This window comes from Agromyces sp. NPDC004153 (assembly GCF_053603635.1).
The window spans coordinates 896,354-950,851 of record NZ_JBSGFY010000001.1; the positions used below are offsets into that span (position 1 = coordinate 896,354).

Below are 54,498 nucleotides of genomic sequence, written 5' to 3' on the forward strand. Positions count from 1 at the left end.
GTGAGCGCCGCGCAGACCGGCGACCTCGAGCAGCTCGAGCGACTCTTCGCCGAGGACGTCGTGTCGTACTCCGACGGCGGCGGCGTCGTGCGGGCCTCGAAGTTCCCGGTGCGCGGACGGGTCACCGTCGCGAAGTTCGTCCGGGCGTTCCACACGCACTTCTGGGCGGGCGTGACGGTGACCGAGACCGAGACCAACGGGCAGCCGTCGGTGCTGCTCGCCAAGGACGGGACGACGTTCGCCGTGCTCGCCGTCGTCGCATCCGATCAGGGCATCGACCAGGTGCTCTGGATGATGAACCCCGACAAGCTCGGCGGCGTGACGTCCCGTGCAGCCTGATGCCCTCGTCGCCGGCCTGCTCGCGGCGCTCGAACGACGCGACGACCTCGCCGAGGCGGGCCTCCTCGACCCCGACTGCCGCATCGTGGTCGACACGGGCGACCCGAACGGCGCCGAACTGCGCGGCCGGGCGCAGGTGGCGAGCGCGCTCGACGACCTGCGGGTGCGGCATCCGGATGCCGCGTTCGCGACCGTGCACGTGAACGGCGCACCGGGGCTGGCGCTGCGCTCGCACGACGGCACGGTCGTCGGCGTGCTCGTGGTCGACCTCGGACGGGACGGGACGGTCCGAGAGCTGTGGCTCTCCGCGGCGCCGGCCAAGCTCGCGCACTGGAACCGGCGCCGCCCGGCCGAGGGCTGAAGCCCCGGCGGGGCGGCGCGCGGCATCCGCTTCGCTCACCGCGCGATGGCCGACTCCGCGTCGAGCCGCTCGAGCTTCTCGGGGTTCGCGACCGAGAAGATCTGCGTGATGCGGCCGTGCTCGATCGTGAAGCTCAGCGCGGCGACGAGCGTGCCGTCGACCTCCACCCGCGCACCCGGTCCGCCGTTGACCCACGCCGGCGTCGCCACCGGCGTGACGCCGAACTTCGCGAGCCCGCCGCGCACGTAGGCCACGAGCTTCGCGGCGCCCACGACGGGCCGCCGGGCCGCACCGCGCACCTTCCCACCGCCGTCGGCGACCGCGACCACGTCGGGTGCGAGCGCGTCCATGAGGCCCTGCAGGTCGCCGGTGTTGAACGCGGCGAGGAACCGCTCGACCACCTGCTCCTGCTCGGCCCGGTCGACCTCGACCCGAGGCCGGCGCGCCGCGACGTGCTCCTTCGCGCGGTGCGCGATCTGCCGCACCGCGGCGGGCGTCTTGTCGACGGCCTCGGCGATCTCGTCGTACGGCACGTCGAACACCTCGCGCAGCACGAACACGGCGCGCTCGGTGGGTCCGAGCGTCTCGAGCACCGTGAGCATGGCCATCGAGAGGCTCTCGGCGAGCTCGACGTCCTCGGCGACATCGGGGCTCGTGATGAGCGGCTCGGGCAGCCACTCGCCCACGTACTCCTCTCGCCGACGCGACACCGTGCGCAGCTGGTTCAGGGCCTGCCGCGTGACGATGCGCACGAGGTACGCGCGCGGCTCGCGCACCTGCGACTGGTCGACCTGCGACCAGCGCAGCCACGACTCCTGCAGCACGTCCTCGGCGTCGGCGGCCGAGCCGAGCAGCTCGTACGCGACCGTGAAGAGCAGGCCGCGGTGGACGACGAACGGGTCGGTGCTCATGCGTGCGAGCCTATGTCGGCCGACGAGCGCTCCGCGAGCGGCGGCAGCCCGCAGCTGGCCGAGAACTCGGCCGAGCGGATGCCGAGGGCGATGTTCATGCGCGCCGTCGCGTCCATCAGCCCGACCTTCGCGGTCAGCTCCAGCAGCGCCGGGGCGCCGAGCTCCTCGAGCAGCGTCGCGGAGAGCTCATCGGACACGGCGGGCGGCATCTGGCACATCGCCTCGGCGTACTCCATCACGCGACGCTCGAGCGGCGTGAACACGTCGGACTCCCGCCACCTGGGCACCTCACGCGCCCGCGCCTCGTCGAGGCCCTGGTCGTGCGACAGGAAGTAGTGCAGGTCGAGGCAGAAGCTGCACCCGACGTACGCCGCGGTCGCCATGCGCGCGAAGGAGGACAGGGTCGGATCGAGCGTGTCCCACTTCTCGGACTTCCGGCCGATGCTCATGAGGTCCTTCATCACGGTCGGGTTGTGCCACATCACGCCGACCGAATCGGGCACCTGCCCGAGCATCCTGCGGCTGGCGACCTTCACCACCGCGCCGAACAGGCCGGTGATCTCGGTCGGGGGAATCCTCGTCGCATCCATGGTGATCTCCTGCAGTGACTCGTGCATCGTGTGCGTTCGTCATGGAGACACCGGCCGGGGCCGGCGTGTGACAGGTGCGGGCCGACCCGGCGTGGGCGGGCGACGGATGCCTCACCGACGCGTCAGCACGAGCGACACCGGGAACCGTCGCACCACCATCCGGTACGGCGGCTTCGCAAGCACCGACGCGAGCTCCGGGCCGACGATGCGCGGCTCGTCGACCACCTCGATCCGGCCTCGCCACGAGAGCACCGCGCGGCCCGCGGCCTGCACGTTCCGGGCCCATTCGGTGGTCGCGCCCCAGGGCAGGCCGATGAGCACGAGGTCGGATGCCACGGTCGGCACGATCGCGATGGGCGTGTCGTACTCCGTGCCGCTGCGCCGCCCGCGGTGGTGCACGACGGCCCAGAGCGGGAACCAGCGGCGCCCGGCGAGCGCGAGCGCGATCGGGTCGCTCGCCCGCAGGAGCCAGCGGGGCGGCTTCCGTGGTCGACGAGGTGCGGCCATGCCTCCAGCATGCGCCTGTCCGCGTGAGCACGACACCCGTCGGTCCGCCCCGAGCGTGCTCGCACCGCTACCGTGCTCGCACCACTACCGTGAGAGCGGCGCATCCGTCACGAGAAGGCCGCCGACGACGACATCAGGGGGAACGATGACCGACACGACCACTGCGCGCACTTCGGGCTGGAAGGCGTTCTGGAACCGAGGCGGCTGGTGGAAGGCGTTCGGACTCGCCGTCGTGTACCTGGCCGTGTACCAGCTGCTCCCGTTCGCGGCCCTCCCGTTCACGCAGGGCGTCGTCGATCCCGATGACCCGTTCGCGACGCCGGGCAGCGTCTTCGTCGCCCTCGCGCTCCCGGTCATCCTCGGCTCGGTGGTGCTGCTCGTCTTCGCGTGGTCGATCGGCTGGCTCCCGAAGCCGCTGTTCGCCCACCAGCCCGTGAAGGGCAGCTGGTGGATGTGGATCGCCCCCGTCCTCGTGGCGATCCCGATCGTGCTGCGGCTCATCGGGATCGACTACGGAGCCTATTCGGCCGGCGTGGTCGCGATGACCTTCGTCGCGGGCGCGTTCATCGGCCTCTCCGAGGAGCTCCTCACCCGCGGACTCGCGGTGACGCTGCTGCGCCGGTGCGGCTACAACGAGTGGGTCGTGGCAGCGCTGTCGACCCTGATCTTCGCGCTGCTGCACAGCGTCAACCTGTTCACGGGGCAGTCGATCGCGACGGTCGGCTTCACCCTGCTGTACGCGTTCGCCTTCGGCATCCTCATGTACCTGACGCTGCGCGTCACGGGCAACCTCATCTGGCCGATCATCCTGCACGCGCTGACCGACCCCACCACGTTCCTCGCGACCGGCGGCATCGACCAGGCGAACGCGGCGTCGCAGGACCCCCTCCTCGTGCTCGCGGGACCGGCGACGTTCCTGCTCATCGCCGCCGCATTCGTGCTGCTCATCTTCATCCGCGGGAACGCGCATGGGCACGCCTCGGCGGAGGAGGCGGAGCGGGATTCGCAGCCGACGACCGCCTGAGCGGCCGCTCTCAGCTCGACCGGATGATCACGACTCCGGGAGCTCGACCGTGTACGAGACGATCTCGCTGATGCGCCCGTCGACGAAGTCGTAGACGTCGCAGGAGGCGACGATCGAGACGCTCCCGTCGGCCTCGCTGTAGCGGGCGAGGCTGTCGACCACGACGCTGTCCTCGCCGACCACGGTGCGGAAGCGCTGGAACTCCGTGGTGACCTCGGCGAGGTCGTGCGCGGTGGCCTTGCACGCCTTCTCCACCTTCTTGCGGCCGAGCAACGGCTTGCTCCCCACCAGCGTCCAGACGACGTCGTCGGCGAGATGCGGCAGCGCGACGTCGAACCGATGGCTCGAGAACGCGCGTGCGATCTTCTCGGTCGTGAGGTCGGTCGTGAGCTCCATTGCTGTTGCCTCCCCGCGCGGCATCCCGCGCTACGGCGATGATGATGCGCTCAGCCTACGCGCGCAGCTTCCGCGGGCGCGAGCACCGAAGCAGGGCGTCCCGTCTCAGCGTCCGTCAGCACGCGGACCGTAGGCGGCGAGGAAGACGCGCACGGCGTCCGCGACGTGACGTCGTCGCTGCGCCGGCCCGGGGATGCCCCTGTCGCCGAGCAGCATCGCGCGGTTGACCGGCTCCCCCATGACGAGCCAGTTGAAGTGCGTGGCCGCGACGAGCGGGTCGTCGACGGTGAGCCGAGCGCTCGCATCGAGCTGCGCGAACACCGCCGCAAGCGACTCGATCGCCCGCTTCGGGCCGCGGTCGTAGAGCGCCTCGGCGAGTTCGGGGAAGCGGCCGACCTCGCCGATCACGAGGCGACGGAGCTGGAGCAGCCGCGGCGTCATCACGATCTCGAGCTGGCGATCGGCGTACGCCTCGAGGTAGGCGCGCACGTCGACCACGCCGGCGGGATCGAGCACGTCGTGGTGCACGCGGTCGCCCGCGGCATCCGTCATCGAGGACACGAGCTCGACGAACAGCGCCTCCTTGCTGCCGAAGTGCTTGTACACCGTCTGCTTCGACACCTGGGAGCGCGCCGCGAGCTCGTCCATGTTGGTGCCGAGGTAGCCGCCCGCCAGGAACATCTCCTCGGCCGCCTCGAGGATCGCGCGGTGCTTCCGCTCGGTGCGGCCGATGGGCCTCGCAGCCGCGGTGTCGTTCGCCGCCGTGTCGTTCGCCATCGAGCCTCCCCTTGACGTGCAGTACTGATCAGTCTAGTCTCGTCACAACGGAACTATACGGTCTAGTTTGATTCGAACTCGACCCCGACACGATCGGATGTCGCGCATGAGCGAGTACGTCACCACCACCTTCGGCGACCGCGTCGCCTACGACCGCCGGGGCTCGGGTCCCGCCCTGGTCTTCGTCGCGGGCGCGGGCCCCTATCGCGCTATCGATCCCTGGACGACCGAGACGGCCGAGCTCATGGCCGAGACGGGCGTGCAGACCGTCGTCTACGACCGCCTCGGTCGTGGGGAGAGCATGGCCGAGGGTCGCATCGACCTCGACCGCGACCTCGCCGCACTCGCGGCGCTCATCGAGGTCGTCGGGGGCAGCGCCGTGCTCTGCGGGCACTCGTCGGGCTGCTCCATCTCCCTGATGGCGGCGGTGCGCGGCCTGCCGGTCACGGGTCTCGTGCTCTGGGAGCCGCCGTTCGGCGCCGTCGACGGCGGTGCCCGCGAGTGGGCCGACGAGGTCGAGCGCCGGATCGACTCGGGCGACCTCGAGGGCGCGCTCGAGCACTACATGAAGGACATGCCGCCCGAGTGGCTCGAGGGCGCACGGCAGTCGCCCGACTACCCGCTGTACGTCTCGCAGGTCGTGAGCTACCGGGCCGACGGCGCCTCCCTCGCCTGGGTCGAGTCGGCGCCGCTCGCAGAGCTCCTCGGAGACCTCCGGATGCCGGTGGAGGTGCTGCTCGGCGAGGAGACCTTCCCCGAGCTGTTCGACGCGGCCGAGGCGATCGTCGCGGCCGTTCCGGGAGCCCGCTGGCGCCAGGTGCCGGGAGCCGACCATTCGTGGGAGCCCGGAGCCATGGCCCGGGAGCTCACGGAGTTCGTGACCGCGGCCACCCGAACGCGGGCGTGACGCGCGGCCGCCCGCGACAGCCGCGCCGACCCGCGGCGGCCGGGCGCACCCGTGACGCAGCAGTGCCCCGGTTCGATCGAACCGGGGCACCGGATGAGCCGTTCGAGGCGCCGCGTCAGCCCTGACGGGCCTTCATGCGCGGGTTCGACGGGTTGATCACGAACGTGCGACCGCGCCGACGCACCACCTTCGCGCCACGCTGAGCGGCGAGCGACTTGATCGATGCGCGTACCTTCATGGGGACCTCCTCCACGTTATCGAAAACCATTCTCAACAACGTGGAGGAGGTCGTGCGTATTCCCGCCCTCGCATCAGGTGCGGACGATCGCCACCCCCTGCGACGGCAGCGCGAGACCGGATGCCGCAGCCCCGCTCAGCACGTCGGTGCCGTCGAGGCGCAGCTCCGCGGCATCCGGCCCGTGGTTGATGACGAACGTCAACTCGCCCCGGCGAACGACCTCGACGTCGCCCGCGCGTGACGGCGACGTGGTCGGCGACGACGGCACCTCGACGCCGGCGTCCTCGACCACGCGCGACACGAGCCGCGCGAGCCCGTCGCGGTCGGGCAGCGTCGCCACGTACCACGCAGCCCTGCCGGCCTCCCCGGCGTCGCCGGAATCGCGCCGGGTCACCGCGGGCCTCCCGGCGAGCGCGCCCTCGGTGAACGTCGCGAGCGTCTCGGCGTCGTCGACGCGCACGACCTCGGCCCACACCGATCCGGATGCCGCGCCGCCGACCACGTCGCCCTCGAGTGCGACCGTCGGTGCCGCTCCCCCGCCGACCGCCCCGAGGTCGGGTGCGGCGGGCGGGGCGAACTCCTCGATCCAGACGCCGAGCGCGCGACGCAGCGGTTCGCCGAGGTAGCCGCCGAGCCGCACGTGCAGGTGCTCGTCGGTGATCGCCGTGCCGAAGCCGACGACGAGCGTGCCGCCCGCCTCGGCGAACGCCGCGAGCGACGCGACCTGGGCGTCGGTCGCGACGAAGTGCGCGGGCGCCACGACGACGCGGTAGGCCGAGAGATCGCCGTCGGCGCGCACGAAGTCGACCGCGAGGCCGAGCGACGTGAACGCGCGATGCCACGCGAAGAGCACCTGCACGTACGAGACCGCGGTGGGCGAGGCGGGCTGCTCGATCGCCCACCAGCTGTCCCAGTCGAGCGCGATGGCCACGCTCGACGGCACGCGACTGCCCTCGAGGCCGACGCCCGGCTCCGACAGCCGCCGCAGCTCGCCGCCGAGCTGCTCGATCTCGCGCCAGACCCGGGTGTCGGTGCCGCCGTGCGGCACCATGCCCGAGTGGAACTTCTCGGAGCCGGCCGCCGATTGCCGCCACTGGAAGAACAGGATGCCGTCGGCCCCGCGCGCGACCGACTGGTACGACCACGCGCGCATCATGCCCGGGGCCTTCGGCGCGTTGCGCTGCCGCCAGTTCACGGCGCTCGGCGACTGCTCCATGAGCAGCCACGGCGCACCGCCGCCGAGCGAGCGCATGAGGTCGCGCACCATCGCGGCGTACGCCGGCGAGTCGGGGTCGGCGGGATCGGGATACGTGTCGTCGGACACGATGTCGACGTGCGGGGCCCATGACCAGTAGTCGACGGGCTTGAAGAAGCCCATGAAGTTCGTCGTGATCGGCACGTCGGATGCCGCGCGGATGACCTCGACCTCCGCCCGGTGGAGGGCGAGCAGCTCGTCGCTCGAGAACCGGTCGAAGTCGAGCAGCTGCGTCGGGTTGCGGAACGTCGGCGCCGCTCGCGGCGGCTCGACCTCGTCGAACGCGTCGTAGCGCTGCGACCAGAACGCGGTGCCCCACGCGCGGTTCAGCTCCTCGATCGTGCCGTACCGCGCCTCGAGCCAGGTGCGGAACGCCGCGGCCGACACGTCGCAGTAGCACCGGCTGACGTGGCATCCGTACTCGTTGTTGACGTGCCAGAGCTCGAGCGCCGGGTGCCCTGCGTACCGTTCGACCATGCGCTCGACCAGGCGCTTCGCGTGCGCGCGGTAGACGGGCGAGCTCGGGCAGTACTGCTGCCGGCTGCCGACGGCGAGGTGCACGCCGTCCTCGGTGACGGGCAGGGTCTCGGGATGCCGCTTCGCGAGCCACGGCGGCGGCGACGCGGTGGCCGTGGCGAGGTCGACGCGGATGCCGCCCGCGTGCAGCGTGTCGAGCACGTCGTCGAGCCAGGCGAAGTCGTACTCGCCCGGACGCGGCTCGAGGCGCGCCCACGAGAACACGGCCACCGTGGCGAGGTTGACGCCGCCGCGCTGCATGAGCCGCACGTCCTCGTCCCAGACCTCCCGCGGCCACTGCTCGGGGTTGTAGTCGCCGCCGTACGTGATGCTCATCCCTTCACGCTCCCCGTGGCCAGGCCGCTCTGCCAGTAGCGCTGCAGGAACAGGAAGGCGATGATGAGCGGCACCACGGCCACGAACGAGCCGGTGATCACCGTCGAGAACAGCGCCTGTGCACCGCCGCCCGCCGACGCGGCCGCCTGGATCTGCGCCAGGCCGACCGTGAGCGGGTAGAGCTCCGAGCTGTTCAGCATGATCAGGGGCAGGAAGTAGTTGTTCCAGGTGCCGACGAGCGAGAACAGGAACACGGTGACGAGTCCCGGTCCCAGCAGGCGCAGGCCGACCTGCCAGAAGATGCGGAACTCCCCCGCCCCGTCGACGCGCGCCGCCTCGATGAGGCTGTCGTCGATCGCGTCGGCCGAGTACACGCGCATGAGGTAGACGCCGAACGGACTCACGAACGACGGGATGATGATCGCCCACGGGGTGTCCGTGAGGCCGGCCGACGCGAACAGCAGGTAGGTCGGGATCGCCAGCGCCGTGAGCGGGATCATGATCGCGCCCAGCGTGACGCTGAACAGCGCCTTGCGTCCCGGGAAGTCGAACTTCGCGAACGCGTAGCCCGCCATCGCCGCGAGGAGCGTCGCGCCTGTCGCCGAGACGAGGGCGTACACGATCGTGTTGAGGACCCACCGCAGGTAGATGCCGTCTCGCACCGTGAACAGCGTCTGCAGGTTCTCGAGCAGCGAGAAGTCGCCGCCGAACCAGAGGCCGAAGGTGGAGAACAGCGCCGCGTTCGACTTCGTCGACGAGACGAACAGCCACCACAGCGGGAGCACGAAGTACAGCACGCAGAGCCAGAGCACCACCGTGAGCAGTATGCTCCGACGCTTCTCCGGCACGTAGGGCCGGCCGGCACGGCGTCCGTTGCCCGCCGCGTCGCCGATGGTCACGGCGGCTCGGGTGTCGAGGTCGGTCATGTCCAGTTCCTTTCACGACGCTCGCGGCGCTCGGCGCTGAGCTGGACGATGTACGAGACCACGGCGATGACGATCCCGAGGAGGAATGCGAGTGCCGCGGCGTAGTTGATCTCCTGGTTGATGAACGCCACGTTGTACGCGTAGTAGTTCGGCAGGATGTCGTTCGTGATCGCATTGCCCGCGATCGCGTTGAGCAGGCTGGGCTCGCTGAAGAGCTGGAACGTGCCGATCACCGAGAAGATCACGGTCAGCAGGATCGCCGGGCGGATCGAGGGGATCTTCACGCTCCACGCCACCCGGAACTGCCCAGCACCGTCGATCTCGGCCGCCTCGTAGAGCTCCGACGGGATCGACCGCAGCGCGGCGTACATGATGATCATGTTGTAGCCGATGAACTCCCACGTGACGATGTTCATCATCGAGTAGAGGATCGTCTCCGGGGTCAGGAATTCGGGCGTCCCGAGGCCGATCGCGCGGGAGACCTGGGCGATCGGGCCGAAGTCGGGACCGTAGAGGTAGCCCCACATGAGGGTGGCGACCACGGCCGGCACCGCGTAGGGCATGAAGATCAGCAGGCGGATGGCCTTCGAGCCGCGCGCCCGCCGGCTGTCGAGGGCGAGCGCGAAGAACAGCGACAGGGCGAGCATGATCGGCACCTGGATGACGAAGAACAGGACGGCCCGGCCGAGGCTCCCGAGGAAGCTCGGGTCGGTGAGCGCTCGGACGTAGTTGCCGAGCCCGGTGAAGACCTCGCCGCCGATGAGCTTCGACTCGAAGAGGCTGAGGTAGCCCGCGTAGGCCAGCGGCACGATGAGCATCGCGATGAACACGACCATGAACGGGAGGATGAACAGGTACGCCGCGATGTTCTGCTTGCGCTTGGTCGTAGACCCATGGCGTTTCGGCGGCGCGGTGGCGGTGGGGCGCTCGACGGCGAGCGCCGAGGATGACGACACGGCAGGCTCCTGACTCTTGATGGTGGACGGGGGAAGGTGACGGGGCGTCCGCCGTTGCCGTGCGGCGGACGCCCCGCGGGCTCACTCGACGGTGAAGCCCTGGTCCTCCGCGTACTTCACGAGCTGGTCCTGCCACGTGTCGAGGGCGGCCGCGATGTCGCCCTTGTCGGCGATCACCGTGCCCATCGTCTCCTCGTAGCTGGAGTACACGTAGTCCATGAACGGCAGCCACTGGAAGTCGGTGTCCACGGTCGTCGAGATCTCGGCGAACAGCTTGTTCACCTGCTGGCCGCCGTAGAACTCCGACTCCTGGTCGGCGAACGTCGGGTCCTCGAGCACCGAGACCTGCGGAGGGAACAGGAACTGCTCCGTCGCCAGCATCATCGCGGACGCCTGGTCGGTGTTGATGAACTTCGCGAGCTCGTAGGCCGCGATCGGGTTCTCGCTCGAGGCGAGCACCGCGTCGGACGAGCCGCCCCAGTTGCCCGAGACCTCCTCACCGGCATCCCACTGCGGCAGCGGCGCCGCGCGCCACAGGCCCGAAGTGGTCTCGGCCGTGCCCTGGAGGAAGATCGGCCCCCAGGCCGCGGTGAGCCACCCGGCGTACTTGCCGTTCGCGAGGCCCTGGTACCACTGGTCGTTGAAGTCGACGTCGGTCGAGATGAGGTCCTGCTGGATCAGGTCGGTCCAGTAGGTCGCGACCTCCTTGGCCTCGTCGCTGTTGACGGCGATCCGCACGGTCTCCTGGCCGTCGTACCCGAACGGCTTGACCCCGCGCTGCCAGAAGAAGCCGATCATCTGGCCGGCCTGGGTAGCGCCGACGTTGGAGATGTAGGACCCCGTGGCATCCTTCACCGCCTTCGCGGCCGTCGCGTAGTCGTCCCAGGTGGCGGGCGGCTCGGTGATGCCGGCCGCCGCGAGCAGGTCCTCGCGATAGAGGTTGCCCATGGGGCCGACGTCCTGTGGCACCGCCCACACCTCCTCGTCGGGCGAGACCTGGTTCCAGGCCCAGTCGACGAAGTCGCCCGAGAGGTCGTCGCCGCCGTAGGGCGTCAGGTCGAGCAGGGACTCGGGGAGCACGAACGACGGGATGTACTGGTACTCGATCTGCGCGACATCCGGTGCGCCCTCGCCCGCCTCGATGGCGCTGCGGAGCTTCTGGTAGTGCGGCAGGCCCTGGCCGACGTTCTCGACCTTGACGTCGATCGCGGGGTACTGCTCCTCGAAGAGCTTCACCTCGTTCTCGATGTCGGGGACCCAGGTCCAGAAGGTGAGCTCGGTGGGCGTGTTGAGCGCCTCCTCGCGCTGCTCGTCGGTGATCGGCTCGGTCTGGCCGCCGTCGTTCCCGCCGCCCGGAGTGCAGCCGGAGAGGACCAGTGCCGTGACGAATGCGCCGGCGCCCAGCGCCAGTGCTGCTCTTGGTGTCTTCCTCATGTCCTTCTTCTTCCTCTGGTGGTGCTTGCCTGTATCGGTAGTGCGTGTCTGTTCGGTATTCGGTTAGGTGGTGACCGGCGTCGCCGGTCGCCTCACCCGTCGATGAGGGTCAGCGTCGACCATGCAGCGAGGGGGAGTTCCGTGCCGGCCGCGTGCGCGGCGGCGGAGACCGCGTCGGTGACGTCGCGGTCGAGGGTGATGGCCGTCTCGGCCCAGCTCCAGTTGAAGACGAACCAGGCGCGGCGGCCGTCGGGCAGCGAGCCGGATGCCACGGTGACCGGCAGTGCGCGATCGGCGGCGAGCTCGTCGGCGATGGGCGACGGCACGGCCCAGCGCACGAGGTCGGCGGCGAGCTCGGGCGACGGCACGGTGCCGACGACGGTGATGCGGCCCGAGCCGTGCGCGTTCGTCGTGATCGCGGGGAAGTCTCCGAAGCGCGGGTGCTCGTAGCGTGCGAGCACGTCCGCGCCGTCGACGATGAGCCCATCGGCCCAGAGGCGGGCGGCGGCGCCACCGGATGCCTCGAACGGCGCGGTCGCGGCCACCGCGAGGTCGTGGCGCAGGTTCGAGAATTCGTCGTAGTGCACGCCGGCGGCGTCGGCGAGTCGCGCGGGGGCGACCTCGACCCGTGCCCGGGCCTCCTCGTCGCCGTAGCCCGTGCGGATGCCGACGACGAGGTGCCCGCCGGCGGCCGCGTAGTCGCGGAGCAGGTCGAGGTCGGCGTCGGATGCCGCGTACAGCGCCGGAGCGATGAGCACCGGGAACCGGCTCGCGAGCTCCGCGGCGCCGAGGTCGTGCGCCTGCGCCACGTGCACGATGCGGGACTGCGCGCCCGCGTCGACGACGCCCCGGTGGAACGCGTCGACGATGCGCTGGTACGCCGTGCGGTCGGGCGTGCCGTCGGCCGTCGCGAGCGGCGGGAAGAACTCGAGCGCGAACCGGCTGTCGTTCGACCACAGGATCGCGACGTCGGCGTCGGGCTCGTACCCGTCGAGGGCATCGCCGATGGCGCCGAGGTCGGCGCCCACGCCGGCCAGCTCGTGGTAGACGCGACCGGGCTCCAGGCTGTGCGGCAGGACGCCGCCCCAGTACGTCTCGGTGCCGTAGGGCAGGGTGTGCCAGTGCCAGTACTCGATCATGGCGGCGCCGCGCGAGATGAACGCGAACGCCGCCTGCCTGAGCTGGCCCGGGTACGGGGGGAGGTTGAACTCGGAGCCGCCGATCGACTGCGCGTCGGTCTCGGTCACGAGGAACCGGGACTGCTTGGAGGAGTACATGCGGTCTGCCTGGCGGAGCAGCGCCGCGACACCCGAGGTGGTCCACGGCGTGACCGGCTCGAGGTCGAGGGTGGCGTCGAGGTGGTCCTGCATCGCGTAGTACGGGTTGCCGGCGGTCACGTCGAGCGCCTCGACGAGCTGCTCGTCGGCGAGGGCCGGGCGCGGGTAGGCGATGCACGTCGTGACGAACTGCCCCGGCCGGGCGTACTCGCGCACGAGCTCGGCCTGCCAGGCGATGAACTCGGTCGTGAGGTCGGCCTGGTAGCGGCGCCACGCGAGGTCGTACTGCGGCAGCGTGTTGCCGTCGGGCGTCCACAGGTCGGACCAGTCCGACAGGCGGTGCGACCAGTAGGTGAGGCCCCACTCGCGGTTCAGCGTCTCGACGTCGCCGTACTGCGCCATCAAGCGGCGCACGAAGCGCCGGAAGCTGCCGCGGTTGTGGAAGAGCAGCATGCCCGGCTCGTTGTCGACCTGGAAGCCGATCACGGCCGGATGTTCGGCGTAGCGGGCGACGACGGCGCGGATCACGCGCTCGGCGTGGAACCGGAAGGCCGGGTGCGAGTAGTCCACCTCCTGGCGAGCGCCCCACGGCATCGGCTCCCCGGTGCGGACCTCGCCGGCGATCTCGGGATAGGCCGTCTGCAGCCACGGCGGCACCGCGTACGTCGGCGTGCCGAGGATGACCGAGATCCCCCGCTCGTGCGCGCCGTCGAGCACCGGCTCCAGCCAGTCGAGGTCGAATTCCCCGTCGCGCGGCTCCCACGTCGACCACACCGACTCCCCCACGCGGATCACCGTGAAGCCCGCCTCCTGCATGAGGTCGAGGTCGGCCTCGGTGCGCTCGTCGCGGTGGTACTCGGCGTAGTAGGCGGCTCCGAAGAGGATGCCGCTCGGGAACGGTGCGGGCTGGGGGGAAGGCATCTGCTGCGTACTCCGTTGTCGGCGAGCCGGGTGACCCCGGTGTCTGCGAAGTCAGGATGTTTTCGACAACATCTGACGAAATCCAGAATGTTGCCGATAACATCGTCTTGTCAAGCAACATTTCGGCATCGTGACGAATGGCCCTCGTTCCGGGTGTCGTGGTGCCGCACGTGATTCGGGGAGGATCGGGGGGATGAGCGAGAGCACGACCGCGATGGAGCGATCGCCGGGTGCGCCGCAGCAGAAGCCGGCGACGATCTACGACGTCGCGCAGGCGGCCGGCGTCTCCCACCAGACGGTGAGCCGCTTCCTCAAGGGCTTCGAGGGCATCCGCCCCGAGACCCGGAAGCGGGTCGAGCGCGCGCTCGACGAGCTCGGCTATCGTCCCAACCTGACGGCTCGAAGCCTGAAGTCCGGCCGCTCGCACCGCATCGGCGCCCTCACGCACGACCTCTCGCAGGTGGGGCCGAGCCGCGTGGCCGAAGGCGCGAGCGCCGCCGCACGCGAGGCCGGGTACGTGCTCGACTTCATCTCGCTCGACGTGCGCAACCCGCGGGCGATCGAGGAGTCCGTCGAGATGCTCACGCAGCACGACCTCGCGGGTGTCCTGGCCCTCTCGAACACCGACGAGATGACGCGAGCGTTCGAGACGACGGAGTTCCGTGTGCCGGCGTTCATCCACACCGAGCCCGACGACGCGATCACGGGGCATCCGACCGACCGCAACGGGGTGGGCATCCCCGCCCTGATCGACCACCTCGCCGGCCTCGGACACCGCACGCTGCTCCACATCGCCGGCCCCCGCAACTGGACGGCGAGCCGCAACCGCATCCTCGCCTACGAGGCGGGCATCGAGCACGCCGGGCTGGCCTCGGCGGGCATCCTCGCCGGCGACTGGTCGGCCCGGTCGGGCTACGAGGCGGTACGCTCCCGCGCCGACCTCGACGCGACGGCCATCCTCGCCGCCAACGACCAGATGGCGCTCGGCGCGATGCTCGCGCTCAAGGAGCGCGGGCTCCGCGTGCCCGACGACGTGAGCGTGGTCGGCATCGACGACATCCCCGAGGCCGCGTACTACGACCCGCCGCTCACGACCGTGCGGATCGACTTCGACAGCCGGGGTCGCCAGACGCTGCTGACCCTCCTCGCGCAGATCGAGGGCACCGATGTGCGCCCGATCGACGTGCCGCCGCCCCAGCTCGTGGTGCGCAGGTCGTCGGGGCCGGCGCCCCGGCTCGTCGGCGGCATGAGCGGCTGACACGGATACCCCGGTCGCGAGGGGGGAATGCGACGGGGGCATCCGCGGGCACGGGGAGGACTTTCCGGGACTCTAGGCATCGTTCGACGGCGCGGCGAGGGGGTTGACTCGACAGGCGATCAGGGATCCGGAACAGTGGGAGGCTCCGGCATCCGATCGAAACGAGGCATCCGATGGCCAGCGCGAACTACGACACCGAGATCACCATGGCGCCGACGATGACGCCGCCCAGCGACCCCGCCATCGTGCCGGCCGACGCGCTGCGCATCGGCACGGGCCGTACGCGCCGGTTCGTCGGCCGCGACCACGGCGCGGGGATCTCGTACTTCTACGTCGACAACGACCCCGGCGAGGGCCCCGGCCTGCACTGGCACCCCTACGCCGAGACCTGGGTCGTCATCGAGGGCACCGCGCGCATCACCATCGGCGACCACGAGCTCATCGCGAACGCGGGCGACACCTCGACGGTGCCCGCGGGCGTGTGGCACGGGTTCAAGAACGCCGGCACCGGGCCGCTCCGGGTGCTCTGCATCCACGCGTCCGATGTCATCGTGCAGACCTGGGCCGAAGCGTAGGGCGGCGGTCGTCCACGCCGTTGCCGGTGTCGGCGGCCGCTGGCAGGGTGGCGGTATGGGGATCGAGGTGCGGCCGGCGACGAGGTTCGTCGACGTGCGTGCGGTGGTCGGGCCCAAGCGGCCCGACGCCAACGTGTGCTGGTGCCTGAGCTATCGACTCACGTCGTCGAAGGAGAACCTGTCGCTGAAGGGTCCTGATCGCGGCGAGCGCGTGAAGCAGCTGGTGCGACAGGATCCGCCGCCCGGCGTGCTCGCCTACGACGGCGACGAGGTCGTCGGCTGGGCGGGCGTGCATCCGCGCGCCGACACGAGCTTCGCCACGAATCGCAAGATCCCGCACGTCGACGACCTCGACGTCTGGTCGGTGTGGTGCATCCGAGTCCGCCCGGGGCACCGCGGCGAGGGCATCTCCCACCACCTGCTCGAGGGGGCGGTGCGGTTCGCGCGCGAGCACGGCGCCCCGGCGATCGAGGGCTACCCCGTCGACAACCACGGCGAGAAGGTCGACCTCACCATGGCCTACGTGGGCACGCGCCGACTGTTCGAGGCCGCGGGCTTCACGAAGGCGGCCGACACCGACTCGGTGCTCAAAGGCTTCCCGCGCGTGCTCATGCGGCTCGAGCTGGGCTGACGCGCGCATGGCCGATCGATTCCGCACCGTCGACGAGTTCCTCGCCGCGCAGGATCCCGCGCGCCGCACCCAAGTCGACGAGCTGCGGTCGCTCGTGCGCGAGGCCGACCCACGGCTCGTCGAGACGGTGAAGTGGAACTCGCCGAACTACGTGCTCGACGCCGTCGACCGGCTCACCGTGAACGCGGCCGGGCGCGGTCCGGTGCGCCTGATCCTGCACTTCGGCACGGCGCGCGCCGAGCAGGCCGGCGACGGCTCCGCGTTCGACGGCGATCCCGACGGGCTGCTCACGTGGCACTCCGACATCCGGGCGAGCCTCACGGCGCCGGCCGCCGACGACACCGCGGCCCGTGCAGCGACCGTCGAGGTCATACGCGCGTGGCTCGCCTTCGACCCCGGCGCCTGACGTCGCTGCCCCCGACCCGACGCGAACCCCGACGCCCTGAGGGCGCGCGCCGCCCTCAGTCGCCGCCCTCGAAGCGCGCGGCGCCCCGCCCGTCGACCGCTGCCGCGATGCGCCGCCGCTGCTCCTCGCTCATCGCGGGCAGGTTGCCGAGCGGATGCCAGCCGACCTCCGTCATCTCGCCGTCGGCGGGGAACGGCTCACCCTCGAGCCACGTGCACTGGAACGTCAGGTCGAGGTGGTCGGCCTGGTCGCCGTTCTCGTAGGTGATCCGCGGGATCTGGTGCACCCACGCGAGGTGGTCGACGCGGATGCGCACGCCCGCCTCCTCGAGCGCCTCGCGCCGCGCGGCATCCGCCGGCTCCTCGCCCGGATCGACGATGCCGGTGACGGGCGTCACGGCCCCGTTGTCGGAGCGCCGGCCGAGCAGCACCTCGTCGCCGCGCAGGATCACCGCGGTCACGCCCACGAGCGAGAGCGGGAGGGTGCCGACGTGGCGGCGCAGTTCGAGCACGAAATCGGGCGTGGGCATGCCTCGACCCTAGGCGACGGCGAGCGGATGTTTCGGAGCATCCGTGTCTCGCGGCCGACGGGTCAGAGGAACAGCTTGAACCCCACGTGCGACGCCGCGAAGCCGAGGCGCTCGTAGAAGCGGCGGGCGTCGGTGCGCCGCGCGTCGGACGTGAGCTGCACGAGCGCGGCGCCGCGTGCCCGGGCATCGTCGATCGCCCACCGGATCATCGCGCTGCCGAGGCCGAGCCCACGCAGCCGATCCGCGATGCGCACCGCCTCGACCTGCATGCGGCTCGCGCCACCGCGCGACAGGCCGGGGATCAGCGTGAGCTGCATGGTGCCGACCACCGAGCCGTCGGATGCCTCGACCGCCACGAGCGTCTGCGCCGGGTCCGCGTCGATCGCGGCGAACGCGCGCTCGTACCGCGCGAGGTGCTCGGGCGCCGCGCTGTCGTCGTTCGCGCGCAGCGCGTCGGACGCGATGAGCGCGACGAGCACGGCGAGGTCGTCGCGGCGAGCGCGGCGCAGGGTGAAGGTGGAGTCGCCGAGGGCGATCGTCGCGAGGGGCACGTCCCGAGCCTACGGTCGCGGCCCAGGACGCCCTTGCCGCGATCGATCCGTCGAAGATCCACAGTTCCGGCGATCGCGACCCTGCATGTGCGCCGGTTCGGCGACGCCGCAGCATCCGTATGCCGCGACTGGGCGATCCTGTGCATCCGGATGCCGCGACTGGGCGATCCTGAGCATCCGGATGCCGCGACTGGGCGATCTTGGCGACCCAGACCGCGCGCACCCCGCCAAGATCGCCCACTCGCCAATTCGATCCGGCTGAGTTGCACAGTGCTCGCGAATGCGGACCCTGCATCCGCGCCGGTTCGATCACGGATGACCCCGCGGCATCCGTCGCCTCGACCGTTCACCGCATGGACGCGGCCGTTCGTCGCGCCGCACTTCCGGAATGCGTCATCCATGCGCTATCGTCGAACACCTGACCGAACGATCGGTCAGGAATTGCGGCGCACCACCCCAGTGCCGGTCCCCTACCCGCAAGCATCAGAACAACGGAGTTCGCAATGTCGACATCTGTCCAGGAACAGGAACGCGCCGGGAGCGTCACCCGCGAGGAACGCAAGGTCCTCGCCGGCACGCTCGTGGGAACGTCCATCGAGTGGTACGACTTCTTCATCTACGCACAGGCCGCCGGCCTCGTGCTCGCCCCGCTCTTCCTCGCCCCGGTCGCCGAGTCCAACCCCGGCCTCGCGCAGGTGCTGTCGTTCGCCACGATCGGCATCTCGTTCCTCTTCCGCCCGCTCGGCGCCGTCGTCGCCGGCTACCTCGGCGACAAGCTCGGCCGCAAGAAGATGCTGGTCTTCACACTCGTCATGATGGGCATCTCGACCGCGCTCATCGGCTTCCTGCCGACGTATGCCGCGATCGGCATCGCCGCACCGATCCTGCTGATCCTGCTCCGCATCCTGCAGGGCTTCTCGGCAGGCGGCGAGTGGGGCGGCGCGGCGCTCATGGCCGTCGAGCACGCGCCCGACCAGAAGCGCGGCTTCTTCGGCGCGTTCCCGCAGATCGGCGTGCCGGTCGGCATGATCCTCGCGACCTCGACGCTGTTCATCCTCACCTCGTCCATGTCGCCCGAGGCGTTCATGGAGTGGGGTTGGCGCATCCCGTTCCTGCTCTCCATCGTGCTCATCGTCGTCGGCTACGTGATCCGCCGTGCGGTCGAAGAGAGCCCGATCTTCGAGGACCTCCTGCGCCGCCGCAAGGAGTCGTCGGCCCCGCTCGGCCAGCTCTTCCGCCACAACACGAAGAACGTCGTCCTCACGGCCATCATCTTCATCGGCAACAACGCGGCGGGCTACCTGCTGATCGCGTTCTTCGCGACCTACGCGGTCTCGGTGCTCGAGATGGACCGGCCCACGGTGCTGCTGGCCACCGCCCTCGCGTCGTTCGGCTGGCTCATCTTCACCCTGTGGGGCGGCGCGATCTCCGACCGCCTCGGCCGGGTGCGCACGTTCCAGATCGGCTACGGGTTCCTCGCCCTGTGGGCCGTGCCGATGTGGTTCCTCATCGACACCGGGAACATCGTCTGGTACTTCGTCGCCCTGTTCGTGATGACGTTCGGCCTCGGCCTCTCGTACGGCCCGCAGGCGTCGCTCTACGCCGAGATGTTCCCGGCCAACGTGCGCTACTCGGGCGTCTCGATCGGCTACGCGCTCGGCGCGATCCTCGGCGGCGCGTTCGCCCCGATGATCGCCGAGGCCCTCATGGGCGCGACCGGCCAGTCCTGGACGATCGGCGTCTACATCGCGATCGCCGCGGTCGTCTCGCTCATCGGCGTCTCGCTGGTGAAGGAGCCGAAGGGCGTCGATCTGCACGCGTAGGTCGTCGACAGACCGAAGAGCGGATGCCTCCCCTGCGGGGCATCCGCTCTTCGCATGTCCGGTCGGGCGCTGTCAGGCCGTGCGGTACAGCGGGTACAGCAGCCGCAGCAGCTCGGCCATCGCATCGGCGGGATCGAGCCCGTCGAGGAGTCCCGGCGGCACCACCATCGGGGGGAAGTGCGCCGGGGTCGCCTGCGACGCGTCGATCGACTCGCCGATCGCGGTCTCGAGGTCCGCGTGCGCGATGATGCCGTGCCGGTCGAGCCGCAGCCCCTCGTCGGGGTGCAGCTCGAGGATCGGCAGCGATCCGGATGCCTCGTGCAGGACCTCCGGCTGGAACAGGATCGGCAGCGAGTGCCGCTCGGCGAAGTCCACGGCGTCCTCGAGGTCGACGATCTCGGGCTGACCGCTCTCGTTCATCGACGTGCCTGCGACCCAGTCGACGCCCGCGCTCCACATCGCCGCGATGAGCTCGGATGCCCCGGGCATCCGCAGCGGGTCGAAGACCTGCACCCAGCGGCGTCCGTCCACCTCGGAGACGAGGTGCTCGGGGATGCCGATCTGCGGCGAGGCCGGGGCGCGCACGGCGACCATTCCCGCCAGTCGGTCGGCGAACCACGGCTCCTCGGCGAGGCGGCGCACGTCGGGCGGCACGGAAGCGACGTCGATGAGTTCGAGGGCCCTCCCGGGCCGGGTGCCGACGGCGAGCGGCTTGTGCCCGCGTGCCGCGCCCTTGATCGCCATGATCTCGTCGGCCACGCCCGCGTGGCTCCCGTCGACCAGGAGCCCGAACACCGTGCCGAAATGCGTGCCGACCACCCCACCGGCCCGGATCGCGTCGACGCCCTCGGCGATCGCCTCGGAATCGTCGTACGAGCAGATCTCCATGCGTCCCACCCCCACCACGATCATGGCCGAGGCGGCCCGAACGCGGAAGACGCGGAATCCGCGGAAGACACGGAAGAGCGGATGCCCCGTGCGAGGCATCCGCTCTTCCTTGATGGCCGGGCCGGACCCGAGCCGTGACGACGTCGGCCTAGAAGTCGAAGTCGCCGATGTTGTCCGCGTCGAAGACGAACGGGTCGCCGAGCAGGACGGTCCCGTCAGCGCCGACCTCGTAGTCGCCGAGCTTGCCGGCCTCGAACGAGTCGCCCTCTTCACCGGTGATCTCGCCCTCGATCAGCGCCTTCGCCGCGTACGCGGTGAGGTAGCCCAGGTCGGCCGGGTTCCACAGCGCGAACGCGGTGACCGTGCCGTCCTCGACGTACTCGCGCATCTGGTTCGGGGTGCCCAGGCCGGTCAGCGCGACCGTGCCCTTGTACTCCGAGGTCGACAGGTACCGGGCCGCGGCCGCGATGCCGACCGTGGTGGGCGAGATGATGCCCTTCAGGTTCGGGTGGGTCTGCAGCAGCGCCGCGGTCTTGTCGAAGGAGGTCTGGTCGTCGTCGTCGCCGTAGACGGTGTCCACCAGGGTGATGTTCGGGTGGTTCGCGAGTTCTTCCTTCATCAGCTCGATCCACGCGTTCTGGTTCGTCGCGTTCGCCGACGCCGAGAGGATCGCGATCTCGCCCGCGTCGCCGATCTGCTCGGCGATGAGGTCGATCTGCACCTTCGCGATGCCCTCCGCGGTGGCCTGGTTGATGAACAGGTCACGGCACTCGGGGTTCGTGTCCGAGTCGAACGTGACCACCTTCACGCCGGCGTCGCGGGCCTCGTTCAGCGCGTCGCAGATCGCCTCGGGGTCGTTCGCGGACACCGCGATCGCGCCCACGCCCTGCTGGGTCAGCGTGTTGATGTACGACACCTGCGAATCCGGGGTCGCCTCGGCCGGGCCGACCTCGGCGAACGTGCCGCCGAACTCCTCGATGGCCTCCTCGGCGCCCGCCGACGACGTGTCGAAGTACGGGTTGCCCAGGTTCTTCGGCAGGAACGTGATCGCCAGGTTGTCGCTGCCGCCCTCGCCGCCGCCCTCGGTGCCACCGGTGCCCGAATCCACCGCGCAGCCGGCCAGGACCAGCGCCGCGGCCGCGGCGAGCGCCGTCAGTGCGCCCGCACGCCGCTTGTTGTGAAACATCGTTGTTCTTCCCTTCATCGGATGAGGGCGATGGTGATCGCCTCGACGGTCGCGCAGCCCGGTCACCCTGCTGTGGAGGCCTCGACGCGCGGTGTTCCCCCTGGTGCTCGCCGCCGCTTTCGCAGCCAGGCCAGGAAGCTGGAGGTCACCACCGAGAGCACGAGCAGCACGCCGGTGATGATGTTGATGACGTCGGAGGTGACGTTCGCGAGGCGCAGCGCGCTCGCGAGCACCCCGATGAGGAGCACGCCGGCGATCACGCCGTGGATCGCGCCACGACCGCCGAAGATCGACACGCCGCCCAGGAGCACCGCGGCGATCACCTGCAGCTCGAGGCCCGTGGCGTTGTCGCCCCGCGCGCTGCCGTAGCGGAGCGTGTAGTAGATGCCCGCCAGCGCCGAGATGGTGCCCGAGAGCACGAACAGGATGAGCTTCGTCCGCTCCACCCGCACGCCCGAGAACCGCGCCGCCTCGCTCGAGAGGCCGATGGCGTAGATGCCGCGGCCGAACGGCGTGAAGTGCAGCAGCACCACGAACACCACGAGCAGCACGAGGAAGAGGAACAGCACGACCGGGATGTTGGAACCACCTACCCGGGCCTTGGCGAGATCGGTCCAGAAGTCGGGGAAGTCGGTGATCGCGGTGGTGCCGAGCAGTCCCACGGCGAGGCCGCGGTAGAGCGCGAGCGTACCGATGGTGACCGCGAGCGACGGCAGGCCGACCACGGTGATGAGGAAGCCGTTGATCGCGCCGCCGATCGCGCCGGCGACGATCGCCAGCACGGCGGCGATCTCGAACGGCACGCCGGCCTGGGTCATCACGCCCGTCAGCACGCTGGCGAGGCCCGCGATGCTCGCGACCGACAGGTCGATCTCGCCCGTGATGATGATGAGGGTCATCGGCAGGGCGATGAGCAGGATCGGCATCACGTCGAGGAGCAGGAAGGTGAGCGTGATCGGCTGGCTGAAGCCGCGCACGCTCAGGACCGCAACGACGGACGCGATCACGAGCAGGCCGATGATCGCCATCTCGCGGGTCAGCAGCACGCGCTGCCACAGGGGCCGGTCGTAGTCGCGGTAGGTGCGCACGGCCGCGTCGGTGGTGGTGGTCGCGGTCATTCGCCTTCCTCCCTGGCCTCGAGGAGCTTCCGTTTCTGCCGGATCGCGAGGACGCGGTCGAGCACGATGGCGCCGATGATGAGGGCGCCGACGACCGCGCGCTGCCAGAAGTCGGGGATGCCGAGGATCGGAAGCGCGCGGTTGATGGTGAGCAGCAGCACGGCGCCGATCGCGGCGCCCCACACGGTCCCGCTGCCGCCGAAGATCGCGACGCCGCCGATCACCGCGGCGCCGACCGCGTCGAGCTCCCAGCCCGATCCGGCCTGCGAGCTGATCGTGCCGTAGCGCGCAGCGTAGAGCACGCCGCCGAGTCCGGCGAGCGCCCCCGAGAGCACGAACGCGGTGAGCAGGCGCCGGGTGACCCGCAGGCCGTACAGCTCCGCGGCCGCCGGGTCGGACCCGATCGCGTAGAACTCGCGCCCGCCGCGCGTGTTCTTCATGAGCCAGCCCGCGACGGCGAGCACGACGAGGGCGATGATCGTGAGGATCGGGATGAACAGGATCTGCCCCGTGCCGAGCGCGAGGAAGTCGCGCGGCAGGTCGGACGCGTTGATGCGGTCGCCGCCGGTCCAGAGCACGTTGATGCCGCGGTAGGCGTAGAGCGTGCCCAGCGTGATGACGAGCGAGGGCACTTTCGCGAACGCGACGAGCGCGCCGTTCACGAGTCCGAGCAGCCCTCCGAAGATGATCACGATGACGAACACCGCGACGATCGGGATGCCCTCGAGGTCGATGAACAGCCGGCCGCACAGGTAGGCCGACAGGCCGAGCACCGAGCCGACCGACAGGTCGACGTTGCGCGTGATGATGACGATCGCCTGACCCACCGCGAGCAGCACGAGGATCGACGGGGTCAGCAGCAGGTCGCGCCATCCGTCGGTGCTGAACAGGAAGTTCGGGTTCGCGATCGTCGCGGCGACGATCACGAGCAGCAGCGCGATGAGGATGCCGAACTCGCGGGCGGCGCCGACGGCGCGCAGGCGCTTCGTGACGTCGGACTTCTCGATCGTGGCGGTCACGAGTGGGCTCCCTGCGCGTGGGTCGCGGCGAACATCACGTTCTCGCTGGTGGCGTCGGCGCGGTCGATCTCGGCGGTGATGCGGCCCTCGCGCATGACGAGCACGCGGTCGGCCATGCCGAGCACCTCGGGCAGCTCCGACGAGATCATGAGGATGCCGATGCCGCGGCCTGCGAGCTCGGAGAGCAGCCGGTGCACCTCGGCCTTGGTGCCGACGTCGATGCCGCGGGTCGGCTCGTCGACGATGAGCACCCGCGGCTCGGTCGCGAGCCACTTGCCGAGCACGACCTTCTGCTGGTTGCCACCCGACAGGGTCGCGGCGACGGTCGACAGCGCATTGGTCTTCACCTCGAGCCGGCTGGCCCACACCTTCGCGGCGCGGTTCTCGAAGCCCGACGTGATGATGCCCGCCTTCGCGAGCTGGTTGCGGATCGAGAGGGTGATGTTGCGGGCCACGGATGACTCGAGCACGAGTCCCTGCTTGCGGCGGTCCTCGGGCACCAGCGCGATGCCCTGCAGCATGGCCCGCGCCGGGTCGCCCTTCTTCACCGGACGCCCCTCGAGCGTGACCGAGCCGGAGTCGTAGCCGTCGACGCCGAACACCGCACGAGCGACCTCGCTGCGGCCCGCGCCGACGAGGCCCGCCAGGCCGACGATCTCGCCGGCGCGCACGGTGAAGGAGATGTCGTGGAACACGCCCGCGCTCGACAGGCCCTCGACCTCGAGCAGCGGCTCGCCGATCTCGGCCTCGATCTTCGGGAACAGGTCGGTCACGTCGCGGCCGACCATCTGGCGCACGAGCTCGTCGACGGTCGTCTCGGCGATGGGCGTCGTCGCGATGTACGAGCCGTCGCGCATGACCGTGACGGTGTCGCACAGGTCGAACACCTCGTCGAACCGGTGGGAGATGAACAGCAGCGCCCGGCCCTCGTCGCGCAGGCTCCGCGCGATCGCGAAGAGCCGGTCGACCTCGACGCCCGACAGCGCCGCCGTCGGCTCGTCCATGATCAGCACGCGCGCGTCGAGCGACACGGCCTTGGCGATCTCGATGACCTGCTGGTCGGCGATCGACAGGCCCTCGGCCGGTCGGTCGGGGTCGATGCGCACGCCGAGGCGCTGGAACAGCGACTCAACCTCGCGGCGCATGGCCTTGCGGTCGATACGGCCGAACCTGCCCACAGGCTGGCGGCCCATGAACACGTTCTCGGTGACCGACAGGTCGGGGAACAGCGTCGGCTCCTGGTAGATCACGGCGATGCCCGCGGACTTCGACTGGGCGGTCGACGTGAAGTCGACCTCCTCGCCGTTCAGGCGGAATTCGCCCGCGTCGCGGCGGTACAGCCCGGCCACGATCTTGACCAGCGTGGACTTGCCGGCGCCGTTCTCGCCGATGAGCGCATGGATGGAGCCCTGCTGCATGCGCAGGCTCCCGGAGCGCAGTGCGACGACGGCGCCGAACGACTTGACGACCCGGGAGAGCTCCAGCATGGGGGGCGCCGCGGCCGGCGGGATGTCCGTCTGCACGAGTTCCTCCTCGTCGAGGGTGAAAATGAATCTGAATCGATTCAGGGCCGATTCAGGGCTACTCTATGGACGGACGGGTGATCGGTCAAGTCACCCGGGACATCGGTGCAACATCGACGACGAGGAGCACGAATGCCACCGGCCAGCATCCGCGATGTGGCGCAGCACGCCGGGGTGTCAGTCGGCACGGTCTCCAACGTGCTGAACCGCCCCGACGAGGTGTCGGCGGAGTCGATCGCGCGCGTGAACCGTGCGATCGAGGCCCTCGGCTACGTGCGCAACGACGCGGCGCGCAAGCTCAGGGCCGGCGTCTCGACCACCGTGGGGTTCGTCGTGCTCAACGGCCAGAACCCGTTCTTCAACGACGTCGTGCGCGGTGCGGAGGACGAGGCCTCACGGCACAACATCGCGATCCTCTACGGCAACACCGATGAAGACGTCTCGCGCGAGAAGCTCTACCTCGACCTGTTCGAGGAGCAGCAGGTGCGCGGCGTGCTCATCTCGCCGTACGGCGACATCCTCCCCCGGCTCGAGCGGCTCCGCTCGCGCGGCATCGCGGCCGTGCTCGTCGACCGGTTCGGCGGCAGCAGCCGGTTCAGCTCGGTGTCGGTCGACTCGGTCGCCGGCGGTCGCATGGCGGTCGAGCACCTCATCGAGACCGGGCGTCGACGCATCGCCTTCGTGGGCGGGCCGTTCGACATCCGCCAGGTCAACGACCGGCTGGCCGGCGCTCGCGTCGCGGCCGAGAACGCCGGCGAGCACGTCGAGCTCGAGGTCGTCGCGACGGCGGCCATGACGGTCGACGAGGGCGCGGCCGCCGGTGCCCGCATCGTCTCCCGCCCGCGCCACGAGTGGCCCGACGCCCTCTTCGCCGCGAACGACCTCATCGCGCTCGGCCTGCTGCAGTCCCTCGTCGTCGGCGGGCGGATGCTGGTGCCCGACGAGATCGCGATCATCGGGTTCGACGACATCGCGTTCGCCGGCGCGGCCGCCGTGCCGCTCTCGTCGATGCGCCAGCCGAGCGGCATGATCGGCCGCACCGCGCTGCGCATCCTCCTCGAGGAGACCGCCGACCCCGAGCACATCCCCCGGCAGACGGTGTTCCAGCCCGAGCTCGTGGTGCGCCGGTCGACCGACCCCGCGCCGCGACGCGCGCTCTGAGCCAGGCGGATGCCGCGGGGCATCCGCTCGCTCTCGACGCTCGCGAGCGGTGACGGATGCCGCGTGCCGGTCGCGCCGGCTCAGACGAGGATGACGAGCTTGCCGCGCACGTTCCCGGCCTCGCTCACCCGATGGGCCTCGGCGGCCTCGTCGAGCCCGAACGTGCGGCTGACCTCGAGCTCGAACCGGCCCTCGGCGGCGAGATCCGCGACGCGGGCCGTCGCCTCGTCGCGCCACCGCTGCTGCTCGGCGGTGAGCGGCACGGCGCTGCCGCCCGCGTAGGCGTGGATGCCCCACCTCGGCGCGTCCGCACCGCGCACCACCGTCGCGATGCGGTCCCGGTCGGCGACGAGCGCGACGGAGGCGTCGAGCGCCTCATCGGTGCCTGCAGCGTCGAGCGCGACCGTGACGCCCTCGGGCGCGACCGCCCGCACGCGATCGACGAGCCCCGCGCCGTACGTCACGGGCTCGGCGCCCAGCTCGCGCAGCCGGTCGTGGTTCGGCTCGCTCGCGGTGGCGACGACGCGGGCGCCCTCGGCGACGGCGAACTGGATCGCGGCCTGCCCGACGCCGCCGGCGCCGGCGTGCAGGAGCAGCGTGTCACCCGGCCCCACGCCGAGCGAGCGGATCGCCTGGTACGCCGTGCCGACGGGCACGCCGATACTCGCGGCCTCGGCCCAGCCGAGTCCGGCGGGCTTGGGCACCAGCCGTTCCGCGGGAACGACGACCTGCGTCGCGTACGCACCGCGCGCGCTGCGCACGATGACCTCGTCGCCGACGTGCACACCGGCGACGCCCGCACCGACCGCCTCGACGACGCCCGCGGCATCCGCCCCCGGACGCACCGCGCGACCACCCGTGCCGTTGCCGCGGACGCCCGAGCGGAGCTTCCAGTCGATCGGGTTCACGCCCGCGGCGCGCACCGCGACGACGACCTCGCCGGGCCCTGGCACCGCGTCGGGCACCTCCTCGAGGTGCAGCACCTCGGGTCCGCCGATCTCGCGGTAGACGACTGCTCTGGCCATGGTGTCCTCTCGGTCGGGTCACTCCAGCCTCGCGCATCCCGCCGTGTGCGGCCGAATGTTGCGAACGTGGTCGCGCGAGCGGTGGTGGCGGCCGCGCCGCCACTCTGGTTTGCTGCTCCGATGGGGGAGTACACGGTCGCCGACTACCTGCTCGATCGCCTCGCCGAGGAGGGCGTGCGACATCTCTTCGGCGTGCCGGGCGACTTCACGCTCGGATTCCTCGACCACGTCGAGGCGCACGATCGCATCGAGTGGGTCGGCTGCGCGAACGAGCTGAATGCCGGATACGCGGCCGACGGGTACGCCCGCATGCACGGTCTCGGTGCGCTCAGCACCACCTTCGGCGTGGGCGAGCTCTCGGCCGTCAACGCCGTGGCGGGCAGTTACTCAGAGCACGTGCCGGTCGTGCACGTCGTCGGCGCCCCGACCACGGCCGTGCAGGCGGCCGGCAGGGCGACCCACCACACCCTCGGCGACGGCGACTTCGGCCATTTCGCGCGCATGGCCACCGAGGTCACCGCGACGCAGGCCGTGCTCACGGCGGCGGATGCCACGTCGCAGATCGACCGCGTGCTCGTGGAGGTGCGCGACCGACGGCTGCCCGGCTACCTGATGCTGCCGGCCGACGTCGCGGAGACCCCCGTCGCTCCCCCGTCCGCGCCGCTCGAGGCGCATCCGGCCGTCACCGATCCGGCCGCGCTCGAGGCCTTCCGCCGGACGCTGGCCGAGCGGATGCCGCACGCCCCTCGCCTGGCGGTGCTGGCCGACATCCTCGTGCACCGGCTCGACTGCGAGGCCCACCTGCACCGGCTCCTCGACGCGGGCGTGCCGCACGCCACGCTGCTCTGGGGACGCCGGGTCGTCGACGAATCGGCGCCGGCGTACCTCGGCGCCTACCTCGGCGAGGCCAGCGACCCGGCCGTACGCGACGGGATCGAGTCCGCCGACCTGCTCGTCATGACGGGCGTGCAGTTCACCGACCTCACGAGCGGCTTCTTCAGCCAGCGGATCGACCCGCAGCGCACCCTCGAGATCCGCGGCGAGGTCACGCGCCTGGGCGACACGACGTTCGAGCCGCTCGCCATGGGCGACGCCCTCGACGCGGTGACCGAAGCCGTGCTCGCGTGCGCCGACACACTCCAGCTCGTGACGGCCGAGGCCGAAGCCGACTCGGCCACCACGGCGACGGATGCCGCGATCGACGCCGACGCCCGCGAGCCCGCCGCCGCAGCCGCAGCAGTCGGCCACGAGCGCCCGGCCGCGGCATCCGCACCGCTCGACCAGGAACGGCTGTGGCAGCAGGTCGCGGCGTGGATCGAGCCCGGCGACCTCGTGCTCTGCGACGTGGGCACCGCGTACTACGGCATGGCGAGCCACCGGCTCCCGCACGGCGTCACGTTCGTCGGCCAGCCGCTCTGGGCGGCGATCGGCTTCACGCTGCCCGCGCTGCTCGGCGCCGCGCTCGCGAGCCCCGACCTGCGCCCCGTGCTGCTCATCGGCGACGGCGCCGCCCAGCTCACGATCGCCGAGCTCGGCACGCTGCTGCGGCACGGCATCCCGGCGATCGTGCTCGTCGTCGACAACGACGGCTACACCATCGAGCGCGTGATCCACGGGCCCACCGCGACCTACAACGACATCGCACGGTGGGACTGGACCGCCCTGGTGTCCGCCTTCGACCGATCGGGCACCGCATTCGGCGTACGCGCCGCCACGGCCGAGGAGCTGGACGAGGCGCTCGGGATGGCGCGCACGCGCGACGCCCTCACGCTCGTGCAGGCGGTCGTGCCCCGCGACGACGTGCCGCCCAGCCTCGAAGCGCTCGGGAAGGTGGCGGCAGCGGCGAACCGCCGGGCACCGTAGGTCCCATGGACCATCGCGAGCCCTCGTGTCAAGTCCCTGCTCTCGTGCACCCCGATCGCCTAGCCTTCCCGGACCGGCGAGGACGCGCCGGCACGTGAGGGAGGGTCGACGTGGACCTGCTGTTCGACGTGATGACGGGAGTCGGCCTGGCCGCGATCGCCGGCCTCCTGCTCTTCTTCTACGTCGCGCTGTCGCGCGCGCCGCGGGATCGCCGGCGTGGACGCCACGTCGCGGGACCAGCCCTGTGGGCTCAGCCCTGGAAGTCCTCGGGGTCGACGTCGTCGAGGAACCGCTTGAACTCGTCGACCTTGGCGTCGTCGGTGCGCGGATCGGCCAGCTCCGCAGGGATCCCCGCCTCCTCGAGCACGCGCTCGGCCACGTAGAGCGGCGCCTCGCTCCGCAGCGTCAGCGCGATGGCATCCGACGGACGCGCGTCGAGCACGAGGCTGCCCGAGGGCGTCGCGAGCGTGATCTCGGCGTAGAACGTGCCGTCCTCGATGCGGGTCACGTCGACGCGCTCGATCCGGGCGCCGAGCGTCTCGAGGAACGTCGTCATGAGGTCGTGCGTCAGCGGCCGGGGCGCCTGCTCGCCCTCGAGCGCGAGCAGGATCGAGGTCGCCTCCTGGGAGCCGATCCAGATCGGCAGCACCCGGCGCGCGTTCGGGTCCTCGAGCAGCGGCTTCAGCAGCACGATGTGCTGGCGCGCGGCATCCAGCGCGACGCCGAGGACGCGGACCTGGACCATGTGTGCCCCTCCCCTCGATGCCCGGGGCGTGACACTGCCATCGTACGTCGGGTGGCCGGGTCGCGGAGGGGACGACCGGACGGCGGTCGCGGTGGGGACGAACGGACTGCGGCCGCGGCGTCCTGAGGGAACGCCGCGGCCGCAGCCGGCTCACACGATGGTCGCTACGGGGTGGTCACCGTCGTCGTGTTGAAGTTCTTGCCGCTCCCGTCGGGGCGGTAGTTCTTCTCGACGTTCCCGGCGGAGTCCACCGAGAACCACTTGACCGTCGTGCCGGCCGGCACGGTGAGCACCTCGGCGCCCTCGCGGATGCCGGCGGTGCCGTACAGCGTCGACTCGTAGGTGGGCTTCGAGCCGTCGAGCGTGTAGAACACCGCTGCGGACTCGGAGACCTCGAACGTGAGGTCGACCATGCCGGCCTCGGCGCCCGCCGCGACCTTGACGGTGCTCGTCGGACGCTGCGAGTCCGTGTCGAAGTCGTGCGCCACGCGCATGAGCTCGATGAGCCCGTTGGCGAACTCCTGCGACTCGGCGTGCGCCGACGCGCCCGTCGGGTCCTCGCTCTCGAAGGGCGGCTGGAACTGCGTACCGACCTCGAAGTTCCACGCGTAGATCCCGTACTTGTACCAGAGCATGTCACCGGAGTTGCCGGCCGCCGAGTACAGCACGTCCGAGATCGGGCCCGTGCGCGCCGGTGTCACCGACATGCCGCGGTACCGCTTGATCTCCGTGAGGATCCGCGCCGAGGCGCCCCAGAAGTACGACTCCTCCTCGAGCGTCGGGCGCGGCGAGGAGCCGCGGTCCGGCGTCGTGTAGGCGCCGGGCGACCACATGAAGTAGTTGCCCGAGCTGTGCAGGTTCATCGCGAACTTGATGTTCGGGTTCGCGCCCGCGATCCAGTCGATGTTCGCGCTCTCGGGCTCGCTCAGCTCCGCCGGGCCCGCGTACGTGCCGCTGGTGCACGACGAGGACGCGCCGCTGAAGCCGTCGAACAGGCTGTACGTGTCGTAGTTGCGGTTGTTGTCGACGCCCCAGCTCGTGCGGGCCAGGAAGTCGGCGCTCCCCGTGCGCTCGCAGTGGTTGGTCATGTTCTTGCGCTGCGACGCGAAGTCGTAGAACGAGTAGTGACCACCGTCGGGGTTGACCGACGGGACGATCCAGATGTCGAGGTTGTTCACCAGCTGCTTCGTCGACGCGTCCTGCGCGTAGTTGCGCAGCAGGCGCTCCGCGGACTCGATCGCCACGAGCGGCGGGACCCACTCGCGCGCGTGCTCCTGCGCGTAGGCCAGCACGCCGGGCTTCGAGCCGTCGCGCGTCTTGCCGATCCGGATCGCGTACACCGGCTGCGGATCGCGCGACACCGAGGCGGGTGCCGACAGTCCGTCGGTGAGCGCGGCCGAGCCTGCTGCGACCACACCCGTTCCCGCGTTGCCGCGGTAGGTGTAGGCGACGACGAGGGCGGATGCCGCAGGCGACGCGTTGATCGCCGCGACCACCTGGGCCGCGGTGCTCGTCACGGCGCCGGCGGCGTTCGTGGCCAGCGAGACCGCGATCGCCGATCCCGTGACGGAGACCGACAGCGACGCGTTCGCGGTGCCCGGCGAGGTCAGCGCGACGGTGACGTCGTTCCCGCCCTCGTGGCCCCACGCCGTCGAGTCGATCGCGACGCGGCTGGCGTTCGCGGTGCCGAGCACGGCCTGCGCGTGGCGCCGGTAGCCGTTCGTCTGGTTCGGCAGCTCGACGATCTCGGAGATCTCGGGGAACTCCGCCGCCAGCGCCTTGACCCGGTCGTAGAGCTCGGTCGGCGTGAGGTACGACGTGATGAAGTCGGTCTGGTAGTTCGGACCCCACGTCGTGTCGCCCTCGATGGGCAGCCAGTCGTTCACCTTGGCGGTGGCGACGTCGCCCGTCGGGCTCGTGATGCTGATCGTGTCCGGCCGGGTCGTGACCGTCGACGCACCGCGGTGGTACAGGTAGACGCCGGCGTCGACGAACCGGCTGATGTTCTGCGTGCCGCCCGAGCCGAGCTCGGTGCCGGGGCCGCTGTCGCGCTGGACCGTGAGCTGGGCGGCGTTGGTCTGGCCGTCGGCCCACTTCGCCTCGACCGAGAGGTAGCCGACGCCGAACTGCGTGTAGTAGTCGGCGCGGATGATCTTGACGTCCGCGGCGTCGGCGGCGGCCGCGGCGGCGAACTCCTCGTTCTCCGCGACGGCGGCGGCGATCGTCGCGTCGCGTTCGGCGAGCACGGCCTCGGTATCGTCCTCGTCGTGCAGGGTGCCGCCGACCGAGAAGCCGCGGGCGCGGAGTGCGTCGGCCTCGCCGTCGCTGATCACGGCGTGGGCCGTGATCGTGCCGTCGGCGTTCAGGTGTGCGGCGTGGTCGAGGTCGACGCCGGTGTCGACCAGCCGGTCGAGCTCGGTGTGGTCGGCCAGGTTCACCTCGACGACGCTGACCTCCTCGTCGGCGTCGCGCGTGAGCTCGGGCGGCGGCTCCGAGCCGGCGGCCGCGCCCAAGGGCGTCAGCGTGGTGAGCGTGAGGCCGAGCAGTGCGGCGACGACCGCCGACCCCCCGATCGCCCTCTTCCTTCTCAACGTGTACATCAGGCATTCCCTCCTCGTTGCGGTGGCGCTGTGGTGCCGTCGAGCCGGAGTCGTACCGAGGGGGTGATGCAGGGGAGGCGTCACTCCGACGGCACCGACACGCCTTCGGGTGGAGTCGGGCCGGTGCTTGCGGATCTGTCTAGCGGATGGCGCCTTCGAGCGTCAATAGTCCGGAATTGACGCGTGTGAATTGCGCAGTGTGCAATCTTGCGTCGGTTGATCGGCAGAAGCCGCGCACGGTCCCCCGAAAGGCGGACAGCGAAACGGAGACGCGCCTCCGCCCTGCAAGCGCTGCCGGGACGCGTGCGTCACGCCGGTTTCACGGCCCGACCGGGCATCCTGGGCGCATGCCGATCGCCGCATGCATGCGACGCAACGCTCGCCTGCAACCGCTTTCCAGTCGGAATCGGCGCGCAAGAATTCGCCGCCTCGGGCCGAAGGCGGATCAGGGCGTCAGCGGGTCAGTACTCCTCAGGCCAGTGGTCGCCGTCGGGCTCGAACCCGTCCGAGGGGGTGGGCGCGGGCGCGACGCGATGGGTGAGGCGGTTGAGCCGGCGACGGATGTCGGCGATGTTGAAGGCGTTGTCGGGGGGCTCGACGGTGATGTTGGTCGTCTCCGCCGCGATGATGATGCCGGCGTCCAGCACCATCTTCACGTCGACCTCGTTCCCGTCGTTGCCGATCGCACGCAGCGTCACCTGGTCGGCCCGGCCATGGTCCGCGAGCGCGGTCGCGTAGTCGAGCAACGCGAGGGCGGCATCGTCGCCGAGCAGCAGCGACTTGTCCGCGAAGGTCACGTGCATCATGGGACCAATCTACGAACGTCGTCCCCGATGCCGTCAGGGGGTTGACCACGCGACGATCGCGTCGGTGGCTGCTGGCAGACTCGTCGCATGGCCACGAGCATCGGCACCCCCTGCGGTTCGCCCGAACGACCTGCGGTGTTCTTCACCGGGCCCGAGGAGTTCCGCGCCTGGCTCGAGGCCAACCACGCGACCGAGAGCGAGCTGTGGATGGGCCTCAACAAGCGCCATGTGCCAGACCGCGGCCTCACCTGGGAGCAGGCCGTGCCCGAGGCCCTCTGCTTCGGGTGGATCGACTCGGTCTCGCAGCGCATCGACGACGACGCGCGGCGCCAGCGGTGGACCCCGCGCAAGGCGGGCAGCAACTGGTCGGCCGTGAACATCGCGCTCGTCGAGCGACTCACGAACGAGGGACGCATGCATCCCGCCGGCGTCGCGGCGTTCGCGCGTCGGCGTGAAGACCGGTCGGGCGTCTACTCCTTCGAGAACCCGGCCCAAGACCTGCCGCCGACCTTCGCCGAGCAACTGGCGGCGGATGCCGCGGCCACGGCGTTCTGGGAAGCCGCGACCCCGACCTACCGCCGCCTCGTCGTGCACTGGATCCTCACCGCGAAGCAGGAGTCCACCCGCGAGCGCCGGCTTGCCCAGCTGATCGACGACAGCGCCGCCGGCCGGCTCGTGCCGCCGCAGCGCTACGGCGAGGTGCCCAAGTGGGTGGAGCGAGCGGCCGAGGCGGCCCGCGCCGCGGCATCCGAGGCCTGAACTCGCTCGACGAACGTCGATGACCCACGCGCGTCATGCGAATCGAGCCGACGGCGTCGCCGTACGAGGATGGCATGGTGCCCGCCTTCACCCCGCTCGAGTGGCTGCTGCTCGCGGTCGCCGCCCTCGCGGTCGGCGCGTCGAAGAGCGGCATGCCCGCGTTCGGCCCGATCCCGGCGGCGTTGTTCGCGACCGTCCTGCCGGCGAAGGCGTCGACGGGCGCGGTCCTCGGCCTGCTCCTCGTGGGCGACCTCATCGCCGTCCGGATGTACCACGCCCATGCCGACTGGACGATCCTCCGCCGGCTCATCCCCTCGGTCGTCGCCGGCGTGCTGCTCGGCGTGGCCGTGCTCTGGTTCGCGGATGACGCGGCGGTGCGCCGGATCATTGGCGCGATTCTCATCCTCCTCGTGATGCTGCGCGTGACGTTCCTGCTCCGGGAGCGCCGCAGCGCGGCCGAGCCGCGACCCGTTCCGAGCGGGCTCGCCTACGTGTTCGGACCGCTCGGCGGGTTCACGACGATGATCGCCAACGCCGCCGGGCCGGTGATGACCCTCTACTTCGTGGCATCCCGCCTCCCGGTGCAGGCGATCCTCGGCACCGCAGCCTGGTTCTTCCTGCTCGTGAACGCCTTCAAGGTGCCGTTCTCGGTCGGGCTCGGCCTCATGACCTGGCAGTCGCTCCTGCTCGACCTCGTGCTCGTTCCCGCGCTGATCCTCGGCGCGCTCGGCGGGCGCGCCGTCGCGCGCCGGATCTCACCGCTGTGGTTCGAGCGGATCGTCCTGGTGCTCACCTTGTCGTCGGGCATCTTCCTGCTCGTGCGCGCGTAGGGCGCTGTGGGCGCGCGGGCCGCGCCGTGCCCGCAGACAGGTTCGACATCGCGGCGCATCCGTCGCCGCGGATTCGCCGTCATGTCCATGCCCGGCGAGAGTCGGCTGGCGTAATGTCACCTCGCTCGACAATGGCGACGACAGGATCCACGATGACCACCACTTCCGTACGGACGGCCAACCCCACCAAGCTCCGGCGCTCCCTCGGCCTCTGGGCCATCGTGGCCCTCGGACTCGGGTACATGACGCCCATGACGGTGTTCGACACGTTCGGCTACGTCTCGGAGGAGAGCGGCGGGGTCGTGCCGCTCGCGTACCTCTTCGCGCTCGTCGTGATGCTCTTCACGGCGCTCAGCTACGGGCGGATGACGCGCGTCTACCCGTCCGCCGGGTCGGCGTACACCTACGCGTCCGAGACGATCCACCCGAACGTCGGCTTCCTCGTCGGATGGACCGCGCTCCTCGACTACCTGCTGCTGCCGCTCGTGAACGCGCTGCTCGTGCGCCAGTACTTCGAGTCGTTCTTCCCCGACGTGCCCGGATGGATCTGGGTCGTGGGCTACGTCGCACTCATCACGCTGCTCAACCTGTGGAGCATCTCGTCGACCTCGCGCGTGAACGCGACCCTCCTCGTCTTCCAGGTCGTGCTCATCGCCGTCTTCGTCGTGCTCGCCTGGGGCGCGCTGGCCCAGGGCGCCGGCAACGGGACGCCGTTCAGCATCGAGCCGCTGTACCACGCCAACGTTCAGATCGCGACGGTCGTCAGCGCCGCCACGATCGTGTGCTTCTCGTTCATCGGCTTCGACGCCATCACGATGTACACCGAGGAGGCGAAGGACGCGCACACGGTGCCGAAGGCGATCGTGCTCGCGCTGCTGATCGGCGGCGCCATCTTCTTCACGGCCGCGTGGTTCGCGCAGTCGCTCTTCCCGGTCACCGAGGGCTTCACCGAGGGCACCGCGCTGCCCGAGATCGCGTTCTCCGTCGGCGGCATGCTGTTCCAGATCTTCTTCGTCTCGGCCGCGATCGCCGCGGCCGCCGCGTCGAGCCTCGCCTCGCACGCGAGCGTGTCGCGCATGATCTACGTCATGGGCCGCAATGGCTCGGGCCCGATCGCGCGACGCCTGTCGTACGTGCACCCGCGTTTCCGCACCCCGGCGGTCGCCGTCGTCCTCGTCGGCGTTGTGTCGCTCGGCGCTGCCGTGGCCGACCTCGACTTCGTGTTCTCGCTGATCAACTTCGGTGCGCTCATCGCGTTCACGGTCGTGAACCTCGCGGTCATCCTGCACTTCGCGGTCCGTCGCCGCGAGGTGAAGACCCTCTGGCAGGTCGTGCGCAACGTCGTGCTGCCGACGATCGGCGTGGTGCTCACGGTCGTGCTCTGGCTCAACGTGAGCAGCGAGGCGATGACCTACGGCCTGATCTGGCTTGCGATCGGCTTCGTCGCGCTGCTCGTGATGACCCGACTGTTCCGCCGCCGCCTGCGCCTCTCGCTGCAGGAGGACGAGGTCATCGCCGAGGGCGACGAGGGCGAGGACGCGCTGCTCGACGCCGATCGGCAGCGCCTCGACGCCGAGAAGTGATCAGTGGGGGTACGAGACCCCCCATTATGTCGATCCCGGCACCTCCCCGTTCGACGCGTCAGTGAGCGTACGTTTCCGAGAGAGGAGCTCATCATGGGTACGGTCATCTTCGACATCAGCATGTCGCTCGACGGCTTCATCGCGGCGAGCGGCATGACGCCCGACGTCGGCATGGGCGTCGACGGCGAACGGCTGCACGACTGGGCGTTCGCCGGCGACGAGCGCGACCGCGAACTGCTCGAGCAGGCCGGCGCACGCCTGGGCGCCGTCATCGCGGGGCGTCGCACCTACGACAACTCGATCAAGTGGTGGCGAGCCGACGGCCCGACGGGTCCGGCACGGATCCCCCTGTTCGTCGTGAGCCACGACACACCCGACGACGTTCCCGAGAACGGCGTCTACACGTTCGTCGGCGACATCCGTTCGGCGCTCGACGCCGCCCGCGCCACCGCCGGCGACCAGGACGTCGGCATCATGGGCGGCGCCGACCTCGCCCGGCAGTACCTGGCCGAGGGGCTCGTCGACGAGATCTCGATCCACCTCGTGCCGGTGCTCTTCGGCAGCGGCACGCCCCTCTTCGGCGATTCGTGGATCGATCGGCACGTGAAGCTCGAGGGGCCCGTCGTGGTCGACACGGATGCCGCGACGCACCTGCGCTACCGCGTCGTGAAGTAGCCGCGGGACGGCGCGCCCGACGGCCGGCGGCTGACCGCCACCAGGTCGGAGTCGACCTGCTCAGCGCTTGGGCGTCCACCCGAACGGCGTCGGACCGTCGAGGTCGGCGCGCTCGAGGTCGGCCTGCGCGGACCACCCCTGCGCGGCATCCGTCGCGTCGAAGCCGCCGCGCGCGACACGGAACCCGACGTCCTCGTGATGCATGCGCGGCGCTCCCCCGCGACGGGTCGACGCCCGAACGCTCCACGCGTCGTCGGCGAACCCGCCGCCGCGGAAGACGCGATAGTCGTCGTACCGCGCGGGGTCGAGCAGGTCCCAGCACCACTCCCACACGTTGCCGAGGGTGTCGAAGAGCCCGTTGAGATTCGGATGCTTCCCGCCGATGTCCTGCGGTGTCGTCACGCCGTCGGCGCTCGTCCAGGCGATCTCGGCGAGCGGTCCGTAGTGCGGACCCGTCGACCCGGCCCGGCACGCGAACTCCCACTCCGCCTCGGTCGGCAGGCGGTAGCCGTCGGCGTCGAGATGCCAGGTCACGTCCTCGCCGTCGAACGTGTATGCCGAATCGAGCCCCTCCCACTCGGATGCCGCGTTGCAGAACCGGATGGCACGCAGCCAGCTCACGTCGGTGGCGGGCCGGCGCGGATGCGACGCGGTCTCGCCGAGCAGCTCGCCGAGCTGCTCCTGCGTCACCGGGTAGACGCCGATCTCGAACGGCTCGAGCTCGACGCTCCAGCGCACCGTGCGACGCGCGTCGTGGAGCCCCACGGTGCCGCCCGCGATTCTGGCGAGCTCGATGTCGTCCACCGGTGCAGTCTCGCACGGCGCTCTCGTCGTCGTCGCCGATGCTATGGTGCCGCCATGTGGGCCCGCCTGTACTACGCCGCGCAGGCCCTCGCCGGCACCGTGTGGTGGATCGCCGTATTCGCCGTTCCCGTCGTGCGCGAGGCAACCCTGGGAGTCCTCGACCCGGTGATCGTCGCGGCACTCGACATCCCGCTGTTCGTGGTGGCGTCGGCAGCGGCCGCGCTCGGGCTGCGAGTCGCCGCCGTGGTGACCACCGGATGGACGATCATCGTCACCGGAGCCATGGCGGTGTACGCCACCCTGACGACGGAGGCCGTCTGGGGAGCACTCCTGATGGTGGCGGCGGCCGCCGGCTCGTCGGCGGCATTGTCGCTGATGCTGCTGGGACGGATTCCCACCGAATGGGTCGTCGCCCGCGGCCCGTTCGCCTTCCGACCAGCCTCCGCCGGCGCCGGCGTGACCAGGCATGTACTCGCCACGGCGGTGCAGACCCTGGTCTTCTGGGGCGTCTTCCTCGCGGCGATCCCGTTCGCCCTGAACTTCGTCGAGGCGCGCTGGGGCCTGGCGATCCCGTTCCCTCCCGTCGTGGCACCCGTCGGCTTCGTGCTGTTCCTGTTCGCGAGCGGCCTCGGCCTCTGGTCGGCCGCCACGATGTCGGCGATCGGCCGCGGCACTCCGCTGCCCGCGGCGATGCCCAACCGACTCGTCATCGCGGGTCCCTACCGGTTCGTCCGCAATCCGATGGCGATCGCGGGGATCGCGCAGGGAGTCGCGGTCGGGCTGATGCTCTCGTCGTGGCTGGTGGTCGCGTACGCCATCGCCGGATCGCTGGTGTGGAACTTCGCCGTCCGACCGCACGAGGAGGCCGACCTCGAGGCTCGATTCGGCGATGCGTTCCGGCGGTACCGCAGCTCCGTGCGGTGCTGGTGGCCGCGATTCGGTGTCGCCGTCGAGGCATCCGCTGGGCCGACGATCAGAGCAGCGACGCAGCCCGCCTCAGGTTCGGATCGGGATCGATCGCCCATCGCTCGATGATCCGCAGTGCTCTCGTCGCCTCCGCGCCCTCGAGCCGGTCGAGCAGCGGGCGCACGACGTCGGTGGCGATCGGGTCCACGAGCTCGCGGGCGCGGGCGTCGCGCAGGAACTGCTCGAGTCGCGTGAGGTCGCTGCCCCGCAGCATCCGGACGTTCCCCTGGAGCAGGACGATCGCGGCGAGCCTGCGCTCGTAGACCGGCTCGGCCCAGAGCTCCGCGGCGAGCGCGGTGACCTCGTCGTGCGTCATGTCCGGATGCCGCCGCCCCGCGTCACGCACCGTGCCGCGGACCGCCCCCACCGACGCGCCGTAGTGACGCAGCCCGCCGCCGATCCGCTCCGCGTCGGTCTCGGCCCGGAACTCGGAGCCCTCTGCCTGGAGCGTGCGGTCGATGAACTCGGCGGCGGGAGAGGCCACGAGTCAGTCGAACTCGGCGTGGGTGTCGCGCGGATACGCGCCGCCGGCGAGCTTCACGAGCCGGGCGTGGGCGTACTCGCAGACGAGCGCGTGCCGGTAGACCATCCGCGGCACGTCGACGTTCGAGTCCATCCAGAGGCTCATGCCCGCGAGCTTCCAGTGCCGGAACGTGTCGTCGTCGGTCACGAGGGCGAGGATCTCGAGGAACGAGTCGTCGAACCGGATCGAGTGCACGGCTCGGCGGTACTCCTCGACCGTGAGCGCCATCGAGAACGGGATGTTCATGAAGCAGAGGGCGGTCTGGATGTCGAGGCGGAGGTAGCGTCGGCGCCACCGTTCGGCGTCGAGCGGCGGGATGTCGAGCTGCGTGAAGTCGAGCGTCTCGGGTCGGGTCAGCGGCACCGCGTCGAGGGCGATGAGCACGTCGTACACGTTGACGTCGTGCTCGACGACGGCCTGGTCGCCGAGCCCCGAGAGCGCCTCGGGTCGCAGCGTGACGGGCTCCATCGCGACGGGCGTGTTGCGGATGATGAAGTTGACGAGGTTGGTCTCCACGACGAAATGCCGGATGAGCAGCTCGACGGCGTCGGGCGAGACGAAGCGCCGCAGGAACCACACGCACAGCACGTCCATGGTGTGCAGCGGCATCCACCGGAACGGCAGCACGCGCTTGACGATCGAGATGAGCGCGACCAGGATGCGCGAGAACACGCGGGCGATCGGGTAGAGCCAGCGCCGCGAGAGGCGGCGCTGGTCGTCGATGATGAGGCGCACCAGCGCGCGGTCCAGCGGCACGGAGGGGTCGGCGTACACCGCCTCCCACATGCTCGGGTCGGAGCGGACGAACTCCGCCATGTCAGCGGTCCAGTTCCTCGAGCTGCAGCGCGTAGAGCCGGGCGACCACCTGCGCGCACCGCACGATCTCGTCGGCGGCCGCGTCGTCGATGATGCCCGACGTCAGGATCGCCTCGAGGTCGCCGGTGTGCGCGCCGTCCGCCTCCTGGTGGTACTGCATGAAGTGCACCTGGTTGTCGGCGAGCCCGAGCACCTCCTGGAATCGAGCGGCCCACCCCGCGGCGCGCTTCGCACCGAGCCCCTCGATGATGAACATCGCGCCGAGGAGCCCGACCGGGTTGGGCTGGTCGGCGTAGTGGAACATGTAGCCTGAGAGCGCCTCGGAGCCGAGGTTCTTGCGGCCGCTGCGCAGTTCGTCGAGCGAGCCGCCGATGGCGACGTAGTCGCGCTCGAGCATGAGGTAGTCGCGGTGCTCCTCCTCGGCATGCTTGATCGCCGCTGCCCGCAGCGTGAAGTGCTCGATGTCGAAGTTGGATGCCGCGCGCGAGATCCACGGCGACCCGTCGACGACCTGCTGGCGGAGGTTGAAGAGCAGTCGCTCGTAGTCGCGGATGGTCACGGTGCCGTCGGCGAGCCGCTGCAGGATGGGCACGCGGTCGAGGCGCTCCTCGAGCTCGATCCACACCCCGGCGAGTCGCTCGGCGAGCGTGCCGGCGCCGGTGCCTGTACCGGCGCCGGTGCCGTCGGCAAGCGGCGCGGCGGAGCCGGTGGTCGTGGCGTCGGCGGTCGTGGTGGTCGTCGTGTCAGTCATGTCGATGCTCCTTGCTGATCGGGTGGGGCGACCACGGTGAGGTGGGCGAAGGCGAACGAGAACCGTCCCGACTCGGGCACGGCCAGCAGCACCGTCTCGCCGGGCGCGAATCGGCCCGAACGCCACGCCTCCTCGAGGGCGATGAAGATGCTCGCCGACCCGGTGTTGCCGCGCGTCTCGAGGTTCGAGTACCAGCGGTCGGTGTCGAGCGTCGGGATGCGGCGGCGCAGCCCGTCGAACGCGAGGTCGCGGAAGACGTTGGTGCTGTAGTGGCAGATCACGTGGTCGAGGTGCGAGACGTCGACCAGCCCGATGTCGACGAGCTCCTCGAACTGCTTCAGTCCCGCGTCGGCGAGCTCGTCGAGCATGCTCACGTCCTGCCGGATCACGAACATGCCGGATGCCGCGGCGTCGGCGAGGTCGACGTCCTGCCACGTGCCCCCGACGACGGGCTCGGGCCCGTCCATGCCGGCGCGCATGCACACGTCGTGCTCGTGGGCGAGCGAGACGTGGCGCACCCAGTCGAGCCGCAGCGACGGCCGGGTCGGATGCGGCTGGAACTCGAGGACCACGGCCCCGGCGCCGTCGGAGAGCATCCAGCGCAGGAAGTGCGAGTCCATGCCGGCGCGGATGCCGTCGAAGCGGCGCTGCCGCAAGCTTCGGCTCGCCAGCTCCGAGCCGACGACCGCGGCCCGCGGATGGTCGCCGAGCCGGATCTTGCTCGCCGCGGCATCCAGTGCGGCGAGGCTCGACGCGCACACGCCCGACGCGGTCAGCAGTTGCATCGGCCCGCCGCCGAGGCGCGCGTGCACCATCGACGCGAACCCCGGCACGAGCACGTCGCCCATGGTCGTCGCGCACGCCAGCATCCGCAGGTCGGATGCCGCGATCCCCCGGTCGTCGAGTGCGGCGCGGAGCGCCTTGACGGCGAGCTCCTCGTTGAGCTCGGTCGGCTCGCCCTGCTCGTCGAGAGCGTAGTGCCGCTGCCGGATGCCGTTCGCCTCGAGCACGCGGCGGCGGATGCGCTCGGTGACCGCGTCGTCGCCGCCGAGCCGCGCCGCGATGCCGTCGTTGTCGACCGGATCCCCGGGCAGGTACCGGCCGAAGCCCGTGAGGTATGCGGTCGCCGTCGTGCCCATGGTGACGACCATAGGCCACACGCCCACCTTCGTCTGACACCTGTGCAGGGCGCATCAGTCGGCGTACGCCGGGGTGTCGGCGGGCTCCGCTACGGCGTCCACCACGGCCGCAGCGGCAGGTCGCCGGTGCCGCCGTGCTCGTCGGCGCTCACCGCGAGCACCTGGTGCAGCTGGATGCCGCCGCGCTCGAACTGGAGCCGGGACCCGGCCATGTAGAGCCCCCACACCTTCGCCTTCTCGAGGCCGACCTCCTCGACGGCCTCGTCCCAGTGGTCGACGAGGTTGGCGCACCAGTCCCGAAGGGTCAGCGCGTAGTGCGGACGGAGGTTCTCCTCGTGCAGCACCTCCAGCCCGGCATCCTGCGCCTCGGTGATGATGCGCCCAGAGCCGGTGAGCTCGCCGTCGGGGAAGACGTAGCGATCGATGAACCCGTGCGTGGAGGGCTCCGTCTTGTTCTCGGGCCGGGTGATGCAGTGGTTGAGCAGCAGCCCGCCCGGCCGCAGCCGCGACCGCAGGAAGCGGAAGTACGGCTTGTAGTTCCGCACGCCGATGTGCTCGAGCAGGCCGATCGACGACACCGCGTCGAAGCCGGTCTCCCGGATGTCGCGGTAGTCGCCGTAGCGCACCTCGGCCAGGTCGGCGAGACCCTCCTCGTCGATCGCTCGCTGCGCCCAGGTCGCCTGCTCCTGCGAGAGGGTCACGCCGAGCGCGCGGACGCCACGACGGGCCGCGTAGCGCACCATGCCGCCCCAGCCGCATCCGACGTCGAGCAGTCGGTCGCCCGGCTCGAGCCGCAGCTTCTCGAACACGAGGCGGTACTTGTTCTCCTGCGCCTCGTCGAGGGATGCCTCGGGCCGCGGGTAGCACGCGCAGGTGTACGTCATCGACGATCCGAGCACCCACTCGTAGAAGGTGTTCGACACGTCGTAGTGATAGTGGATCACTTCGGCGTCCCGGGCCTTGCTGTGCCGCCGTCCGGTGCCCAGGCGACGCCAACGCGGCGGCACCTCCTGCGGGGGCGGTGCGATCGGGCGCAGGTGCTCGACGCCGATGGACCGCACGATCCTGGCCATGGTCTTCGGCGGCGGCATCCGGAACACCAGCTCGTCGGCGAGCGCCGTGAGCAGCTCATACGGGTCGCCGGGGTGCACGCCGTGGATCTCGATGTCGCCGGCGATGTAGGCGCGGGCGAGGCCGAGGTCGCCGCGGGCGGTGGCGAGGTAGGTGGTGCCGCGCGGCGAGGTCAGCTCGAGCCCGAACGGGGCGTCCTCGGGTCCGGCCGAGCTGCCGTCGTAGGCGGTGAACCGCAGCGGCAGCCGGCCGCCGGCGAGCAGCTCGAGGATCTCGGCCAGCGTGAGCTTGCCATCGTCCGCCGGCGCTTCCGACACTGAGTCGATTCGCGACTCAGTGTCGGAGGCCGCCGTGGTGACGGATACCTCCGGCTCGGTCGTGCCGGGCGCCCGGTCCTTGAACGTCGTCATCGTCGTTGCACCGCCTTCGCGTAGAGGTCGAGGAGTCGCCCGTCGGGGTCGTAACGCCCCTTCACCGCGCGGTAGGCGTCGCCGCCGTACCGCGCGTCGAACTCCTCGCGGGAGTAGTAGGCCTCTGAGTAGAGCGACTTGTGGCCGTCGAGCTCATCGACCACCCGCTCGATGCGCCGGTTCGTCTCGCCCTCAGTCGTCCCGATCGGCACCGTCGACCAGAAGCCGACGTTGACGTACGTCTCGCGCGGTCGCAGCGGGTAGAGCGTCCAACCGTCGTCGTCGCGAATGCGCACCGGGCAGAGCCAGATCGGCTCGATCGGCACGTTCGACAGGAACCAGTCGAGGAACTCGACGGTCCGCCCGATCGGCACCTCGATGTCCTGGATCACCCATTCCCGCGGCGGGCGGCGCTTGAGCCGCTCGAGCGCGTCGGCGATGCCGTACCGCCGCGCGATCCGCATCAGCTTCCAGTACGAGCTGCTGCGGCGGTACCGACGGGGCCAGAGCCGGCGAACGAGCGCATGCTGCGCGCCGAACCCCTCCGAGCACCAGAACCAATCGGTGTCCCACCGCCACAGGTAGTCGTGGATCGTCAGGCGGTCGTGGATCGCCCCGTCGTGGTGCTGGATGGAGCGGTAGAAGATCCGCTGCCGGGTGTAGTCGCTCACCGGGCCGGATGCCGCGGTCTGCGTGCCGAGGCAGAGGTAGCTCTCGGCGGCGCTGAACACGACGCCGTCGAGGTAGTCGACCCGGACGCCGTCGTGCAGGCCGGTCTCCACGATCCGGTCCATCGCGGCGACGAGGTCGGCGAGCGCGTGGAACCGCAGGTGCGTGAGCGCCACGAACGGCTGCACGGGTTCGAGCTCGATGCGCAGCCGCACCGCGTAGCCGAGCGTGCCGTAGGAGTTGGGGAACGCGCGGAACAGGTCGGCATGCTCGACGGGCGACGCCGTGACGAGCTCACCGGCCCCGGTCAGGATGTCGACCTCGAGCACGGACTCGTGCGGCATGCCGTTGCGGAACGAAGCTGACTCGATGCCGAGGCCCGTGGCCGCGCCCCCGAGCGTGATCGTCTTCAGCTGCGGCACGACGAGGGGCGTGAGCCCGTGCGGGAGCGTCGCGGCGACGAGCTCCTCGTAGGTGCACATGCCGGCGACGTCGGCCGTGCGTGCCTCGGGGTCGACTGCGATGACGTGCGTCAGTCCCGAGGTGTCGAGCCCCGCGGCATCCGCCCGGACCCGCGGCCGGAACAGGTTCGACGTGGGCTTCGCGAGCCGAACCGCGGATGCCTCGGGCATCGCCCGATAGCTTGCGAGGAGCCGCTCCACGCCGTCGGCGTGGGCGGAGCGTGCGTCGGTCTCGCGAACGGACACGCCCCCACGGTAGTCCGGTGGCAGCCGAGCGGCCACCGGTCGCCGGCGTTCTCCGCGGGAGCAGGGAGGACACCCCGCGGTTGCGGGCTGGCCGACCGGCGTCCCCGCTTGGGAGAGTTGAACATGCTCAGCCCGCCGAGATCGCCGTCGCCGGAGGAACTCCTCGGATGCCTCGACGAGACGCCGCGAACCGTCTCGACGGCGTCTGGGCCCCTCGAGTACGCCGAGCGTGGCGACGGCGATCCGATCCTCGCCATCCACGGCACGCTCGGCGGCTGGGATCAGGGCCTCGTCGCAGGGGAATTCCTACGGGTGAACGGGTTCAGGATCATCGCTCCGAGCAGGCCGGGCTACTTGGGTACTCCGCTGGCGACCGGACGGACCTTCGCGCAGCAGGGTGACGCCCTCGCGGCGCTGCTCGACGCGCTCGGCATCGACCGCATTCCGGTGGTCGCCGCCTCGGGCGGCGGTCCGGCGGGCTACGAACTCGCCGCGAGGCATCCCGACCGCGTGAGCAGGCTCGTCCAGATCGATGGCGTCTGCATCCCCGGCCCCATTCCCCGGGGCTCGTCGAGCATCGCCGCACAGGACGGCCTCGCCAAAGCCCAACTCTGGCTCCTGCGGCATGCGACGAAGCCGACCCTCGCGGCCCTGTTCCGCGCGGTCGGCAGCGACTCCCGGGCGGTGGCGTCCGAGCGTGCCGCGAAGCTCGCGGCCATCCCGGGCAGCACCGCGACGCTCGAAGCGACGCTGCGCGCCTCGCTCGGCGCGTCGCGTCGACGCGCCGGGATGACGAACGACTTCACCGTGTTCACCCCAGCTCCGCTGGAACGCATCGCGTGTCCGACGCTGATCGTCCATGCGCGCGGAGACAAGGCGGTGCCGCCGGCCAATGCCGAGTACGCCCACGCGCACATCGCCGACTCCGAGCTCTACTGGATGGACGGCTCGCACGCCGCGTTCGCGCTCGAAGCCGCCGACACGGCGCCGGCCTATGTCGTCGAGTGGCTGCGCCGAACCGGCTGATCTGCACGTTCGGAACCCGCGCGGGCTTGGACCCGGACTCAGTTGGTCATGAACAGCACCGTGATGAGCAGCGCGATGATGAACGTGCTGAACGCGAACGCGATGAAGGTCTGACCGGAGACGACCTTGCGCGCGCGAGTCGTGAGGATCGAGACATCCGACGAGGAGAAGGTCGTCGCGATCTGCGCCGACAGGTAGAAGTAGTCGGCGAACACCGGGCCGGCGTCGGGCTTGCCAGGGAACTCGAGGCTTTCGGCGGAGGCGTCGAGCCGGGCGTAGTGCACCGCATAGGCGTAGACGGTGACGAGCCACGCAGAGACGACCACGCCGAAGCTGAGCCCGTTCGCGAGTGGACTGTCCAGCAGGCCCGGGGCGATGAGCACGAGCGCCACGGCCGCGGCGGCGAGGATCGACCATTGCGCGTTCACGGTCGGGCCGATCCGGTCGCTCTCCTCGCCCGAGTCGACCGAGCGGCGAACGCGGTCACGATCACCGCATCGATCGTGAGCGGGACCGGCGGGAACTCGGGTCAGATCCCGGGTGCCGTCCAGTCCAGCAGGAGCGCGAGGAACTCGTGCGGGCGCTCCATCGACGGCAGGTGCGCGACATCCGGCCAGTCGATGCGCTGCGCCGCCGGAATGCCGGCGACGACGCGAGCCGCCGCGTCGTGGCTGGTGTCGAGGTCGTGGCCGCCGACGACCACGAGCGTCCGGGCCCCGATCTCGGACAGCCGCTCGAGCGCCGGAGGCTCGAACGCTGCCTCCGGAACGTCCGCACGCCACGAGGCCGCCACGTCGAAGGCGCGGCGCTGCATCATCCGCACCGCGTCGACCACGCCCGGATCGACCTCGGCGGGGTCTCGCCGGGGCCCGATCACCCACGTCTCCACGTTGGCCTCGACCGCGGCGTCGAGATCGTCGCGAGCAAGCGCGGCGCGCTCCGCGTCGAAGAAGCGTGCCAGGTCTGCCGTCAGCTCTGCGAGCAGGCTGCCGCCGGGCGGGCACAGGAGCAGCGACTCGACGAGCTCGGGCCTGATCGACGCGACCTCGACGGCGACACCGGCCCCGAAGGAGGCGCCGACCAGGTGGCACCGGCCGATGCCGAGGTGGTCCAGGGTGTCGAGCACGTCGTCGACGTGCGACAACTCGCCGGCTGGCTCCGACGCGGACTCCCCGAATCCCCGCAGGTCCAGTCGCACCGCCGGACGAGTCGCACTCAGCTCGAGCCACTGCGGGTCCCACATCCGCCGGTCGGCGATGCCGGCGTGCACCAGGACGACGGCTGGGCCGGATCCCGTCGATCGGTCGTAGGCGATTCCGGAGGGGGTGAACCCGGTGACCTGCACGTTGCTCCTCGGGTAGGAACGGAGGGTCCGACGGACCGACGTTCGGCGATGAGTCAGTCTACGGGCGCCGGGGGTCGGACCCCTCGCGGGTCGCGACGGTCCACCGACGGCGTTGATGGGAGCATCGACGGATGAGCCACGTCATCGTCACCGCCGTCTTCACGCCCTCGCCGGGTCAGAGCGACGCCCTCGTCGCCGCACTCGCGGAAGGCATCCCCGCCGTGCACGCCGAGCCCGGCTGCGAGCTGTATGCCATCCACGATGCCGACGACGGCACCATCGTCATGATCGAACGCTGGACCTCGCGTGCCGACCTCGATGCCCACGCCGCGGGCACCGCCGTCGCACGGCTGGGCGAACTCACCGCGCCGCATCTCGCCGCGCCGGTGAAGGTCGTCACCATGACGGCGTTGCCGGTGGGCGACACCGGTCGCGGCGTGCTCTGACCCCCGCGTCGCGGCGCGTCCGCTCAGGGTGCGCGGAGGGCCTCGAAGGGCGCGATCGGAACGACACCCTCGATGCGGCGCGCCAGGTCGGCGTCGAGGGTGATGAACGCGTCAGCCTGCAGCTGCGCGACGGCCACGTATTCGGCCGTCATCGTGTCATCCCACCCGAGCTCCTCGGCGATCTTCCACGCGACGGCGCGTGAGACGCGATCGCCGAGGAGCCGCACTCGCATGGACGAGAGCCGGTCGAGTCGCGTGCGAGCGGAATCGCGCCCCAGCTCGCCTCGGCGGACCGCACGATAGAGCTGCGACAGCACCTGCGAGCGGAGCAGGTTCGGTGCGACCAGTTGATGACCCTCGGCGACCGGAAGGTCCTCCTCGATGAGCCGCAACGCCGTGAGGACATCGATCCCGAATCGTGTCATGACCCAGCGCCCCCTCGCAGTCCCGTGTGCGGACCACGCTACGGCCGAACGCCGTGGAGTGCATCCGGCGTCCTCGGTGTCCGACGGTTCGATTCCGCGACGCGAGGCGACCTCACCGGGCCGCCTCCGCAAGCCGCATGGTCTCCCCCGCACGCGCCGCGAACGCCGTCGCGGTGGCCGCGATCGTGCGCTGCATCACCTCGACCGCGGCGGTGGGGGCGACGTCGGCCGGGCGGGCGAGGGTGATCGTGCGGGTGAGCGTCGGGTCCTCGAGCCGGACGGATCGCAGCCCGGGGCGATCGATGAGCACCATCGCGGGGACGATCGCGACCCCGAGCCCGCGCTCCACGAATCGCAGCACCGCGTCCATCTCGGCGCCCTCCAGCACGACCTCTGGGGTGAGGTCTGCCGTGCGAAATGCGGCATCCGTGGCGCTGCGCAGGTCGTAGGTCGCGCTGAAGACGATCTGCGGCAGCTCTGCCACCCGCGCCAGGCGGATCGTGTCGCCGGTGGTGACCGGCGGTGCAGCGGCGGATGACACGACCACGAGCTCCTCGACCAGCAGCGGGGTGACCGTGAAGCGCTCGGCCGAGGAGGCATCCGACGTCGTGATGAGCGCGAGGTCGAGCTCGCCGCTGCCGAGCTCGTCGAGCAGGCGGCGCGAGCCCTGCTCGGACAGGTGCAGCTCGATGCCCGGATGCTCCGCGTGGAACGCGCTGAGCACCTCGGCGACGAGGCTGATGCAGAGGGTCGGCGTCGCGCCGAGGCGGACCCGGCCGCGCTCGAGGCCGGCGAGCTCGGCGAGGTCGCGCCGCACCGACTCGGCGTCGGCGAGCATGCGGCGCGCGAGCGGCAGCAGCGCCTCGCCCGCGACCGTGAGCGTGCTGCCGCCGCGGGCCCGGTGGAACAGCTCGGCGCCGAGATCCTGCTCGAGCGCGGCGATCTGGCGGCTCAGCGAGGGCTGGGCGAGGTACAGCTCCTCGGCGGCTCGGGTGAAGTTGCCGAACTTCGCCACCTCGACGAAGCTGCGCAGTTGCTCGAGGTTCATATCGATAGCCTACGCGCATCATATGCACGCTGAATATGCATTGGAGTAATACCCGAGGGATGCTTATCGTGGAGCGCATGACCACCAGTACCACTCCAGAGCGGCAGCTCTCCACGACCGTGCTCGTGATCGGCACCGGCGGCTCGGGCCTGCGCGCCGCGATCGAGCTCGCCGAGGCGGGCGTCGACGTGCTCGCCCTCGGCAAGCGCCCGAAGTCCGACGCGCACACCTCGCTCGCCGCCGGCGGCATCAACGCCGCCCTCTCGACGATGGACCCCGACGACAGCTGGCAGCAGCACGCCGCCGACACGCTGAAGGAGAGCTACCTCCTCGCGAACCCCCACACGGTCGAGATCGTGACGAAGAACGCCGCGCGCGGCATCCAGGACCTCGAGCGCTACGGCATGCCGTTCGCCCGCGAAGACGACGGGCGCATCTCGCAGCGCTTCTTCGGCGCACACACCTACCGCCGCACCGCGTTCGCGGGCGACTACACCGGGCTCGAGATCCAGCGCACGCTCGTCAACCGGGCGGCGCAGCTGAACGTCCCGATCCTCGACACGGTCTACGTCACGCGCATCCTCGTCAACGACGATGGCGCGGTCTTCGGCGCCTACGGCTTCGACCTCGAGGACGGCACCCGCTACCTCATCCACGCCGACGCGGTCATCCTCGCGGCCGGCGGTCACAACCGCATCTGGCGACGCACCTCGTCGCGCCGCGACGAGAACACGGGCGACTCGTGGCGGCTCGCCGTCGAGGCGGGCGGCCGCGTGCGCGACCCCGAGCTCGTGCAGTTCCACCCGTCGGGCATCATCGAGCCCGAGAGCGCGGCCGGCACCCTCATCTCCGAGGCGGCACGGGGCGAGGGCGGCATCCTCACCAACGGCCTCGGCGAGCGCTTCATGGCCAAGTACGACCCCGAGCGCATGGAGCTGTCGACGCGCGACCGCGTCGCCCTCGCCGCCTACACCGAGATCAAGGAGGGGCGCGGAACCCCTGATGGCGGTGTCTGGCTGGATGTCTCGCATCTCCCCCGCGAGACGATCATGCAGCGCCTCCCCCGCGTCTACCAGACGATGCTCGAGCTGCAGATGCTTGACATCACGAAGGAGCCGATCGAGATCGCGCCCACCGCGCACTACTCGATGGGCGGCGTGTGGGTGCGCCCCGACGACCACGGCACGGATGTCCCGGGCCTCTACGCCATCGGCGAGGCATCCTCGGGCCTGCACGGCGCCAACCGGCTGGGCGGCAACTCGCTCATCGAACTGCTCGTGTTCGGCCGCATCGTGGGACGGGCCGCGGCGGCGTACTCGGCCTCGTTGCCGGCGCAGCAGCGCTCGGCGGCCGCGGTCGACGCGGCGCGCTCCGAGATCGCCGGGCTCCTGGCATCGGATGGCACGGAGAACGTGCGCGCCCTGCAGCGCGCGATCCGCGACACCATGACCGAGCACGCCGGTGTCGTGCGTGACGAGGCCGGCCTTCGCGCCGGGCTCGCCGAACTCGACGCGATCGAGGCCCGCATCGCCGACATCGGCGTGCACCCCGACATCGCCGGCTACCAGGACCTGGCTCACGCCTTCGACCTGAAGTCGGCCGCGCTCGCGGCACGAGCGACGCTCGAGGCCGCCCTCGAACGACGCGAGACCCGCGGATGCCACAACCGGAGCGACTACCCGACGCTCGACGAGTCGCTGCAGGTGAACCTGGTGTGGTCGCCGTCGACGGGCGTGACCCACGAGGAGATCCCGGCCATCCCCGAGGAGATCGCGGCGCTCATGCGTGACGTCTCGACCGCCGGCAAGCTCGTCGAGTAGCCGGGTCGCAGGTCCTGCCCGCGCGCTCTTCCCCCTGAGCGCGCGGGCAGGCGCGAACCGTGGCGTTCAGACCGCCAGCGGACCGACCCGCGGCGGCGTCGACGCGTCGCGGGCGGAGGCGTGCCGCGCACGAGCCCGACCGATGGCGATGATGGCGATGCCGAGCAGGACGAGCGCGAAGAGGATTCCACCGATGTACGTGAAGGCCGACCCGTACCCGGCGAGGTGCGGGTCGAGGAACCCGTAGGGATACCACCACGGCGCGCTGCCGTCGGGGGTCGGTACGCGCTCGCCGCGGGACATGGTGTAGATCGTCCAGATGAGCGGGTACCCGATGATGACCGCGAGCGACCACCACGGGAGTCCGCGGCGTCGGTCGGCGAACAGCAGGTCGAACACGAAGTAGACCGGTAGCACAACGTGCAGCGCCTCGGTGGCCCACGAGTCCATGAAGGCGACCCAGCCGGGATCGGTGGCGGCGATCGGGGCGGGGTCGCCGCGGAGCAGCACGTTGAAGACGATGCCGAGCAGGATCACGGGCCCGGTGACCGCGGCGATCGCCATCGCGATGACGACTGGTTCGGGCGAGTTGCCGGGATGCCGCAGCATCCATCGCGCCGCCATCGTCAGCGCGACGACGCTGAGGATCGAGGACACGATCGTGAACAGGCTGAAGTAGTTCGCCAGCACGTCACCGAGGATCTGACCCTCGCGCATGGCGCGATCGATGTTGACCAGGAGTCCGGCGATGACGCCGGAACTCGCGACGATCGCGGCGGCGACCCTGAACCATACCCAACGCATGAGGCCCCCCAGATTCCACGGGACTGATTCGGGTTGAGGATGTTGTAGTCCGCTTTGCACATGGCCGCATAGGTACTGGCACCACTATTGAGGAAATCTCGCGAGGAAGCGCTGGCCATTGTGGAGTAGCTCCAACGTCACCCCTCGTTCGGGGTCCACCTCACGGCGTCACCCCCGCACAGCTGCCCTGCACAGCCGCGCCTCGTGCTGGGCGGCTGCCGAATACGATGATCGGATGCCTCTCTTCGATCACCTCGGCATCACCGTCGATGACCTGCCCCGCTCCATCGCACAGTTCGATCCCGTGATGCAGGCGCTTGGCTGCACCCGGCAGGACGCCGACAACGGCGTGTCCTGGTACAAGGGCGAGGAAGAGCTGATCCTCTTCCCCGCCCGCGAGGCGGGAAGCGGACCGCACCGGCACGGCCGGGTCGGCTGGCAGCACCTCGCCTTCCCGATCGACTCGCGCGAGGAGGTCGATCGCCTGCACGCGATCGCGATCGACGCGGGCTGGACGGCCGTGCGCGAGCCCAAGCTCTACCCGCGGTTCAACGACCGCTACTACGCGTCCTTCGTCGAGGACGACAACGGCATCCGCCTCGAGTTCATGTACAACCCGCCGCGGCAGCCGGCCTCGGACTGAGTCCCGCGATCGCTACGTTTCGGATTTCCACAGGATCTCCCGGATCGGCCCTTCCTGCGACTTCGACTCGACGAACTCGTATGACGCTCGGACGATCCGGCCGAGCACGGTCAGGTCCACGTCGCTGAGTCGCTTGAGGTAGACGCAGTACCCCGTGCTGGAGTGCTTGCCCAGTTCCGCCAGGAGTTCCGAATGGCGTGCCGTGCCGTCCATCAGGTAGATGGTCAGCTTGCCCTTCCGCGGGTAGAAGCCGATCGTGTGGCCGTCGCCCTCGCGACCGCTGTCGTACCGGTAGTGGTAGGTGCCGAACCCGATGGTGCCGACGTTCCACAGCGTGGGCTCCCGCCCACTGATCCGCTGCATCATCTCGATCAGCGTCATGCTGTCCTCGGCCGTCTGCTGGTCGAGCGAACCGAGGTATTCGTCGACCGAGCGGTCGTTGGTGTCGTTCATTCCGTCTCCGCTCCGTCCGACCGTGAGGGACCCGATCCCTGGACGCTACCCCCTAGGTGACGGTGACGGCGAAGAGCGGCGCCACCACGAGCAGTGAGTCGGCCCGGTCCAGCAGCCCTCCGAACCCCGGCAGCCAGGCGCCGGCATCCTTCACTCCCGCATGCCGCTTCACCATCGAGGCGACCACATCACCGAGGGGGGCTCCGACCGCGGCGGCGAGGAGCAGCACCCAGCTGAACTGCCCCGTGACCACCAGGACGAACGCAGCAGCGACCGCACCGCCCAGCAGGCCGGCGACGGTCTTGTTCGGCGACACCGCGAAGGGCCGCACACGCACCCCGGGGAGCCGTCCGAGGCTCTTTCCGGCTGCCCAGCTCGCCACGTCGGTCAGCGCGACGGTCAAGACCAGCAAGGTCAGGTCCTGATGGATGATCACCAGTTGCGCGGGCGCCCAGACGAGCCACAGCATCCCGAAGACTGCGGCGGTGGCGCGTGGGAGGGCGGACTCCGGATCCCGGCTGAGCACCGGAAGCACTGCTGCGGCGAGCAACGCGAACGGGAGCCAGGTGTTGACCGCGGCCGGGTTCACCGCCGCCAGCACCGGTGCGCCGACTCCAGCGGCGATCAGCACCCAGCGATCCGCGATTCGGAGGCCGGCCAGTGTCACGTACTCGACGATGCACAGGACGCTGACCGCGACGGCCACGATGACCGCACCGACGACGCCGATCGCCTCCGCCGCGCCGACGATCACTCCGATGACCGCCCAGGTCATCCACCTGAGCCGGATGGTCGAGGTGCCGAAGACCAGCACGGGCAGCGCGGTGGCCAGGAGTACGATGAGCCCGACCGTCGCAGGGGCGCTCAACCCCAGCCACGTCATGCGTCGACCAACCGCAGGTGGCGATGGGCTGCTCGAGCTCGGGTCGCCGCCGTCAACGTCGAACCAGCGATGATCACGCCCGAGCCGGCGCCGATCACCGCAGCGACGGGGAACCAGGAGAGCGCGACCGACATGAGGAACACGGTGAGGGTGCGTTCCGTCTTCCCGAACGGTCCACCGTTGATCCTCGGTGCACCGGCAGCGGCTGCAGACAGCGAGATGAAGGTCGGCCAGGATGCGGCGGTCATCGCGACGAGGGCCACCACCAGTGCGGGGACGGAGCCGGACTGCCAGGCGAGGATGCCGAGGGCGGCCAACGGCAGGAGGTCCGAGGCGCGGTCGCCGATCTCGTTGAGGACGAACCCGAAGGGGCGGCTGACACCTCTGGCGCGAGCCACGGCGCCATCCAGGTTCGCACCGGCGAGCCGTCCGACCAGTCCGATGAGCACCAGTGGCCACGATCCGACCAGCAGGCCACCGGCGGCCACGGCGGCGAAGGCCACGCCGATTGCGGTGAAGGCGTC

The 54,498-nt window shown here is 70.6% G+C and carries 57 protein-coding genes (2 of these 57 only partly in view); 20 read left to right on the forward strand and 37 right to left on the reverse strand.

The window, feature by feature from the left end:
• Both ACWEOH_RS04230 and ACWEOH_RS04235 read left to right on the forward strand, forming a co-directional pair.
• On the forward strand, window positions 1-339 hold the end of the coding sequence (locus ACWEOH_RS04230) for an RNA polymerase sigma-70 factor (RefSeq protein ID WP_452028536.1). Its footprint begins 540 nt before the window's first position; only the last 339 of its 879 coding nucleotides appear in the window; its start codon lies beyond the left edge, outside the window; it ends in the stop codon at window positions 337-339.
• A complete protein-coding gene (locus ACWEOH_RS04235) occupies window positions 329-700 on the forward strand; it encodes a hypothetical protein (protein ID WP_452028537.1) in 372 nt (123 codons plus the stop codon). Before ACWEOH_RS04230 ends, ACWEOH_RS04235 begins: the two co-directional genes overlap by 11 nt.
• 35 nt (window positions 701-735) lie before the next feature.
• Here the strand turns inward: ACWEOH_RS04235 and ACWEOH_RS04240 are convergent, their stop codons facing one another.
• The 3 genes from ACWEOH_RS04240 to ACWEOH_RS04250 all read right to left on the reverse strand — a co-directional run bounded on the left by ACWEOH_RS04240 (window position 736) and on the right by ACWEOH_RS04250 (window position 2,708).
• On the reverse strand, window positions 736-1,611 hold the full coding sequence (locus tag ACWEOH_RS04240) for an RNA polymerase sigma-70 factor (protein WP_452028539.1): 876 nt from the start codon (window positions 1,609-1,611) through the stop codon (window positions 736-738).
• Window positions 1,608-2,228, reverse strand: a complete 621-nt coding sequence (locus tag ACWEOH_RS04245; protein ID WP_452028540.1) for a carboxymuconolactone decarboxylase family protein — start codon at window positions 2,226-2,228, stop codon at window positions 1,608-1,610. The genes ACWEOH_RS04240 and ACWEOH_RS04245 overlap by 4 nt, the downstream gene beginning before the upstream one ends.
• Before the next feature lie 84 nt (window positions 2,229-2,312).
• Complete coding sequence (locus ACWEOH_RS04250; RefSeq protein ID WP_452028542.1) at window positions 2,313-2,708, reverse strand: nitroreductase family deazaflavin-dependent oxidoreductase; 396 nt, start codon at window positions 2,706-2,708, stop codon at window positions 2,313-2,315.
• Window positions 2,709-2,853: 145 nt separating this feature from the next.
• On the opposite strand from ACWEOH_RS04250, the gene ACWEOH_RS04255 reads away from it, so the two are divergent.
• Complete coding sequence (locus ACWEOH_RS04255) at window positions 2,854-3,732, forward strand: CPBP family intramembrane glutamic endopeptidase (protein WP_452028544.1); 879 nt, start codon at window positions 2,854-2,856, stop codon at window positions 3,730-3,732.
• 27 nt (window positions 3,733-3,759) lie between these two features.
• Here the strand turns inward: ACWEOH_RS04255 and ACWEOH_RS04260 are convergent, their stop codons facing one another.
• Both ACWEOH_RS04260 and ACWEOH_RS04265 read right to left on the reverse strand, forming a co-directional pair.
• Complete coding sequence (locus ACWEOH_RS04260; protein ID WP_452028546.1) at window positions 3,760-4,128, reverse strand: nuclear transport factor 2 family protein; 369 nt, start codon at window positions 4,126-4,128, stop codon at window positions 3,760-3,762.
• A gap of 105 nt (window positions 4,129-4,233) precedes the next feature.
• On the reverse strand, window positions 4,234-4,905 hold the full coding sequence (locus ACWEOH_RS04265; RefSeq protein WP_452028548.1) for a TetR/AcrR family transcriptional regulator: 672 nt from the start codon (window positions 4,903-4,905) through the stop codon (window positions 4,234-4,236).
• Window positions 4,906-5,011: 106 nt separating this feature from the next.
• On the opposite strand from ACWEOH_RS04265, the gene ACWEOH_RS04270 reads away from it, so the two are divergent.
• Window positions 5,012-5,812 carry an alpha/beta fold hydrolase gene (locus ACWEOH_RS04270; RefSeq protein WP_452028550.1) on the forward strand — a complete coding sequence of 267 codons (801 nt, stop codon included), beginning with the start codon at window positions 5,012-5,014 and terminating at the stop codon, window positions 5,810-5,812.
• A 115-nt stretch (window positions 5,813-5,927) separates the two neighbouring features.
• Here ACWEOH_RS04270 and rpmJ read toward each other — a convergent pair whose 3' ends face one another.
• The 6 genes from rpmJ to ACWEOH_RS04300 form a co-directional block, all read right to left on the reverse strand.
• On the reverse strand, window positions 5,928-6,050 hold the full coding sequence (rpmJ, locus tag ACWEOH_RS04275; RefSeq protein WP_148732402.1) for a 50S ribosomal protein L36: 123 nt from the start codon (window positions 6,048-6,050) through the stop codon (window positions 5,928-5,930).
• 73 nt (window positions 6,051-6,123) lie between these two features.
• Window positions 6,124-8,157: a beta-galactosidase gene (locus ACWEOH_RS04280; RefSeq protein ID WP_452028552.1), complete on the reverse strand. Its 2,034-nt coding sequence runs from the start codon at window positions 8,155-8,157 to the stop codon at window positions 6,124-6,126.
• A complete protein-coding gene (locus tag ACWEOH_RS04285; protein WP_452028554.1) occupies window positions 8,154-9,083 on the reverse strand; it encodes a carbohydrate ABC transporter permease in 930 nt (309 codons plus the stop codon). The genes ACWEOH_RS04280 and ACWEOH_RS04285 overlap by 4 nt, the downstream gene beginning before the upstream one ends.
• Window positions 9,080-10,039, reverse strand: a complete 960-nt coding sequence (locus tag ACWEOH_RS04290) for a carbohydrate ABC transporter permease (RefSeq protein ID WP_452028556.1) — start codon at window positions 10,037-10,039, stop codon at window positions 9,080-9,082. The genes ACWEOH_RS04285 and ACWEOH_RS04290 overlap by 4 nt, the downstream gene beginning before the upstream one ends.
• Window positions 10,040-10,120: 81 nt before the next feature.
• Window positions 10,121-11,473 (reverse strand): ABC transporter substrate-binding protein, encoded by a 1,353-nt coding sequence (locus ACWEOH_RS04295; protein ID WP_238476205.1) that lies wholly within the window; start codon window positions 11,471-11,473, stop codon window positions 10,121-10,123.
• 92 nt (window positions 11,474-11,565) lie between these two features.
• Window positions 11,566-13,671, reverse strand: coding sequence for a beta-galactosidase (locus ACWEOH_RS04300; protein ID WP_452028558.1), 2,106 nt, complete (start codon window positions 13,669-13,671; stop codon window positions 11,566-11,568).
• 193 nt (window positions 13,672-13,864) lie between these two features.
• On the opposite strand from ACWEOH_RS04300, the gene ACWEOH_RS04305 reads away from it, so the two are divergent.
• The 4 genes from ACWEOH_RS04305 to ACWEOH_RS04320 all read left to right on the forward strand — a co-directional run bounded on the left by ACWEOH_RS04305 (window position 13,865) and on the right by ACWEOH_RS04320 (window position 16,541).
• Entirely contained in the window at window positions 13,865-14,929 is a 1,065-nt protein-coding gene (locus ACWEOH_RS04305; protein WP_452028560.1) for a LacI family DNA-binding transcriptional regulator, read from the forward strand.
• Window positions 14,930-15,102: 173 nt separating this feature from the next.
• Complete coding sequence (locus tag ACWEOH_RS04310) at window positions 15,103-15,504, forward strand: cupin domain-containing protein (RefSeq protein WP_452028562.1); 402 nt, start codon at window positions 15,103-15,105, stop codon at window positions 15,502-15,504.
• A gap of 55 nt (window positions 15,505-15,559) precedes the next feature.
• Window positions 15,560-16,135: a GNAT family N-acetyltransferase gene (locus tag ACWEOH_RS04315; RefSeq protein ID WP_452028563.1), complete on the forward strand. Its 576-nt coding sequence runs from the start codon at window positions 15,560-15,562 to the stop codon at window positions 16,133-16,135.
• Between the two features lie 7 nt (window positions 16,136-16,142).
• Window positions 16,143-16,541: a DUF1801 domain-containing protein gene (locus ACWEOH_RS04320; protein ID WP_452028565.1), complete on the forward strand. Its 399-nt coding sequence runs from the start codon at window positions 16,143-16,145 to the stop codon at window positions 16,539-16,541.
• Window positions 16,542-16,596: 55 nt separating this feature from the next.
• Here the strand turns inward: ACWEOH_RS04320 and ACWEOH_RS04325 are convergent, their stop codons facing one another.
• Window positions 16,597-17,070, reverse strand: coding sequence for an NUDIX hydrolase (locus ACWEOH_RS04325; RefSeq protein ID WP_452028566.1), 474 nt, complete (start codon window positions 17,068-17,070; stop codon window positions 16,597-16,599).
• A gap of 62 nt (window positions 17,071-17,132) precedes the next feature.
• Complete coding sequence (locus ACWEOH_RS04330) at window positions 17,133-17,621, reverse strand: N-acetyltransferase family protein (protein ID WP_452028567.1); 489 nt, start codon at window positions 17,619-17,621, stop codon at window positions 17,133-17,135.
• Window positions 17,622-18,124: 503 nt separating this feature from the next.
• On the opposite strand from ACWEOH_RS04330, the gene ACWEOH_RS04335 reads away from it, so the two are divergent.
• Entirely contained in the window at window positions 18,125-19,444 is a 1,320-nt protein-coding gene (locus ACWEOH_RS04335) for an MFS transporter (RefSeq protein WP_452028569.1), read from the forward strand.
• 72 nt (window positions 19,445-19,516) lie between these two features.
• Here the strand turns inward: ACWEOH_RS04335 and ACWEOH_RS04340 are convergent, their stop codons facing one another.
• The 5 genes from ACWEOH_RS04340 to ACWEOH_RS04360 form a co-directional block, all read right to left on the reverse strand.
• Window positions 19,517-20,431 carry a hypothetical protein gene (locus tag ACWEOH_RS04340; RefSeq protein WP_452028571.1) on the reverse strand — a complete coding sequence of 305 codons (915 nt, stop codon included), beginning with the start codon at window positions 20,429-20,431 and terminating at the stop codon, window positions 19,517-19,519.
• Window positions 20,432-20,480: 49 nt separating this feature from the next.
• Complete coding sequence (gene rhaS, locus ACWEOH_RS04345; RefSeq protein ID WP_452028572.1) at window positions 20,481-21,518, reverse strand: rhamnose ABC transporter substrate-binding protein; 1,038 nt, start codon at window positions 21,516-21,518, stop codon at window positions 20,481-20,483.
• A gap of 62 nt (window positions 21,519-21,580) precedes the next feature.
• On the reverse strand, window positions 21,581-22,636 hold the full coding sequence (locus ACWEOH_RS04350; protein ID WP_452028574.1) for an ABC transporter permease: 1,056 nt from the start codon (window positions 22,634-22,636) through the stop codon (window positions 21,581-21,583).
• On the reverse strand, window positions 22,633-23,655 hold the full coding sequence (locus ACWEOH_RS04355) for an ABC transporter permease (protein ID WP_452028576.1): 1,023 nt from the start codon (window positions 23,653-23,655) through the stop codon (window positions 22,633-22,635). Before ACWEOH_RS04355 ends, ACWEOH_RS04350 begins: the two co-directional genes overlap by 4 nt.
• Window positions 23,652-25,142 (reverse strand): sugar ABC transporter ATP-binding protein, encoded by a 1,491-nt coding sequence (locus ACWEOH_RS04360; RefSeq protein ID WP_452031844.1) that lies wholly within the window; start codon window positions 25,140-25,142, stop codon window positions 23,652-23,654. The genes ACWEOH_RS04355 and ACWEOH_RS04360 overlap by 4 nt, the downstream gene beginning before the upstream one ends.
• 168 nt (window positions 25,143-25,310) lie before the next feature.
• Here ACWEOH_RS04360 and ACWEOH_RS04365 point away from each other — a divergent pair, with 168 nt between their 5' ends.
• Window positions 25,311-26,339: a LacI family DNA-binding transcriptional regulator gene (locus ACWEOH_RS04365; RefSeq protein WP_452028578.1), complete on the forward strand. Its 1,029-nt coding sequence runs from the start codon at window positions 25,311-25,313 to the stop codon at window positions 26,337-26,339.
• Between the two features lie 80 nt (window positions 26,340-26,419).
• Here ACWEOH_RS04365 and ACWEOH_RS04370 read toward each other — a convergent pair whose 3' ends face one another.
• Complete coding sequence (locus tag ACWEOH_RS04370; RefSeq protein WP_452028580.1) at window positions 26,420-27,364, reverse strand: NADP-dependent oxidoreductase; 945 nt, start codon at window positions 27,362-27,364, stop codon at window positions 26,420-26,422.
• A gap of 120 nt (window positions 27,365-27,484) precedes the next feature.
• On the opposite strand from ACWEOH_RS04370, the gene ACWEOH_RS04375 reads away from it, so the two are divergent.
• The gene (locus tag ACWEOH_RS04375; RefSeq protein WP_452028582.1) at window positions 27,485-29,227 is read left to right on the forward strand and encodes an alpha-keto acid decarboxylase family protein; all 1,743 of its coding nucleotides are present in this window, start codon (window positions 27,485-27,487) and stop codon (window positions 29,225-29,227) included.
• A gap of 250 nt (window positions 29,228-29,477) precedes the next feature.
• Here ACWEOH_RS04375 and ACWEOH_RS04380 read toward each other — a convergent pair whose 3' ends face one another.
• From ACWEOH_RS04380 to ACWEOH_RS04390, 3 genes are all read right to left on the reverse strand, one after another.
• Window positions 29,478-29,972, reverse strand: coding sequence for a bifunctional nuclease family protein (locus ACWEOH_RS04380; protein WP_452028584.1), 495 nt, complete (start codon window positions 29,970-29,972; stop codon window positions 29,478-29,480).
• 164 nt (window positions 29,973-30,136) lie between these two features.
• The gene (locus ACWEOH_RS04385; RefSeq protein ID WP_452028586.1) at window positions 30,137-32,563 is read right to left on the reverse strand and encodes a M14 family metallopeptidase; all 2,427 of its coding nucleotides are present in this window, start codon (window positions 32,561-32,563) and stop codon (window positions 30,137-30,139) included.
• 470 nt (window positions 32,564-33,033) lie between these two features.
• Window positions 33,034-33,378, reverse strand: a complete 345-nt coding sequence (locus tag ACWEOH_RS04390; protein WP_452028588.1) for a hypothetical protein — start codon at window positions 33,376-33,378, stop codon at window positions 33,034-33,036.
• 87 nt (window positions 33,379-33,465) lie between these two features.
• Between ACWEOH_RS04390 and ACWEOH_RS04395 the strand changes: the two genes are divergently transcribed.
• From ACWEOH_RS04395 to ACWEOH_RS04410, 4 genes are all read left to right on the forward strand, one after another.
• Window positions 33,466-34,137, forward strand: coding sequence for a YdeI/OmpD-associated family protein (locus ACWEOH_RS04395; RefSeq protein ID WP_452028590.1), 672 nt, complete (start codon window positions 33,466-33,468; stop codon window positions 34,135-34,137).
• A gap of 74 nt (window positions 34,138-34,211) precedes the next feature.
• Window positions 34,212-34,967, forward strand: coding sequence for a sulfite exporter TauE/SafE family protein (locus ACWEOH_RS04400; RefSeq protein WP_452028593.1), 756 nt, complete (start codon window positions 34,212-34,214; stop codon window positions 34,965-34,967).
• Between the two features lie 152 nt (window positions 34,968-35,119).
• Window positions 35,120-36,550 (forward strand): APC family permease, encoded by a 1,431-nt coding sequence (locus tag ACWEOH_RS04405; protein WP_452028595.1) that lies wholly within the window; start codon window positions 35,120-35,122, stop codon window positions 36,548-36,550.
• Between the two features lie 93 nt (window positions 36,551-36,643).
• Entirely contained in the window at window positions 36,644-37,225 is a 582-nt protein-coding gene (locus ACWEOH_RS04410) for a dihydrofolate reductase family protein (RefSeq protein ID WP_452028597.1), read from the forward strand.
• Window positions 37,226-37,285: 60 nt separating this feature from the next.
• On the opposite strand, the gene ACWEOH_RS04415 is transcribed toward ACWEOH_RS04410, so the two are convergent.
• Window positions 37,286-38,029, reverse strand: coding sequence for a formylglycine-generating enzyme family protein (locus ACWEOH_RS04415; protein ID WP_452028599.1), 744 nt, complete (start codon window positions 38,027-38,029; stop codon window positions 37,286-37,288).
• 54 nt (window positions 38,030-38,083) lie between these two features.
• Here ACWEOH_RS04415 and ACWEOH_RS04420 point away from each other — a divergent pair, with 54 nt between their 5' ends.
• Window positions 38,084-39,064, forward strand: coding sequence for a methyltransferase family protein (locus ACWEOH_RS04420; protein ID WP_452028601.1), 981 nt, complete (start codon window positions 38,084-38,086; stop codon window positions 39,062-39,064).
• Here ACWEOH_RS04420 and ACWEOH_RS04425 read toward each other — a convergent pair.
• The 6 genes from ACWEOH_RS04425 to ACWEOH_RS04450 all read right to left on the reverse strand — a co-directional run bounded on the left by ACWEOH_RS04425 (window position 39,003) and on the right by ACWEOH_RS04450 (window position 45,081).
• Window positions 39,003-39,479, reverse strand: a complete 477-nt coding sequence (locus ACWEOH_RS04425) for a DNA alkylation repair protein (RefSeq protein ID WP_452028602.1) — start codon at window positions 39,477-39,479, stop codon at window positions 39,003-39,005. The two genes, ACWEOH_RS04420 and ACWEOH_RS04425, sit on opposite strands and share 62 nt — an antisense overlap.
• Before the next feature lie 3 nt (window positions 39,480-39,482).
• Window positions 39,483-40,334, reverse strand: a complete 852-nt coding sequence (locus tag ACWEOH_RS04430) for a DUF6999 family protein (protein ID WP_452028604.1) — start codon at window positions 40,332-40,334, stop codon at window positions 39,483-39,485.
• Between the two features lies 1 nt (window position 40,335).
• The gene (locus ACWEOH_RS04435; protein WP_452028605.1) at window positions 40,336-41,085 is read right to left on the reverse strand and encodes an iron-containing redox enzyme family protein; all 750 of its coding nucleotides are present in this window, start codon (window positions 41,083-41,085) and stop codon (window positions 40,336-40,338) included.
• Window positions 41,082-42,224, reverse strand: coding sequence for a 3-oxoacyl-[acyl-carrier-protein] synthase III C-terminal domain-containing protein (locus tag ACWEOH_RS04440; protein WP_452028607.1), 1,143 nt, complete (start codon window positions 42,222-42,224; stop codon window positions 41,082-41,084). Before ACWEOH_RS04440 ends, ACWEOH_RS04435 begins: the two co-directional genes overlap by 4 nt.
• 89 nt (window positions 42,225-42,313) lie before the next feature.
• On the reverse strand, window positions 42,314-43,612 hold the full coding sequence (locus ACWEOH_RS04445) for a class I SAM-dependent methyltransferase (protein WP_452028609.1): 1,299 nt from the start codon (window positions 43,610-43,612) through the stop codon (window positions 42,314-42,316).
• A gap of 89 nt (window positions 43,613-43,701) precedes the next feature.
• The gene (locus ACWEOH_RS04450) at window positions 43,702-45,081 is read right to left on the reverse strand and encodes an FAD-binding oxidoreductase (RefSeq protein ID WP_452028610.1); all 1,380 of its coding nucleotides are present in this window, start codon (window positions 45,079-45,081) and stop codon (window positions 43,702-43,704) included.
• Window positions 45,082-45,204: 123 nt separating this feature from the next.
• Between ACWEOH_RS04450 and ACWEOH_RS04455 the strand changes: the two genes are divergently transcribed.
• A complete protein-coding gene (locus tag ACWEOH_RS04455) occupies window positions 45,205-46,107 on the forward strand; it encodes an alpha/beta fold hydrolase (RefSeq protein ID WP_452028611.1) in 903 nt (300 codons plus the stop codon).
• 38 nt (window positions 46,108-46,145) lie between these two features.
• On the opposite strand, the gene ACWEOH_RS04460 is transcribed toward ACWEOH_RS04455, so the two are convergent.
• Both ACWEOH_RS04460 and ACWEOH_RS04465 read right to left on the reverse strand, forming a co-directional pair.
• Window positions 46,146-46,724, reverse strand: coding sequence for a DUF1345 domain-containing protein (locus tag ACWEOH_RS04460; protein WP_452031846.1), 579 nt, complete (start codon window positions 46,722-46,724; stop codon window positions 46,146-46,148).
• On the reverse strand, window positions 46,637-47,452 hold the full coding sequence (locus tag ACWEOH_RS04465; protein ID WP_452028613.1) for an alpha/beta fold hydrolase: 816 nt from the start codon (window positions 47,450-47,452) through the stop codon (window positions 46,637-46,639). The genes ACWEOH_RS04460 and ACWEOH_RS04465 overlap by 88 nt, the downstream gene beginning before the upstream one ends.
• 131 nt (window positions 47,453-47,583) lie before the next feature.
• Here ACWEOH_RS04465 and ACWEOH_RS04470 point away from each other — a divergent pair, with 131 nt between their 5' ends.
• Window positions 47,584-47,898, forward strand: coding sequence for a putative quinol monooxygenase (locus ACWEOH_RS04470; protein WP_452028615.1), 315 nt, complete (start codon window positions 47,584-47,586; stop codon window positions 47,896-47,898).
• Window positions 47,899-47,921: 23 nt separating this feature from the next.
• Here ACWEOH_RS04470 and ACWEOH_RS04475 read toward each other — a convergent pair whose 3' ends face one another.
• A complete protein-coding gene (locus ACWEOH_RS04475) occupies window positions 47,922-48,323 on the reverse strand; it encodes a type II toxin-antitoxin system VapC family toxin (protein ID WP_452028617.1) in 402 nt (133 codons plus the stop codon).
• A gap of 112 nt (window positions 48,324-48,435) precedes the next feature.
• A complete protein-coding gene (locus tag ACWEOH_RS04480) occupies window positions 48,436-49,371 on the reverse strand; it encodes a LysR family transcriptional regulator (RefSeq protein WP_452028618.1) in 936 nt (311 codons plus the stop codon).
• 77 nt (window positions 49,372-49,448) lie between these two features.
• On the opposite strand from ACWEOH_RS04480, the gene ACWEOH_RS04485 reads away from it, so the two are divergent.
• Window positions 49,449-51,191, forward strand: a complete 1,743-nt coding sequence (locus ACWEOH_RS04485) for an L-aspartate oxidase (RefSeq protein ID WP_452028619.1) — start codon at window positions 49,449-49,451, stop codon at window positions 51,189-51,191.
• A 66-nt stretch (window positions 51,192-51,257) separates the two neighbouring features.
• Here the strand turns inward: ACWEOH_RS04485 and ACWEOH_RS04490 are convergent, their stop codons facing one another.
• Window positions 51,258-51,995 (reverse strand): Pr6Pr family membrane protein, encoded by a 738-nt coding sequence (locus ACWEOH_RS04490; RefSeq protein WP_452028620.1) that lies wholly within the window; start codon window positions 51,993-51,995, stop codon window positions 51,258-51,260.
• 235 nt (window positions 51,996-52,230) lie between these two features.
• On the opposite strand from ACWEOH_RS04490, the gene ACWEOH_RS04495 reads away from it, so the two are divergent.
• Window positions 52,231-52,638 carry a VOC family protein gene (locus ACWEOH_RS04495; protein WP_452028621.1) on the forward strand — a complete coding sequence of 136 codons (408 nt, stop codon included), beginning with the start codon at window positions 52,231-52,233 and terminating at the stop codon, window positions 52,636-52,638.
• 12 nt (window positions 52,639-52,650) lie between these two features.
• On the opposite strand, the gene ACWEOH_RS04500 is transcribed toward ACWEOH_RS04495, so the two are convergent.
• The 3 genes in view from ACWEOH_RS04500 to ACWEOH_RS04510 are tightly spaced (at most 52 nt apart) and all read right to left on the reverse strand, a layout consistent with a single transcriptional unit that may run on beyond the window.
• On the reverse strand, window positions 52,651-53,091 hold the full coding sequence (locus tag ACWEOH_RS04500) for a DUF1801 domain-containing protein (RefSeq protein ID WP_452028622.1): 441 nt from the start codon (window positions 53,089-53,091) through the stop codon (window positions 52,651-52,653).
• Window positions 53,092-53,143: 52 nt separating this feature from the next.
• On the reverse strand, window positions 53,144-53,974 hold the full coding sequence (locus ACWEOH_RS04505; RefSeq protein WP_452028624.1) for a phosphatidate cytidylyltransferase: 831 nt from the start codon (window positions 53,972-53,974) through the stop codon (window positions 53,144-53,146).
• Window positions 53,971-54,498: the 3' portion of a CDP-alcohol phosphatidyltransferase family protein gene (locus ACWEOH_RS04510; RefSeq protein ID WP_452028626.1), read on the reverse strand. The gene runs 33 nt beyond the window's last position; the window shows 528 of its 561 coding nt (coding positions 34-561); its start codon lies beyond the right edge, outside the window — the gene reads right to left on this strand; it ends in the stop codon at window positions 53,971-53,973. Before ACWEOH_RS04510 ends, ACWEOH_RS04505 begins: the two co-directional genes overlap by 4 nt.

Excerpts from the sequence above, each read along its gene's own strand:
- ACWEOH_RS04240 (WP_452028539.1), bottom strand. The coding sequence starts at position 1,611 with ATGAGCACCGACCCGTTCGTCGTCCACCGCGGCCTGCTCTTCACGGTC.
- ACWEOH_RS04245 (WP_452028540.1), bottom strand. The coding sequence starts at position 2,228 with ATGCACGAGTCACTGCAGGAGATCACCATGGATGCGACGAGGATTCCC.
- ACWEOH_RS04250 (WP_452028542.1), bottom strand. The coding sequence starts at position 2,708 with ATGGCCGCACCTCGTCGACCACGGAAGCCGCCCCGCTGGCTCCTGCGG.
- ACWEOH_RS04255 (WP_452028544.1), top strand. The coding sequence starts at position 2,854 with ATGACCGACACGACCACTGCGCGCACTTCGGGCTGGAAGGCGTTCTGG.
- ACWEOH_RS04260 (WP_452028546.1), bottom strand. The coding sequence starts at position 4,128 with ATGGAGCTCACGACCGACCTCACGACCGAGAAGATCGCACGCGCGTTC.
- ACWEOH_RS04265 (WP_452028548.1), bottom strand. The coding sequence starts at position 4,905 with ATGGCGAACGACACGGCGGCGAACGACACCGCGGCTGCGAGGCCCATC.
- ACWEOH_RS04270 (WP_452028550.1), top strand. The coding sequence starts at position 5,012 with ATGAGCGAGTACGTCACCACCACCTTCGGCGACCGCGTCGCCTACGAC.
- rpmJ (WP_148732402.1), bottom strand. The coding sequence starts at position 6,050 with ATGAAGGTACGCGCATCGATCAAGTCGCTCGCCGCTCAGCGTGGCGCG.
- ACWEOH_RS04280 (WP_452028552.1), bottom strand. The coding sequence starts at position 8,157 with ATGAGCATCACGTACGGCGGCGACTACAACCCCGAGCAGTGGCCGCGG.
- ACWEOH_RS04285 (WP_452028554.1), bottom strand. The coding sequence starts at position 9,083 with ATGACCGACCTCGACACCCGAGCCGCCGTGACCATCGGCGACGCGGCG.
- ACWEOH_RS04295 (WP_238476205.1), bottom strand. The coding sequence starts at position 11,473 with ATGAGGAAGACACCAAGAGCAGCACTGGCGCTGGGCGCCGGCGCATTC.
- ACWEOH_RS04300 (WP_452028558.1), bottom strand. The coding sequence starts at position 13,671 with ATGCCTTCCCCCCAGCCCGCACCGTTCCCGAGCGGCATCCTCTTCGGA.
- ACWEOH_RS04305 (WP_452028560.1), top strand. The coding sequence starts at position 13,865 with ATGAGCGAGAGCACGACCGCGATGGAGCGATCGCCGGGTGCGCCGCAG.
- ACWEOH_RS04310 (WP_452028562.1), top strand. The coding sequence starts at position 15,103 with ATGGCCAGCGCGAACTACGACACCGAGATCACCATGGCGCCGACGATG.
- ACWEOH_RS04315 (WP_452028563.1), top strand. The coding sequence starts at position 15,560 with ATGGGGATCGAGGTGCGGCCGGCGACGAGGTTCGTCGACGTGCGTGCG.
- ACWEOH_RS04320 (WP_452028565.1), top strand. The coding sequence starts at position 16,143 with ATGGCCGATCGATTCCGCACCGTCGACGAGTTCCTCGCCGCGCAGGAT.
- ACWEOH_RS04325 (WP_452028566.1), bottom strand. The coding sequence starts at position 17,070 with ATGCCCACGCCCGATTTCGTGCTCGAACTGCGCCGCCACGTCGGCACC.
- ACWEOH_RS04335 (WP_452028569.1), top strand. The coding sequence starts at position 18,125 with ATGTCGACATCTGTCCAGGAACAGGAACGCGCCGGGAGCGTCACCCGC.
- ACWEOH_RS04340 (WP_452028571.1), bottom strand. The coding sequence starts at position 20,431 with ATGCCTCGCACGGGGCATCCGCTCTTCCGTGTCTTCCGCGGATTCCGC.
- rhaS (WP_452028572.1), bottom strand. The coding sequence starts at position 21,518 with ATGTTTCACAACAAGCGGCGTGCGGGCGCACTGACGGCGCTCGCCGCG.
- ACWEOH_RS04350 (WP_452028574.1), bottom strand. The coding sequence starts at position 22,636 with ATGACCGCGACCACCACCACCGACGCGGCCGTGCGCACCTACCGCGAC.
- ACWEOH_RS04360 (WP_452031844.1), bottom strand. The coding sequence starts at position 25,142 with ATGCTGGAGCTCTCCCGGGTCGTCAAGTCGTTCGGCGCCGTCGTCGCA.
- ACWEOH_RS04365 (WP_452028578.1), top strand. The coding sequence starts at position 25,311 with ATGCCACCGGCCAGCATCCGCGATGTGGCGCAGCACGCCGGGGTGTCA.
- ACWEOH_RS04370 (WP_452028580.1), bottom strand. The coding sequence starts at position 27,364 with ATGGCCAGAGCAGTCGTCTACCGCGAGATCGGCGGACCCGAGGTGCTG.
- ACWEOH_RS04375 (WP_452028582.1), top strand. The coding sequence starts at position 27,485 with ATGGGGGAGTACACGGTCGCCGACTACCTGCTCGATCGCCTCGCCGAG.
- ACWEOH_RS04380 (WP_452028584.1), bottom strand. The coding sequence starts at position 29,972 with ATGGTCCAGGTCCGCGTCCTCGGCGTCGCGCTGGATGCCGCGCGCCAG.
- ACWEOH_RS04390 (WP_452028588.1), bottom strand. The coding sequence starts at position 33,378 with ATGATGCACGTGACCTTCGCGGACAAGTCGCTGCTGCTCGGCGACGAT.
- ACWEOH_RS04395 (WP_452028590.1), top strand. The coding sequence starts at position 33,466 with ATGGCCACGAGCATCGGCACCCCCTGCGGTTCGCCCGAACGACCTGCG.
- ACWEOH_RS04400 (WP_452028593.1), top strand. The coding sequence starts at position 34,212 with ATGGTGCCCGCCTTCACCCCGCTCGAGTGGCTGCTGCTCGCGGTCGCC.
- ACWEOH_RS04405 (WP_452028595.1), top strand. The coding sequence starts at position 35,120 with ATGACCACCACTTCCGTACGGACGGCCAACCCCACCAAGCTCCGGCGC.
- ACWEOH_RS04410 (WP_452028597.1), top strand. The coding sequence starts at position 36,644 with ATGGGTACGGTCATCTTCGACATCAGCATGTCGCTCGACGGCTTCATC.
- ACWEOH_RS04420 (WP_452028601.1), top strand. The coding sequence starts at position 38,084 with ATGTGGGCCCGCCTGTACTACGCCGCGCAGGCCCTCGCCGGCACCGTG.
- ACWEOH_RS04430 (WP_452028604.1), bottom strand. The coding sequence starts at position 40,334 with ATGGCGGAGTTCGTCCGCTCCGACCCGAGCATGTGGGAGGCGGTGTAC.
- ACWEOH_RS04435 (WP_452028605.1), bottom strand. The coding sequence starts at position 41,085 with ATGACTGACACGACGACCACCACGACCGCCGACGCCACGACCACCGGC.
- ACWEOH_RS04440 (WP_452028607.1), bottom strand. The coding sequence starts at position 42,224 with ATGGGCACGACGGCGACCGCATACCTCACGGGCTTCGGCCGGTACCTG.
- ACWEOH_RS04455 (WP_452028611.1), top strand. The coding sequence starts at position 45,205 with ATGCTCAGCCCGCCGAGATCGCCGTCGCCGGAGGAACTCCTCGGATGC.
- ACWEOH_RS04470 (WP_452028615.1), top strand. The coding sequence starts at position 47,584 with ATGAGCCACGTCATCGTCACCGCCGTCTTCACGCCCTCGCCGGGTCAG.
- ACWEOH_RS04475 (WP_452028617.1), bottom strand. The coding sequence starts at position 48,323 with ATGACACGATTCGGGATCGATGTCCTCACGGCGTTGCGGCTCATCGAG.
- ACWEOH_RS04480 (WP_452028618.1), bottom strand. The coding sequence starts at position 49,371 with ATGAACCTCGAGCAACTGCGCAGCTTCGTCGAGGTGGCGAAGTTCGGC.
- ACWEOH_RS04485 (WP_452028619.1), top strand. The coding sequence starts at position 49,449 with ATGACCACCAGTACCACTCCAGAGCGGCAGCTCTCCACGACCGTGCTC.
- ACWEOH_RS04490 (WP_452028620.1), bottom strand. The coding sequence starts at position 51,995 with ATGCGTTGGGTATGGTTCAGGGTCGCCGCCGCGATCGTCGCGAGTTCC.
- ACWEOH_RS04495 (WP_452028621.1), top strand. The coding sequence starts at position 52,231 with ATGCCTCTCTTCGATCACCTCGGCATCACCGTCGATGACCTGCCCCGC.
- ACWEOH_RS04500 (WP_452028622.1), bottom strand. The coding sequence starts at position 53,091 with ATGAACGACACCAACGACCGCTCGGTCGACGAATACCTCGGTTCGCTC.
- ACWEOH_RS04505 (WP_452028624.1), bottom strand. The coding sequence starts at position 53,974 with ATGACGTGGCTGGGGTTGAGCGCCCCTGCGACGGTCGGGCTCATCGTA.